This window comes from Pauljensenia sp. 20925_1_27, from assembly GCF_041432835.1.
In the GTDB taxonomy this organism is placed as follows: Bacteria; Actinomycetota; Actinomycetes; order Actinomycetales; family Actinomycetaceae; genus Pauljensenia.
On sequence record NZ_JAPWAH010000012.1, the window covers coordinates 1 to 57,671 of the forward strand.

Sequence of the window (57,671 nt, forward strand, 5' to 3'; positions counted from 1 at the left end):
CAGACCCCTCCACTAACGCGTTCGGTGGTCAGGGAATTGCATGCGGAATTGATGGGGTCCGATGCGTGCCCGGATGCTGTGCGCAGCGTCTTGCCTATTGCGCTGTGCGTGCCGTGCTTGGGTGTCCCGCCGTGCCTAGTCCGCCGTGCGCGCCTATTGCGTCGTGAGTGCCGCGGCTACTCCGCGTGCCTGCCGGGCCTACTCTGCGTGCCCGGTCTTAAGCTCCGCCGCCTCGCGCGCCGCCGCCTCGCGGGCGGCCTTCTTGGCGCGGGCGTGCGCCTCGACCTCTTCGGGAGTGAGGGGGCCCTGCGTGGAACCTTCGCTGCCGTCGGTGCGCTCCCACACGACGGCCAGGCCATCGCGCGCGCCGAAGCGCGCCAGGTGGATGCCGACGATGAATGCGAGGCGCTCGGCGCGCTCGGGCTCCGTGCGCAGCTCGATGGTCAGCGCCGACGGCGACGCGACGACGTCGAAGCGCCCCAGGACCGGGCCCTCGCGGTCGAACAGCAGGTGGCCGCTGCAAGCTTCCTCGTCCCAGAAGCCCGTGATCTTGTGGCCCATGTGGCTGACGAGCTGCTTGCCGTAGCGCGCCGCCCGCTCGGTCGGAACCATGGCCACGGAGATCAGGGGGTACGAGGCCGGGACGGGCGACGGGTCGGGCGCGGCGTGCGTCGAGGCCGGGGTTGAGGTGCTCGGGGAGGGAGCGGGGGAGTGGGCGCCTGCGGGCACCTCGGTGTGGCCCGTCGAAGGCGTCGAATTTAGCGTCATAAGGCAAACCTAACTTGAATGCGGCTCTTCTGCCATGTGGGGATCTAGATTCGGTCATGAGCGTGCCCGTGCGGTAGCGTTGGAGAGTCAAGCGCTTCGCGAGAGCGTGCAAAGACCGCGCAAAACGTCCCAGGTGGGGCGGGAGCAGGCAGAAGGAACAACGATGACCAGTGAGAAAGTCGAACACGGCGACCACCAGCAGGGCGGCGAAAAGCTTCAGCGCACGCTGAAAAACCGCCACATTCAGCTGATTGCCATTGGTGGCGCGATCGGCACGGGCCTGTTCATGGGCTCGGGTAAGACGATTTCCGTCGCGGGCCCCTCGATCCTGCTGGTCTACATGATCATTGGCGCGGTCCTCTTCCTGTTCATGCGCACTCTGGGTGAGCTGTTGCTCTCCGACCACAAGTACGCGACCTTCGCGGATATTGCGCGCGACCTGATCGGCCCGTGGGCCGGCTTCGTCACCGGGTGGACGTACTGGGCGTGCTGGGTGGTCACCGGCGTCGCGGACATGATCGCGATCACCGGCTACACCCACTTCTGGTGGCCGGACTTGCCTGCGTGGATCCCCATCGGCGCGACGACTCTGCTGCTCTTCGCCCTGAACGCGATGACGGTCAAGGCCTTTGGTGAGACGGAATTCTGGTTCGCCCTCATTAAGATCGTCGCGATCATTGCGCTGGTCATCGTCGGTTTCGCCATGGTCGCCATGGGCACCGTTGATACGGAGGGAACCGCGGCCGCGGTCTCGAACCTGTGGAGCCACGGCGGCTTCTTCCCAACCGGATTCACCGGCTTCCTCGGCGGCTTCCAGATCGCCCTCTTCGCCTTCATTGGCATCGAAATGGTGGGTACAACCGTCGCCGAGACCGATGATCCGGACAACACCCTGCCGAAGGCCGTTAACTCCATCCCCGTGCGCATCATGCTCTTCTACGTGGCGGCGCTCGCGGCCATCATGATGGTGACCCCGTGGGATCAGGTGAGCCCCGAGAAATCGCCCTTCGTCACGATGTTCTCGCTGACCGGTCTGGGCGCAGCGGCGACGATCGTCAACCTCGTGGTCCTCTCCTCGGCCGCCTCGAGCGCGAACTCCGGCATCTACTCGACCTCGCGTATGCTCTACGGCCTGGCGCGTCAGGAGCAGGCGCCCGGTGTCTTCGCTCGTCTCTCTAGCCACCACGTGCCCCTCAACGCCCTGTTCCTGTCGTGCGTGTGCCTGCTGTCGGGCATTGTCATCATGGGTATGGGCGGCTCGATCTCGGCGGCGTTCACGCTGGTGACCTCGGTGTCGGCGACGCTGTTCATGGGCGTGTGGGTGGTCATCGTCGTGTCCTACCTGGTCTACCTCCACAAGCACCCGCAGCTGCACGAGGCCTCGGCTTTCAAGGCCCCCGGCGGCGCGTTGAGTGCGTGGATCGTCCTGGCGTTCATGGGGTGCATGGGCGTCATTCTGGCGATGTGGGATGACACCCGCCCCGGCCTCGTCTATTCCCTGATTTGGATCGTGTTCATTGTGGCCGCGGCGTTCGCGAACCGTCACTTCCTGCTGCGTCGGGCCTCGCGCGGCGTGCTCGGCGACGGCGGTACGGGCGAGGGACCTCATCAGGGCCCTCACCTGCACGAGTAGCGCGATGAATACTAAGTGACTATGCTCACCAGAGTGCCACGGGAGCTCGACGCGAGCTGAGAGGGGACCACCCCCGACCGTAGAACCTGATCCGGATCATACCGGCGTAGGAAGGCTCTTCCCTCGTGGCCGCCGTGCAACACGAAGGGAGTATTTTCGCATGGCATCCACTTCTCCGTCCCTCCGCTGGAGGGTCATTGACATCGTGACCGCCGCCGTCCTGGGCGTCGCGTGCGGCCTCATTTTCGTCGTCTGGAACCAGGTGGGCGGTGCGGGCTACGAGGTCCTCAAGGCCGTTGCCCCCGGCCTGGGTGGCCTGGTGACGGGCGTCTGGCTGCTGGGCGGTACGCTCGGCGGCTACGTCATCCGTAAGCCCGGCGCCGCGTTCTTCGTCGAGCTGATGGCCGCGACCGTCTCCATGGCCCTGGGTTCCCAGTGGGCCGTCGAGACCATCTACTCGGGCATCGCGCAGGGCCTTGGCGCTGAGATCGTCTTCGCCCTGGTCGCCTACCGCCGCTTCAACGCGGTGATCGTGTCTGTCGCGGGCGCCGTGTCCTTCGCCTTCGAGTGGGTCCTCGAGCTCTTCCTCTCCGGCCACCTCGAAAAGGGCGTGCTCTACAACGCGATCTACTTGGTGTGCGGCGCGCTTTCGGGCGTCGTCCTGGCGGGCATCCTTGCGTGGGCGCTGACGAGCGCGCTCGCGAAGACGGGCGCGCTCGACCGCTTTGCTTCGGGACGCGGAGCGCGTGAGCTTGTCTGATTCCCGATCCATGGACGAGGCCCACTCCGCCTCCTCGTACACCGCTCCCTCCCAGGATGGCCAGGTGCCGCTGGGTGAGGGGGCGGGCGCGCGCGTTTGCGCGCGCGACTGGGGATGGCGTCACGCCGGGCGCAAGAACCCCGCGCTGTCGGGCGTTGATCTCGATATCGCGCCGGGCGAGCGCGTGCTCGTGTTGGGCCCGTCCGGGTCGGGCAAGTCGACGCTGATGGGCGGCCTGGCCGGCCTGCTGGGCGGCGCCGAGGAGGGCGAGGCCACCGGCACGCTCACCGTCGACGGCGTCGCCCCGGCCGATGCCAGGGGTCGCGTGGGTCTGCTCATGCAGGATCCCGAGGCCCAGGTGGTCCTCGCCCGCGTGGGTGACGACGTGGCCTTCGGCATGGAAAACCTGGGGGTTCCTCGCGAGGAGATCTGGCCGCGCGTGGAGGAATCACTCGCGGCCGTGGGCCTGAGCGTCCCCCTGGATCATTCGACGACGGAGCTGTCGGGCGGGCAAAAGCAGCGCCTGGCGCTCGCGTCGATTCTGGCGATGGGCCCGGGCCTACTGCTCTTGGACGAGCCCACCGCGAACCTGGACCCGAGCGGCGTCGCCGAGGTGCGCGCCGCCGTCGAGGCCGTCGTCGAGCGCACGGGCGCGACCGTGGTCGTCGTGGAGCACCGCGTCGACGTGTGGGCCTCGCTCGTGGATCGCGTCATCGTGGTCGCGGACGGCGCGATCGCGGCCGACGGCCCGCTGAGGCAGGTCCTCGCGCAGCAGGGCGACGCCCTGCGCGAGCGCGGCATCTGGCTGCCCGGCGACGACGTTGCAGCGGAGGTCGGCCCCGCCCCCGAGGTCCCCCCGGCCTCGTCCGGTACCACCCCGATCGCTCGCGTCGCCGACCTGACGATCGGCTACGACAAGAATTCCCCCGTGCGCAGCGGCATCGACCTGACGATCGAGCGCGGCGTCTCCACCTGCATCGTTGGCGCTAACGGTGCCGGAAAATCAACCTTCGCGCTGACGCTGGCGGGCCTCCTACCGCCCATCTCGGGCACGGTCGAGGTCGAAACCTCCGACGGCACGCGCGGCGACCCGCACGAGTGGTCCAGCAAGCAGCTGCTCGGCCGCATGTCGATGGTCTTCCAGGAGCCCGAATATCAGTTCCTGGCCTCCACCGTCGCCGAGGAACTCGCGATCGGCCCGCGCGCGGCCGGCATGAGCGAGGCGGAGATCGCCCCCCTCGTCGACGAACACCTCGAGGCCCTGGGCCTGACCACACTCGCGCGCGCCAACCCCATGACCCTGTCGGGCGGCGAGAAGCGCCGCCTGTCGGTGGCGACCGCGCTCATCAGCGCCCCCGAGCTGCTGATCCTCGACGAACCGACCTTCGGCCAGGATCGTGGCACGTGGCTGGGCCTCGTGCGCCTCCTGCGCGCCGCCCTCGCGCGCGGCGTCACCCTGGTCTCCATCACGCACGACCCCGCGTTCGTGGCCGCGATGGGCCAGCGCGTCGTGGACCTAGGCCAGGTCGGGACGCGCGGCGGGGCCCCCGAGGACTCCACGGACGAGGCCGGGGCCGCCCCCGTCGGTAACGTTCACGATGGGGGTGCGCAGTCGGCGACGAATGCGGTTCCTGCGCCCGCGCGCGGCGCGCAGAACCCCGAGCAGCAAGGCACGCAAACCGGCCCGCAGCGCGGCGCCCGCGGCCTCCTTGCCCGCACGAATCCCGTCGCCCGCGTGCTCGCCCTCCTGGTCGCCACCACGCCCCTGCTGATCACGATCGACCCGGTGAGCGCGGGCGTGGCCCTCGCCCTCGAGCTCGCGCTCATACCCCTGTCGGGCGTGTCCGCGCGCAGCTTCTTCCTCAAGGCGACGCCGCTGCTCGTGGCCGCGCCGCTGGGCGCGCTGTCCATGCTGCTCTACGCAAGCCCGGGTGGACACGTCTACTGGCAGCTCGGTCCCGCCGCGATCTCGGACCACTCCATGTGGCTGGCGCTGGGCATCGGCCTGCGCATGTGCGCGATTGTCATGCCTGCGATCGCCCTGCTCGACCGCATCGATCCGACCGACATGGGCGACGGCCTCGCGCAGATCCTGCACCTGCCTGCCCGCCCGGTCCTCGCCGCGCTCGCGGGCGCGCGCATGACGTCGTTGATGGCGGCCGACTGGAAGGCCCTCGAGCGTGCGCGGCGCGCCCGAGGCGTGGGCGACGCCTCGCGCATCCGTTCCTTCCTGCGCGGCGCCTTCTCGCTGCTGGTGTTCGCGCTGCGTCGCTCCGGCAAGCTGGCCACGACGATGGAGGCCCGGGGCTTCGGTGCGGCGGGTCAGCGCACGTGGGCGCGCGTCTCGCGCCTGCGCGCCGCCGACGCGGTCCTCATGGTCGTCGCCGTCGCCGTGCCCGCGATCGCGCTGGCCGCGAGCGTCTGGGCGGGCACCTTCGCCCTGGTGGGCCGATGAGCGCCCTGACCTGGGAAGATGCGCGCGGGGGAGTGGGCCTGCGGGTCACCGTCCCCGTCACGATGGGCCCCGATGAGGCCGCCCACGAGCTCGCTCCCCGCCTGAGTGCCCTGGCGGGGGAGCGGGCTACGGCTTCGTCCCACGGTGAGTCCGCGCGCGCATCGCACGGCGTCCCGGTCGTGACGATCGACGGCTACTCTGGCTCGGGAAAGTCCACGCTGGCCGCGGCCCTCGCGCGCCTCTTGCCCGGCTGGCAGGTGCTCCACCTCGACGATTGGTACCCCGGCTGGGACGGCCTGGCGGCGGGCGCCGACATCGCGCGGCGAATCGCCGCCGACCTGCGGGGAGGGCGCGCCTCCTCCTACGAGGCCTGGGACTGGGAGGTGGGCGCAACAGGGGAGACGACCCGTGTCCCCCTCGCCCCGACCATCATCGAGGGTTGCGGCGCCATCGAGGCCGAGGCCGACCTCGCCATCTGGATCGCCGACCCAGGCGAGGGCGAGCGGCGCAGTCGGGCGCTGGCGCGCGATGGGCAGACCTACGCGCCACACTGGCGGCGCTGGGCCGACCAGGACCTGGGGCGCTCGATAGACTAGGCGCATGCTGCCGCCACCCCCTGAACCACCGCTGTGGGGATGGCTCCTTGTTGGGGCCATCGATTTCGTCATCCGCGTTGTCGCGCTGGGGGTTGTGCCCAAGCATCGGCGCGCATCGACCTCGACAGCGTGGCTGCTGCTGATCTTCCTGTGGCCCCTCCTCGGCGTGCCGCTGTACTTTATTTTTGGCTCGTGGTGGGCGATGGGAAGGCGCCTGGATGATGATCCGGAGGCCAGAGCGCTCGTCGACGCCATCGTGGCGGGTTCGATCGCGCCACAGCCCGCGTCCTACGAGGCTCCCACCGGACCGGACGGCCTGCCCTTCGGCTCGGACGGCGACACGGCCTCGATCATGCGCCTGTCCGGAAACCTGAGCGGATTCCCGGCTTCGACGGGCCGCGTCGGCAGCCTCTACAACGACACGGCGGAAACCTTCCGAGCCATGGCGGCCAGTATCGACGCGGCCACCCACCACGTGAACGCCCTGTACTACCAGACATCCTGGGACGAGTACACGGCCCCCTTCTACGAGGCCCTCGGGCGCGCGGTCGAGCGCGGCGTCACTGTCCGCCTGCTCGTCGACCACCACGGCATGCGCACGATCCCCGGACACAGGGACTTCCGTCGCCACCTGAACGCCATGGGCATCCAGTGGCACGAGATGCTGCCCTTCGCGCCGCTGCGCGGCCAGATCCGCCGCCCGGACCTGCGCAATCACCGCAAGATTCTCGTCATCGACGGGCGCGAGGCCTACATCGGGTCTCACAACCTCGTCGCCCCCGACTACGACACCCCCTCGTATCAGAAGGCCGGCATGCACTACGACGACACGAGCGTGTCCGTCAGAGGCCCCATCGTCGCCCAGATCCAGGCGGTCTTCGCCGTCGACTGGTACTACGCCTGCAAGGAGGTCCTCACCCCCGAGGTCCTCGCCCCGCCCGCCGCTCAGGAAACAGGAGAGCGCGAGGAGGAGCAGGCCTCGGCCATGCAGATCATCCCGTCGGGCCCCGCGTACAAGGGCGAGCCGAACCTGCGAGCATTCGTGCACATGATTTCCTCGGCGCGCACGCACGTGTCGATCACCAGCCCGTACTTCATCCCAGACGAGGCCCTCATGACCGCGCTGACAAACGCCGCGCTGTCGGGCGTGACGGTCGAGCTCTTCGTCTCTGAGCAGTTCGACCAGTTCCTGGTCGGTCACGCGCAGCGCTCCTACTACGGGCCGCTCCTGAAGGCGGGCGTGCGCATCCACCTCTATCGTAAGCCGCGGATGCTGCACTCCAAGTACATGGTCGTCGACGGGAGCCTGTGCATCATCGGCTCCTCCAACATGGATGTGCGCTCCTTCGGCCTCAACTACGAGATCGTCCTCGTCGCCGACAGCTCCCGCCTGGTCGAGATGCTGCACGGCAACGATGAACGCACGCGCGAGGCCTCCCGCGAGCTCACCTACGAGGAGTGGCACGGCCAGCCGTGGCACGTCCACTACGTCGATAACGTGTGCCGACTGGGGAGCTCGCTCCTGTGAGCGCCTCCGACAACGAGGCCGTGGCCGGGCGCGTGGCCACCACTTCTTCGTCGCTGGATTACGGTGATCATGACACGATGCCGAACAGCGTGTCCGGTTCCCTCGACGTCAACCCCTACGTCGGGGAGGGCGGTGCCTACGACTCGGTGCGCCCCGCCTACCCGAACGAGGCCGTGGCCGCGTTGATCGATGCCGCGCGGAGTGGGCGGGGCGTGAACGCTCCAGGCCGGGATGGCCCACTGCGCGCCGCCGACATCGGCGCGGGCACCGGCAAGATGAGCGAGCTCCTGGCCCGCGGCGGTCTCCTCGTGGACGCGGTCGAACCTTCCGAGGCGATGCGTGCCCAGGCCTCGCCGATCGAGGGGGTCACGTGGCACGATGGCGTCGCGGAAGAGACGGGGTTACCGAACGACGTGTATGACATCGTCGTGTTTGCGCAGTCCTGGCATTGGATGGATCCGGAGCGTGCGGGCCTCGAGGCTGCCCGGATCCTGGCACCCGGTGGCGCGCTCGCGATCGTGTGGAATCAGATGGCCGTGTCGATCCCGTGGGTACATCGACTGACGCGCATCATGCGCTCGGGCGACGTGCACCGCCCCGACAGGCCCCCCACGCCGGGCGGTGGCTTCGCCCCGATGACCCTCACCCAGGTCGCGTGGGAGGACCGGATGACCCCCGAGGAGATCCTCACCCTGGGCACGACCCGCTCCTCGTATATCCGTTCGTCGGAGGCGGGGCGTGCGCGCATGCAGGAGAACCTGCGCTGGTACCTCTACGAGCACCTCGGCTACGCGCCGGGGGAGCTGGTCACCATCCCGTACGCGACCCTCGTGTGGCTCACTCACCTGTGAGGGCGGGGCCGCTGCGTGAGTCAGCGGAACGGAATCTCCTTCTTGGTCTTGTTATCGAACCATCGCCGGCGCCCGTCAGGTTCGACGACCAGTTGGATGTCGGAGCCGATGGGCAGATCGTAGATGCCGATGCAGGCGGGCTCGATGTTGCACAGAATGTTGAAGTCGACCCGGAAAAAGTTGGTCGGGTCGCTCATGTACTCGCCGGTGTCGTCACCCGAGAGAACGCGCCAGCCGGAGTCTTCGATCTCGACCGGTACTGCGCGCATCATCCACTTGATGGCGGCGCTTCCCTCGAGGATCCTGCGCGAGACAACGGCGATTCCGGCACCGCGAATGTAGGTGGTGTACATGAGTCTTCCTATCAATTGGGCTCTGTGACGCGGGGTGGGTCCAACATATCCGATTGTTGCCGCCGAGAAAAAGCGATTGCTTGCGGCGGCGTCCCGACTGTTCCCGGGGCGAACGCGAAGTCCGCGAGACGTCGCTGCCCACCTGCGGGCCCATGCCTCGTGCCCCTCGTGAACCGTCAGGCCACCCCTGGCACAATGGGGACCATGGGTTTGTCGTTTCTGGGAGTGATCGCTGCCCTCGCCATGTATGCGGTGAGCGTGGCACCGTCGCTGATGGCGCGCTCCTGGGCGTGGCACGCGGTCGCCTCGGGCGTCCTCGTCTCCTGCGGGTACGTCGGTGGCGTCATTGTGCAGAACGTGGGTGCCCGCATTATCGCGATGACGGGCCTGACCATCCGCGCATCCGAGCCCGTCGAGATCGGTTTCCGCGTCTGCGCGGCAGTTCTTTTTGCGATGTGGTGGCTCTACGCCGTCATCCAGTCGTATCGCCGGGCCCGCGTCGCCGCCAGACTTGTCAACATGCCGGGCGAGACCTTCGGCGAGTACCTCCTGGGAACCGCAGGGACCGTCGTCGTTGCATGGTGCCTCATCGCGATCGTGGGTGCCCTGAACAGTCTCGGGCGCATGCTCATCGCGGCGCTCGGTGACTATATGCCGCACCCGATTGCCGTCGTCGCCGGCGTCGCGATCCTGACCGTCATCGTCTTCTTCCTGACCTCGAACGTGATCCTGCGCGGCGGCATCGGCTTCTTCCGTCATCACGCCGAGCAGATGAACACGCGCACCGCGCGCGGCATCTACAAGCCCTTCGTCCCCGAGCGCTCCGCCTCCCCGGCCTCGCCCGTCACCTGGGAGTCGGTCGGCGGTCAGGGGCGCGTCTTCCTCGGCCGAGGCCCCTCGCGGCTCGATATTGCCCAGGTCAGCGGAGGCGAGGCCATGGAACCCATCCGCGTCTACTCCGGCATGCCCACGGGCGGGGCGGGCATTGAGGTGGCCGCGGCGACCGTCGTCGCCGAGCTGCGGCGCACGGGCGCATTCGATCGCGCGGTCATCCTGATCGCCGCGTCGACCGGGTCCGGCTGGGTCGACGAGTGGCAGGTCCAACCCCTCGAGTTCCTCACGCGCGGCAACTGCGCGACCGCCTCGCTGCAGTACTCCTACGTGCCGTCGGCGCTTAACTGGCTGACCGGCCTCGAGCCCGCGCAGGAGGCGTCGGCTGCCCTCTTCCGCGCGGTGCGCGCCGAGCTCGACACGATGGACGAGGCCGACCGTCCCGCGCTCTTCGTGTGCGGCGAGTCCCTGGGGGCCTTCGCCTCGCAGTCGGTGTTTTCCTCGGTCGAGGACGCGCTGGAGCAGGTGGACGGCGCCCTGTGGGTGGGCACCCCGGCGTTCACGCCGATGCACGCCGAGCTCACGGCTGAGCGCCACAAGGGCAGCCCCGAGGTGGCGCCCGTCGTCTACAACGGGCGGCGCGTGCGCTTCGTAAACGAACCCTCCGACCTGCGCACCGACCTGTACGGGCGCGAGCTGGGTCCGTGGAGATTCCCGCGACTGATCTACGCCCAGCATCCCTCCGACCCGGTCGTGTGGTGGAACCGTAAGCTCTTGTGGAATCAGCCGGATTGGCTGCGCGAGCGGGCGGGGCGCGACGTGTCCCGCTTCGTCGAGTTCACGCGCTTCGTCACCTTCATTCAGGTGCTCGCCGACCTGCCCGTCGCGGGCACCGCCCCCGGCGGTCACGGCCATACCTATAACGAGGAGCTGATCCCCCTGTGGAGGGCGATCCTCGGCTTTGATCGCCTCTTCGACGAGGCGCCGACCCACCCGCGCTTGGCGGCCCTCGACGGGTCCTGGGTGGACGAGGCGATGGTCCGTCGTATCGGCATCGTCGTGCGGGCGAACCTGGAGCTGTCTGACCGCCAGTAGGTGTGCGCAGCGCGTCCTGATCTGTTTGTCAAGCTCGTGGCCAATGACGTGCTACTTGCAGTCAGTTCTACGCGGAATTTACCGTGTCAAATGAAATCTCTATGACCGAGAAGTTTGCTTTTTCGGCGCATCGCAGTGAACATATGTGCTTTTGTCATTGAACATATGTGTATCGGTCAGAGACTGTGTTGAAACTATGCTGACCGGAGCGCTGAGGGGTGCCTCATTTCCCCTCATAATGCCTTGTTGCTACTGGATGGTAAGCCAGTAAGCCGTTGCTAGGTATCTAGTTGCGCAGTATCGTGCGGATTGTGAGCCGATGAACCTAACCGGTCGGTATGGATCGCACGAATCAACATTGGAGTGAGCATGTCATACACATTTCACAGGGCGTTGATCGCAGCCCTGGCGACCGGCGCAATGGCAGCGTCTGGTGTCGCCTTCGGCGCTCCTGCCCTGGCAGCAACCCCCGCACCCGACGCGGATGGGCCAATGATCTCCAACCTCGCCACTACCAGCGAGGGTATTGGCGGTCAGGTCACCTTCTCCGTCACCGACAACCCCGGGCTGTCCAGCATTGACCTGCGTGACCCCGCGACCGACGCGATCTTCTACCATCGTGTCGTCGACTTCCCCGGCAATGTCACCGACGATGGCCTTCACCACTACCTCTTCACTATCAAGTTCTCCGACATTCAGGCGGCCTGGTCCCAGGCCGGCCACACCGATGCCCTCCCCGCGACCGTCAAGCTTGTCGCCTGGGGCAGCGATGGCCTGCCGTCCAAGCGCGCCGATGTCGCGATTGAACCCGTCGCCATGGCCTCCCTCGATTTCGGTATCGAGTCCGGTCAGCTCAACATGACTGTCGGTCAGCAGACGTACATCGGCGTCACGCACAAGCCAGACAACGCCAACATGACGAAAGTCAACTGGACTGGTGACGATATCGACGTCCTGAATGTCGATGATCGCTCGGGCCGCGTGACTGCCCTGAAGAAAGGCTGCTCGGACGTCCGCGCCGTCTCTGACTACATGGATCCGACGACCTTCGACCCGGTGATGGCTACGGTCCAGGTCTGCGCCAGCGAGCTGGGTGAGGACGAGATTGCGGTCAATTTCCTTCGCGTGGACTTCGAGGAGGGCGACACTGTCACCCTCAAGCCGCTGCTGCCCGAGAAGTTCAAGGATGCCACCCTGTCCTGGAGCCTTGAGTATGACGGTGTGGTCATTCTGAAGGTGGCCGAGGACGGCAAGAGCGCGACGATCACCGGCGGTAACGTCGTTGATTGGAATCAGGTGAACCTGACCGCCACCCTGCCCGACGGAACCGAGGCAAGTGCGACGACGATCGCCGTTGTCAAGTCCGTGAAGCACGATGCGACAGCGCCCGCTCCCTGGGTCGACCCTGCGCCGCAGCCCGATCCGCAGCCTGCGCCGGATCCCCAGCCTCAGCCTCAGCCCCAGCCGCAGCCTCAGCCCCAGCCTCAGCCTGATCCGCAGCCTGCTCCGGATCCCCAGCCTCAGCCTGATCCGCAGCCTGATCCGGATCCCCAGCCTCAGCCGCAGCCCCAGCCCGATCCGCAGCCTGCTCCGGATCCCCAGCCCCAGCCGCAGCCCCAGCCCGATCCGCAGCCCGCGCCTGACCCGCAGCCCCAGCCCCAGCCCCAGCCTGCCCCCTCCGGTGCCTGGATGCTGGACTCGATCGGCTGGTGGTACCGCAACGCGGATGGCACCTACCCGGCCAACACCTCGGCGGTCATTGACGGCCGCACCTACCGCTTCGACGGACGCGGCTACATGCGCACTGGTTGGGTCATGGATGGCGGCACCTGGTACTACCACGATGGCTCCGGCGCGCAGCTCACTGGGTGGCAGATCGTCCGCGGTTCCTGGTACTACCTGGGTGACAACGGCGCGATGCGCACTGGTTGGGTCATGGACGGCGGCACCTGGTACTACCTGCACGGTTCCGGAGCGATGGCCACCGGTTGGATCAACCTGGGCGGCACGTGGTACTACCTGCACGGCTCGGGCGCGATGCTCACCGGCTGGCAGGCGATCGGCGGCCGCAGCTACACCTTCAACGCCTCGGGCGTGTGGATCCCGTGATCGACGCGAGAAGACGCCAATAGGCACAGAGACCGGGCCCGGGAACGCAGCAATGCGCTCCCGGGCCCGTCACGTTAGACAATTCAGCTGCGCTTAACGTATCAATAAGCAACACGGTGATTGTCACCCGTGCTATGTGCGGTATTTTGTGAGGAGACGGCTGGTACACCGACGTACCGCATGCCACCGGCACGCCGTCCCCCAACACATTTGGAGAAGGCTTATGTCAACGAAGAAACCGGCTGCCCTCCTCGCCTTCGTCGGCGCGTGCGCGCTCGCGGTCACCGGGCCGGCCACCCTGGCCTCGCCCCTGTCCGCGGGCCCGTCCGGTGCCCGCGATGGCGCAGCGGCGTCCCTGCCTGCGGGCGATATTGATACGGCGCTGACCTCGAAGACCGGGCAGTCCGCGCCCGCCTCAAGTGCCGGCGATGAGGATCCTGCGCGCGTCGTCGGCGTCATCGTCCAGCTCGAGGATGGCGCACCCCGCGAGGGCGCGATCAGCGAGATCAACCGGGCTGTGGCTGCTCAGTTCCCCGGCGCCTCGGCGCAGGTGGAGCACGAGTATGACAACGTCCTGACGGGTTTTGCTCTCAAGGCTCCCGCCGGTGCGCTCGACGCGATCCGTCGCGCCCCGGGCGTGCGCGCAGCGTTCCTCGAGCGTGAGGGACACGTGAACGACGGAGCGACCCTCGATGCCGAGGGAGGCCTCGAGGCCTCGCAAAACGGCGGGCAGGACCCCGCCAACCTGAGCGCCCAGCTGATGATGCGCACCGACCAGGTCGCGCAAAAGGGCGAAGGCAAGGTTATCGCCGTCATCGACACGGGTGTCGACACGACCCACCAGGCGTTCACGGGCGCGCTCGCGGGAACGCCCGCGCTCACCCCGCAGAAGGTCGCTGCGCTCTCGTCCCAGCTGGGTGAGGGCAAGACCGGCGTCTACATCTCGCAGAAGTTCCCCTTCGCCTACGACTATGCGGACAGTGACAACGATGCGTCGCCGCGCGAGGGAGGCTCCGGCTTCCATGGTACGCACGTCGCCGGCATCGCCGCGGGTAATGCCGACAAGATCATCGGTACCGCTCCGGATGCTCAGGTGATCGTCGCGAAGGTGACGCGCAGCGAGGACGACGCGCTGCTGGATTCGGCGCTGCTCGCCTCCCTCGACGACATGCTGGTCCTGCACCCCGACGTCATCAACCTGTCGCTCGGCTGGACGGCCGGCATGGATAACGAGGCCGACACGGTCTACGCGACCGTGTATAAGAAGCTCCAGGACGCGGGCATCACCGTCAACGCGGCCGCGGGCAACGCCTTCTCCACCGGGTACGGCAACAACTCCGGCAAGGGCCTGCCCTACGCCTCGGACCCCGACTCCTCGGTCATTGACGAGCCCGCGACCTACTCCTCGGTGGTCGCCGTCGCCTCCGTCGAGAACGCGCTCATCCGTAACGCCTTCACCGTTAACGGGAAGGACATCGGCTACCAGCGCTCGCGCGGCATGAACGGCGAGAAGGTCGCCTACTTCTCCGACCTGCCCGCCGGCACCTACGAGTACGTGGACGCCGGGTTCGCCTCTGAGGAGGACGTCGCCGCCCTCAAGGAGAAATACCCGGACGGCCTCGCCGGCAAGATCGCCCTGGTCTCGCGCGGCAAGATGACCTACCAGAAGAAGGTCGAGAACCTCTACGACCTGCATCCGGCCGGCATCCTCGTCTACAACAACGTCTCTGTCGGCTCGCTCATCATCATGAACTTGACGACGCAGGACTTGCCCGCCGCGTTCATCTCCCAGGCCGACGGCCAAGCCATGCTGGACGCCCCCGAACACAAGCTCTCCATCGCCGAGGGACAGGTCCTGCCGCAGTCCTCCATCTACGAGGCCTCGGAGTTCTCCTCGTGGGGCGTGTCCCCGGACCTGCGCCTCAAGCCCGAGATCGCTGCGCCCGGTGGCAACGTTTTCTCGTCGATACCGAACGGTGCGTACGAGCAGACCTCGGGCACCTCGATGGCCACGCCCCAGATGGCTGGCATCAGCGCGATCGTCCTCCAGCGCGTCCAGTCCGATCCGTTGTTTGCGTCGATGAGTGCGCGCCAGCAGGCCGATGTGGTGCAGAACCTCATCATGGGCACGGCTCGTCCTCTGACGGATGCGGCTCAGACGACGGGCGCGCTCTATTCCCCGCGTAAGCAGGGTGCGGGCCTGGTGGACGCGCTGGCGGCGACGACCTCGTCGGTGTACCCGACCGTGGTGGGTGCGCCTGAGCAGTCTCGTCCCAAGGCAGACCTGGGGGACGGGACGAAGGGCTGGCACTTTGATGTCACGCTGCATAACCTGTCCGGCACGGCGGCGACCTATGAGCTGAGCTCGCAGGCTCTGTCGGAGATCGTGGACGGTGGGTTCTTCACGGAGCATTCCTCGGATTGGCGAGGCCGTGGCGTGGAGATCGCGTACTCGGGTGCGGCTTCTGCCTCGGCCGAGGGCGCGACGGTGACGGTCCCGGCGAGCGGCGAGGCGACCGTCGGTATTGACGTGACGCCGGGTAGTGAGTTTGCGTCCTACGTCGCTGATAACACGCCTAACGGCACGTTCTTGGATGGTTTCGTGCGCTTCACCTCGAAGGCCGCCGGTCAGCCCGACCTGGCCGTGCCCTACCTGGGTTTCTACGGCGACTGGGGCAAGGCCCCCATCTTCGACGCGCTCGCCTCTGTGGGTGGGGCGCACACCCGGGCCTCGGACATCGTCAACGGCCAGACCGGCGCCTCCCTCGGCTACAACCCGCTCGTCAAGGCGGCCGACCGCAGTGGTAACCCGAATCCGCAGCGCTACGTGATCTCGCGGTCCACGGCCTCGGGCGCCCCGACGATCCTCGAACCGCGCACGGGCACGCTGCGCAGCGTGCATGCGCTGACCAGCACCTACACGAACGAGGCCGGGGAGACGGTCTTCTCCGTGACCAACCACCAGAACTGGAAGTCCGTGTACCTGACCAGCACCGAGGAGAATACCTGGGTCGAGGCCTACCACGAGTCCACCGCCTTCGATGCGAACGCGGAGAAGTTCGCGCAGCTGCCCGATGGCACCTACACGCTGCGAATCGCCGCATCCAACGACGGTCCGTCGTCTGCCCGGCAGTCGATCTCCTACAACTTCCGCCTCGACACGAAGGCCCCCGTCATCTCCGATCTGGTGTACTCCGGCAAGGATGAGGGCTTCGTCGTCACCTTCGATGTCACCGACGACTCGCCGCTGTCGGCTGTCGACCTGCACGACCCGGCCGACGGCCTGTGGTTCTACCGCCACGTCTTCACCGAAGATGAGGGCAGTGTTGGAGCCGACGGCCGGTACACGTACCACGTCGAGATCCCGCTCAGCGTCATCAAGCAGGCGTGGACCGACCAGGGCGGCACCGGCGACGTCATCGCCAACCCCTACATCCTCGCGTGGGACTACGGCCTCAACCCCTCCGAGATCTTCCCGATCAACCTGCCCAGCGCCAACCCGGGCACACCCAGCCCGTGCGTGAACCCCGAGGGCGGCCACTGGGTGAAGGATAGCATCGGCTGGTGGTACGCCTGCGCCGATGGGTCGACCTACCTCAAGGGCGGCTGGTTCACCATCAACGGCCACGACTACCAGTTCGGGCCGTCGGGCTACATGGCGACCGGCTTCCTCAAGCGCACGAGCGGCGAGTGGGTCTACGCCGACTCCGATGGAGCCCTCGTGAGCGGTTGGGTGAAGGATGGCGGCCAGTGGTACTACCTCGACCCCGCCTCTCACGTCATGGCGACCGGGTGGGTGGCCGACCGCGGATCCTGGTACTACCTGACGGGCTCGGGCGCGATGGCCATCGGATGGGTGAAAGACGGCGGTACCTGGTACTTCCTGAACGCCTCCGGAAAGATGGCGACCGGCTGGGTCAAGGATCGGGGAACCTGGTACTACCTGGCGCCCTCCGGTGCGATGCTGACGGGCACGCATGTGATCAACGGGCGCACCTACGTGTTTGACGATTCGGGCGCCTGGGTGCGATAAGCGCCGAGCTTCCTGAATCTGTCAACATTCCCTTCCGGGCCCGAGAACGTTGCTGTGTAAGCGTTCTCGGGCCCGGAATCCGTTACTGGGTAAAATAATCGTCAGGTGTTTCTCTAGGTGAAACAAAGCTTGTCACAAGACTTGTCTGCGGTTATGTTGATTATGGCGGCCAATAGACGCGGTCCTCTCCTCGTTCTTACGCGACCGCCTGTCAACACATTGGAGTAGGTAGATGACAACGAAGAAACCAGCGACGCTCCTCGCGCTGGCCGGCACCGCGGCGCTCGTGGTAGCTGGCCCCGCGACCCTCGCATCCCCGCCCACCGGCGCGGACACGCAACCCGACGCGGGCACCACGGCCTCGTCCCTGCCCGTCGGTAACGTCGATACCGCGCTCACCTCGAAGAGCGGGCAGGCCACCCAGACCGAGCCGGCCCAGGCGACCGACGAGGTGGACCCCGCCTCCGTCGTGAGCATCGTCGTCCAGCTCGACGACAACGCCGACCGCGCGGGAACCCTCGCCTCCATCAACGAGGCCGTGGCCGGCGCATTCCCCGGCGCCACCGCCCAGGTGGAGCGCGAGTACGACAACGCCCTGAAGGGCTTCGCGCTCAACGCCCCCGCCGGCTCCCTCGACGCGATCCGCGCGGTGAGCGGCGTCAAGGCCGCGTTCCTCGACCGCGAGACCCACGTCGAAGGTGCCGACGACCAGGTCGCTGGCGAGGGTGCGACGAACTCCGCTCGCACCGCCGCCCAGGACCCCGCCAACCTCAGCCCCCAGCTGATGATGCACGCCGACCAGATCACCCAGAATGGTGAAGGCAAGGTCGTCGCCGTCATCGACACCGGCGTGGACATGACGCACCCGGCGTTCGCGGGCGCCCTGCACGGCACCCCCGAGCTCTCAGCGGATAAGGTCGCATCCCTGACCCCCCAGCTGGGTGATGGAAAGACCGGCACCTACGTGTCGGAAAAGTTCCCCTTCGCCTACGACTACGCGGATAACGACCCTGACCCCTCGCCGACCGGCGAAGCCGGATCGCACGGCACGCACGTCGCCGGCATCACCGCGGGCAACGCGGGCGAAATCGTCGGCATCGCCCCCGACGCCCAGATCATCGTCGCCAAGGTCGCCCGTAGCTCCAACGGCGGCATCCCGGACTCGGCGCTGCTCGCCGCACTCGACGACATGGTGATCCTGCACCCCGACGTCGTGAACCTGTCCCTCGGACAGACCGGCGGCATGGACAACGAAGCCGACTCCATGTACGCCACCGTCTTCAAGAACCTGCAGGCCGCGGGCGTGACCGTGAATGCGGCCGCCGGTAACGAGTACACCGCCGGATATGGCAACCTGTCCGGCAAGAACCTGCCCTACGCCTCGGACCCCGACTCCTCGGTCCTGTGCGAGCCGGCGTCCTACTCCTCCGTCGTGTCCGTGGCCTCGGTCGATAACTCGCTGGCGCACAGTGCCTTCAGTGTCGGCGACCGCGACATCCCCTACCAGCGCGCAGGCGGCGCCGACGGCCAGAAGATGCCCGACCTGTCCGACCTGACCGGCGGCCCCTTCGAGTACGTCGACGGCGGCATCGGTTCGGCCGAGGACGGCGCCGCGCTCAAGGCCAAGTACCCCGATGGCCTCGCCGGCAAGATCGTGCTGGTCAAGCGCGGCTCCCTCACCTTCCAGGACAAGTTCAACAACATCGCAGGCTCCAAGCCCGCCGGTTTCATCGTCTACAACAACGTGCCCGGTGACTCGCTCGTCGTCATGAGCCTGGCGACCGACGGCGTGCCCGCCGCGTTCATCTCGCAGGCAGACGGCGAGGCCATGCTGGCCGCCGCCGACCACCACCTGAGCGTCGCCCCCGGCAAGGTGGTGCCCCCCAGCGCGAAGTACTCCATGTCGAGCTTCTCCTCCTGGGGCGTCACCCCCGACCTGCGCCTCAAGCCCGAGGTCAGCGCCCCCGGCGGCAACATCTACTCGTCTGTGCCCGGCGGCAACTACGAGTTCATGTCCGGCACGTCCATGGCCACCCCGCAGATGGCGGGCGTCAGCGCCGTCGTCCTGGAGCGCGTCCAGAATGACCCGTTGTTCGCGTCCATGAGCGCGAGCGACAAGGTGAACGTCGTCCAGAACCTCATCATGGGCACGGCGGCCCCCATCGCCGACCCGCTCGAGGACTCCGGTGCCCCGTACTCCCCGCGTAAGCAGGGCTCGGGTCTGACGAATGTCCTGGCTGCCACGACCTCGTCCGTGTACCCGACCGTGGTGGGCGCCCCCGAGCAGTCCCGACCCAAGGCCGACCTGGGCGACGGCACCAAGGGGTGGCACTTCGACGTCACCCTGCACAACCTCTCCGGCGCCGAGGCCACCTACGCCCTGAACACGCAGGCGCTCTCCGAGATCGTTGACGGCGGGTTCTTCACCGGCCACACCTCCGACTGGCGTGGCAAGGGCGTGGACATCGCCTACTCCGGCGCGGCTGTGAGCGGTACCGGCGAGGGTGCGACCATCACCGTCCCCGCGAACGGCGAGGCGACCGTGGGCGTGGACGTCACGCCTCGCGCCGCCTTCGACTCCTACGTCGCGCAGAACACGCCCAACGGCACCTTCCTCGACGGCTTCGTGCGCTTCACCTCGAAGACTGCGTCTCAGCCCGACCTGACCGTGCCCTACATGGGCTTCTACGGCGACTGGGGCAAGGCTCCCATCTTCGACGCCCTCGCCTCCGAGGGTGGCGCTCACACGCTCGCCTCCTGGGTCTACAACGGCACCACGGGCCAGCAGCTGGGATACAACCCCCTGGTCAAGGACGGTGATCGTATCGGAGCGCCCAACCCGAGCCAGAACATCATTTCCCGTTCGGACGCCTCGGGCGCTCCCACGGTTCTCCAGCCCCGCACGGGCACGCTGCGCAGCGTCCACACGGTCAACGCCGCGTACACGAACGCCGCCGGGGAGAAGGTCGCGTCCTTCACGCGATTCATGAACTGGAAGTCCGCCGTGGATCCCTCCACCGGCCAGATGACCTGGCTCGAGCAGGGACACGATCCGATGTCCCTGGATGCGCGCGCCGACGCATACAAGAACCTGCCCGATGGCCAGTACAAGCTGACGCTCTCCGCGCACAACGACGGCCCCTCGCAGGCCGAGCAGTCGATCTCCTACGAGTTCAGCATCGACACGGCCGCACCCGTCGTCTCCAACCTGGAGTACAAGGGTGAAGGCGCCGACACCGTCCTGTCCTTCGACGTGACGGATGCGTCGCCGCTGGCCGCGATCGACCTGCACGACCCGGCCGACGGCCTGTGGTTCTACCGCCACATCTTCACCGACAACGAGGCCACCACCGCGGCTGACGGCTCGCGCGCCTACCATGTTGAGATCCCCTTCAAGGACATCAACTCCGCGTGGACCGACCAGGGTGGCTCCGGCAACGTCATCGCCCACCCGTACCTGCTGGCATGGGACTACGGCCTCAACCACTCCGAGGCCGCGACCCTCAACCTGCCCAGCGACAACACGGGCACGACCGACGCCTGCACGAGCACCGAGGGCGGCCACTGGGTCAAGGATGGCGCCGGCTGGTGGTACTCCTGCGCCGACGGCGCGAGCTACCTGAAGAACGGCTGGTTCACGATCAACGGTTCGGACTACCTGTTCGGCCCCTCCGGTTACATGGCGACCGGCTTCCTCAAGCGCGCCGACGGCCAGTGGGTCTACGCGAACGAGTCCGGCGCCCTCGTGGGCGGCTGGGTCCTTGACGGCGGTTCCTGGTACTACCTCGACCCGGTCACGAAGGTCATGGCCACCGGTTGGGTCGCCGACGGCGGCTCCTGGTACTACCTCACCGGCAACGGTGCGATGGCCATCGGCTGGGTGAACGACGGTGGTACCTGGTACTACCTGAACGCCTCCGGAAAGATGGCGACCGGCTGGGTCAACGTGGGTGGCTCCTGGTACTACCTGGCACCCTCCGGCGCCATGCTCACCGGCACGCAGGTCATCAACGGACGCACCTACGTGTTCGACGCGAACGGAGTCTGGGTGCGCTGATGCGCATCGAACCTGAATCACTGATTCGCTGATTTGCGATTCGCCGAATCTCGATTCACGAGGCCGGGGCCCGGGAACGCTTACTGCGAGCGCTCCCGGGCCCCGTCGCATGCGCGCCCACGGGTGTTCGCATGCATGTACTAACGCCGCGACGTCGATGGTCGCTGCGGTATGTTGGAGGCGTCAGCACGACAGCGCATGCCCGCAGTAAGGAGCAGATAACCATGAAGAAACCAGCCGTTTTCCTGGCCGGGGTGGGCACGTGCGCGCTCGCGGTCGCGAGCTGTTCCACCGCGACGTCGCCGACACCCGCGTCGCAGTCCGGCGCTCCCGCGGACTCCGCCCAGTCCGCTCCGGGGGCCACGGCCTCGTCGACGGTCAACCCCGACACCGCGCTGACGTCGAAGAATGGGCAAAGCGGCCCGAGCGCGCAATCCGGCAGCGAGAGTGCCGACGCCACCGTCGTCGTGATCGTCCAGCTCGCGGAGGGTGCTGACGGGGAGGCGACCCTCGCCTCGATTAACGAGGCCGTGGCCGCGTCCTTCCCGGGCGCGTCCGTGTCTGTGGAGCGCGAGTACCGCAATGCGCTGCGCGGCTACGCCCTGCGCGTGCCCGCCGGTTCGCTGGAGACGATCCGAGGGGTGAGCGGCGTCCAGGCGGCCTACCCGGACGGCAACAACAGCCTCCAGTAGGCGAACATCCGGCTGCCTCGCGCCGGTACGAGGCAGGTGGGGTGCGCTCTTTTGCGCATAGATGGGATCCAGGACTTGGGGTGAGGGTATTTCTAATTACTTCAAATTAAGATAATATTAGAAGTAATTTGAAATAAGCGTGAACGGAGCAGTCATGAAGAAGCCGACCCCTCCGCCCTGTCGCCTGGCTGAACTCTATGACCGTATTCTCAATAGCCTCAGGGATATGGATGAGGATCATCGTTCGTCTGTTATTCGCGCGCTAGCTGGTGGACTTGATGATCCGGAGTATCGGCCGTGGGAGTATTACTTCCGGGCCGAGCCGGTGCCCGAGGGGCTCACACGCGAGGCCTGGTGGTGCGCGGTTCGCAGTGCTCGAGCGACCACTGCTAGACCGACGCCCTTCACGATGAAGGACGCAACACCCTTGACCTTTAATCTGCCCGATGTCCTTTTGAGTCTGAATGAGGATATTACCGCTCAGGCGCGAGGTCAGGTCGAGCTCCCGGGGGAGGTTGCGACAGAGGCAGCGAGAGACAGGTACCTCATCAACTCCCTGTACGAGGAGGCGATCACCTCCTCCCAGATGGAGGGAGCCTCCACGTCGAGGCGCGATGCGAAAAAGATGCTCCGGGAAGGGCGGCGTCCGCAGACGCGGTCGGAGCGGATGATTCGAAACAACTTTCTCGCCCTTGAATTTGTGCGGGGGCGTCTCACGGATAAGCTCACTCCTGAGTTTGTCTGCGAGGTTCATCGGATCGTGACTGAGGGGACGCTCGATGATCCGGGCGATGCTGGCCGCCTCCAGCGGGAGGGGGAGGGCAGGGTTCGCATCTACGGGACAGAAAATGAGGAGCAACCGCTCCATGTTCCGCCGTCCGCATCGGAGCTGCCCGAGCGCCTGGAGCGTCTGTGTTCCTTCGTGAATGGCGAAGGTGAGTATGCGACGCAATATGTGCCGCCCCTCGTCAGGGCGCTCATTGTTCACTTCATGATGGGATACGACCACTACTTCGTTGATGGTAACGGTCGCACTGCCCGCGTCATTGCGCAGTGGGTGATGCTGCGTGAGGGCTTCTTTCTGATGGACTTCGTTCCGGTGTCCCGACTACTGCATAGAGTGCCCGCACAGTACGCTCGCTCATTCCTTGAAGTTGAGCAGGATGAGGGCGACCTTACCTACTTCCTGATCTGGCATGCGCGGATAATTCTGCGTGGAATCCGCGAGCTGCACGATTATCTGGCAAAGAAATCCAAGGAGCTGGATCAGGTGAAGCATCGCCTGCGTGCCACGACGCTCACAAACCGTCAGATCGGCGTCATCGAAGAAGCCTTGCGTGATCCCATGATGACAGTGACAGCGGCGGCGCATGCCAACAAATACAGGGTCACTCCTCAGACTGCGCACGCCGACCTGCGTGGACTCGAGGATGAGGGCTATTTGAGACGTGTTCGGCGCGGCCGGAGTTTCGAGTGGTATCCGGTGTCAGATCTTCAGCGTCGGGTTGACTGTGTCCTTGAAGGGGACGGTGACTGACAAGAAGGGAGGGGTTCGAGGGTTGCCGCGATGCGGTGGCAGTCGTCAGGGTGCGACTGTGGATATGTTCGTCGAGAAGGCATTGCTTCCATTTACTTCAAATTTAGCCTTAATTTGAAGTAAATGGATAGTGTGACGGATCCGCGCGCGTTAGTCCGCGCCCTAGATCATGTCCTTCTTTTCCATGTACTTCATCGCCAGCCAGCCGAACGGGATGCGACCGTAGAAGGTGACGAGGCGGTAGAGCAGGGCCGTCGCGATGGCGACCGACGAGGAGATGCCCGCGACCGTCAGGCCCGAGGTCAGCGCCGTTTCGACCGTACCGATACCGCCCGGCGAGGGGATGAACGAGCCGGCCGCGTTCGCCGTCAGGTAGGTGATCGACACCGTGGAGAAGTTCAGCGAACCGCCCATGGCGAGCAGCGCCGTCCAGAACGCGCCCACGTAGCCGATGTTCATCAGCAGGTTGCCGCCCACGACCGCTGCGAGGCGACGCGGCTGGCCGATGATCCACAGGAGGCGCGGGTAGACCTGCTGCCAGGTCGGCTGAATCTTCGACCAGATCCAGCGGCGCACCTTCGGCACCGCGACGATGACGCCGACCGCGACCATGACGACCGCGACGACACCCAGGATGGTGCCGTAGGGGACCGATACGGACAGTGACGATCCGGCGATCACCATGACGAGCAGCAGCAGGATGATCGTGATGAGCGCCTGCGAGATCTGCATGAGGGTCACGGTCGTCACCGCCATCGCCGTGGGTACGCGACGCTTGCGCAGGTAGCGCAGGTTGAGGGCCGCGGGTCCCACGCCGGCGGGCGCCACGATCGTAATGATCGAGGCCGCGACCTGGGCGATGAGGGTTTCCCGCAGGCTCAGCTTCTCAGGCGACAGGGCAACAAGCGGGACCGCGGAACCGACCCAGATGAGGCAGGCGAGCACGGCAGAAGCGAGCATCCACCATGGATTCGCGCTCTTGACCGTGGTCACGATGTCGCTGAAGTTCAGCGAACCCACGACGATGAACACGGCGATGAACGCCACCGCGATCGTGAAGATTGTGCGCGGGCGGAAGCGCTGCAGGTCAGCCGTCGGCGCGGTTTCGGCCTCGGAGTCGCCCACGAGGGCCGCGCGCAGCTCGCTGAGCAGGTCGGAACGGCGTAGGCGCTGGTTGATGGATGCGGGAAGAACGGGCTTCTGGATGACGGGGGCGCACGCGATCAGCGTCTCCTCCCCGACGCAGCGCCGTCCGGCCTCGAGCGCGCGCTCGGGTCCCACGGCCAGTGCCGTGAGGACCAGCATCTGCGCGATGTCGATCGACTGGTTGAGCTCGGTCGTCGCGACCTCGCCGGAATCCCAGTCGAGGAGCCACACGTCCGAGGAGGAATCGACGACCACGGCCTCGGGGGTGAGGGCGCGGTGCGAAATGCCGCGCGCGTGCGCGAAGTGCAGCTGCTCCCACGCGCGGTCCAAGACCTCGTCCGTGGCGGCCTCGCCGAGCTCAGTCAGCGGGGTCGTCGGAGGCAGCGCGGACATGACCAGAATGATCGAGTCGGAGGCCGAGGCGATGCCGATCGGCTCCTGCGTGAACACGCCCGCGCGCAGCGCCTGTAGGGTCGTGAACGAGGAGCGCTCGGCCTGCGCCTTGAGCGAGGGGGAGACCCACCGGCTGATGCCGCGCAGACGCAGGTTATTCCACATTTCGAGGAGGGTGCCGGTCAGCTCCTGGCCGGGATCCATGGCGATGAGCTCGTAGGCGAGGCCCGTGTCGCTCCACGCCTGGTAGTGGCGGTGGTGATCCTGGCCCGGGTGACGCGTCACCGTGACGCCCATGTCGCCCAGGTCGGCGGGCATCTGCGTGAGGTGGCCGCGCGGGTCTTCTGCGACTGCCCACGTCGATAGGGGTTCTTCGGTGGTGTCGAGGTCGGTGCGCACGATACGCGAGGGCGTAATCCCGATGCCGAGGAGCGCCTCGACGAGTTTCGCGCCCTTGGCCCTCTGGTCGTCATAACCCATGATCCACCGCGAGCCCGAGCCGAACGCGCGGCCCAGGAAGACGGAGATGAAGGCGACGGGCAGCGTCATGGAGGAGCGCAGCACGCCCAGGATGAGGATGATCCACAGGCCGGTCCAGCCCCACTTAATGGCCTTCATCGACTGGGCCTCACCCGCGGAGGTGAACAGGGCGCACAGGGTGACGATGACCAGGTTGATCGCAATCGCGATACCGGTTTGGGAGCCTTGGGTGGCCAGTGCGCGGTCCACGCTCAGCGGCGCGGTCAGGTCGGAGGGCAGCAGGCCCGTCAGCAGGATGATGATCCAGCCGCCGACTGCCGCCACGAGGCTCGTGACCAGGACCTGGATGATCGCCTGGAGGCGTCTGCGCAGCGCGAGCGAGACGATCACGAGGATCGGCGTAGTCAAAATGATGAGGCCCTCGGTGATACTCACCGGCAGGATGAGGATCTTGCGGACCAGCTGGAAGCTGAGGACGTCCATGGTGACGCCGCGCGTGGTGGCGCTGGCGAGCGCGCCGATCGTCCAGATGAAGAAAATTGCGATGAGGGAGATGACGACGTCGACGGCGTCCTCGCGGCGGCGTCGCACGCTCGTGATGCGGTCGGCGATGTAGACGGGGCGGGGCAGGCGCATGCGACGCACGGGCAGGGTCGCGGCGATCTCGCCGGTGGCGGGGGAGGGGGTCTTCTCCGCCTCCTCGGATGCGTTCGCGGGGGTGGCCTCTTCCTCGGCGCCGTGCGCATCCTCGGTGCTGTCGGTGGCCACGGGCGTGGACGAGGCCGGGGCGGGCTCATCCGCATTGGTGGCGCTATCGGAATCGGTGGGAAGGCTCGGTGGAGGAGGCACCGCGACGCCGCTGTGGCCGACCGTCGACGAGGCCGGGGCACCCTGGTCGGCGTCCGCGTGGCTGGGAGGAATGCTGGGAGGAATGCTGGGGGGCATGGCGACCGGGGCGGTGGTCGCGTCGGGCACGACGACGGGCGCCATGACCTCCGTGCGGGCCTCCGATGCGGGTACCTCGGGGGGTGGCGGTGGCGCGGGCTGTGCCCCTGCCTCGTCGATCATTCCCATGAGGGCGTCGACCCCGTTCTCAGCGGAATCGTCAGATGATGATGGGACGAAGAGGAGGTTTGTGTCAGCGACCGGCGAGCCGTCGTGTGAATCCTTGCGCTTCCTCATGCCGCCTATCCTATATTCGTGGTCAACAAAGGTAGGGTTAGGGTGATACATTCCCGGCAGAAAAGGGCCCTATCGTGACCTGGTCGACACTCGTGACCGCATCAGATCCGTCGATGCTGCACACCGTTATCGAGTGGTTCAAAAATCCCGAGTCCCTGCTCGTCGCCATGGGGCCGTGGGTGCTGTGGGGCACGATGCTCATCGTCCTCATCGAGTCAGGTGTCCTGTTCCCGGTTCTGCCCGGCGAGTCCCTCCTGTTCACTGCGGGCCTGCTCCACGACCGCCTCGGCCTGCACCTGCCGACCCTGATCCTCCTCGTCGTCGTCGCCGCGTTCATCGGCGCGCAAATCGGCTACTTCCTGGGTGCCAAGTGGGGGCGGCGCTTCTTCAAGCCGGACGCCCGCATCCTCAAGACGGAGCACCTGGAGAAGGCGGAGCACTACTTCACGAACTACGGAGGCCGCTCGCTGGTCATCGGCCGTTTTATTCCCTTCGTGCGCACGTTCATCCCGATCGCCGCGGGCATGGCCCGCTACCCCTACCCGAAGTTCCTGGCATTCAACACGCTCGGCGCGCTCCTGTGGGGCGCGGGCTTCATCCTCCTGGGCGCGCTCCTGGGCAACGTTCCCTTCGTGCACGACAACCTGACGCTCATCCTCGGCGTCATCATCCTCGCGTCGGTCCTGCCCGTCATCATCGAGATGATCGGCAAGCGCCGCGCCGCATCCGACAAGGAGTAATCCATGCTGGCCTGGTGGATGCTGGTTCCGACCCTGCTGGCCATGATGGTCGCCCTGGTGCTGCCGGGCTTCATGTGGCTGCGGGCCGGGGGGCGCTCGTCGCTCGTCGCGATCGGTGCGGCACCCGCGTTCACGTTTGGCCTCGTCACGGCCCTGTCGGTGGCCTACCCGGCGCTCGACATCGAGTGGGAGCCCTCCACCGCCCTGCCGGTCCTCGGCCTGAGCGCCATCGGTGGCGCCGCCGCGTGGGCGTTGAGCTTCTTCCACCGCAGCAACGGCGGTTTCTCGCTGCGGGGAGTTCCCCTGCGCGAGGCCATCGGCGTGCGCGTGCCCATCGGCGGCGCGCAGGCGGCGGTCCGCGCCTCCACGTGGGGAGCGATCCTCGTCGGCTTCCTCGTGGCCGCGTGGCCTCTCCTCACGGGCGCAGACCCGGCCAACCCCGTCCAGCAGTGGGACCCGACCTTCCACCAGAACGGCGTGCACGCGATCCTGTACGGAAAGGACGCGAGCCCCTTCGGTGGCCTCCACGAGCTCTACGGCGGCCGCAGCGTCTACTACCCCACGGGCTGGCACGCGTTCGTCGCGCTTTTCGCGCGCTACGACTCGGTCGTCCAGACCGCCAACGTCTCCTCCCTGGCCCTCATGGCCGTGTGGGTGATCGGCCTGGCCGCCCTCGTCTCGGTGCTCACCGCGTCGCGCAGCGCCCTCCTCGCCGCGCCGGTCATCGGCGGCATGCTGCTCAACATGCCGGCCGACGCACTCACCATGTACAACCAGTGGCCCAACTCGACCGGCACCGCGCTGGTCCCGGGGCTCGCCGCCGCCGCGATCGTCGTCGGCCGGCGCTTGACCACGGATCTGCGAGCCGGAGACGGAGTGCGCGCGTTCATGCGCCGCATCCCGCAGGCCGTCTTCCTGCTGATCGGCACCCTCGGCCTCGTCGGCGCGCACCCGAGCGCCGCGTTCTCGATCCTCGCGTTGCTGATCGCGCCCCTCCTGGCCTCTCTCGCATCCTTCGCGCGCCGGGCCTACGAGCGCGATGGACGAGGCCAGCTCGCCGCCCTCGCGTGGGGTGCCCTCGCGCTCGGCGTCGTCGCGGCACCCCTCCTCGCGCTGTCGTCGTCGAAGATCCAGGCGATGGGTGCCTACCGGCGCGACGGCAGCAACTGGGGCGAGGCCTTCGCCCACGCATTCCTGCCCTACCCGCCCTTCACGAGCACGCCGAGCAGCACCTACTGGACCCTCATTCAGCTGCTGCTCCTTGTTGCGGGCATCGCCGCGACCGCGCGCCTGCACGCGCTCTGGCGTCGGCCCGACCCCCTCGAGCGCGCCGCCGAACAGGCCGGACTCACGCAGGAAGCGGACGAGGATGAGGGGGCCCCGGCCTCGTCCGACGAGGAAGAGGCGCTGCCCCTGCCGTGCTGGCCGCTCGTCTCCTACCTGATCCTCGCGGGCCTGACCGGCCTCGCGTACGCGCCCAACTCGGCGCTGCGCACGTACCTGCTGGCCCCCTGGTACAAGGACGCCCGACGCATCATGGGCGTCGAAGACATCGCGTTGACGATCCTCATGGCGGTCGGCACCGCCGCGATCATCCACGCTCTGCACGCCGCGTGGACCAGATCCCTGCAGCGCATCCTCGCCGAACGCGGCGTCGACGACGAGATCGAAGCACCGCGCTGGCCGATCCAGGTGGGCGTCGGCCTCCTCATCCTCGTCCTATCCGGCTTCGGAGCGATCGACGCCCGCAATACCGCGGTCGCCTACGTGTACGACCCCGCGCACCTGGGCAAGCCCGGCATGGCCACCACCGGCGAACTCGCCATGGCGCGCCGCATGAAGTACACGACCGCGCCCAACGCTCTCATCCTCGGCGACCCGATCGCGGGTGCCGCCTACTCCGAGATGCTCGGCGGGCGCAAGGCCGTCTTCCCGCAGCTCAGCACAGTCAACGCGGACAGCGCCTCGCAGAAGGTCCTCACCCAGCACTTCCACGACATCGCGACCGACCCCGAGGTGTGCGAGGTCGTGCGCCGACTCGGCATCACGCACTTCTACGAGGAAGAAGACGGCGCCTACTACAACTTCATGCGCTCCGCCCGTAACCCGGGTCTCTACGGCGTCGACACGTCCACCGGGTTCGAGCTCGTCGACGCAGGCGGCACCGCGAAACTGTGGAAGATCACCGCATGCGGCGACATCACCCCCGGCGGCGGACGCGATGCCTTCGCGACCGGCGTCCCCGGGGGCGGTAGCTGAGGCCCGAACCGCTTGCCTGGGGGTGTGCGTGACCTGCCTCCCGGGGGCGTGCCTATTCCCGGGCGTGCCCACAAGAGGTCCGCGCGCCCCTCGAATCCCGCGCGATTGGCCACAATGCGCCCCCGGCGCTGAAACGAGGGCGCACCGCGCGCGATGCTCTCGTTACCCTTGACACCATGACGACGAACATTCCCGGCCCCGCGCCCCTCGGTGACAAGCTTCGTATCGCCTTCCTCGGCCCCTTCGGCACGTTTACCGAACAGGCTGTCCACCAGGTCGCTCCCGCCGGCGCGATCCTCATGCCGATGACGAGCGCCCCGCAGGCGCTCGCGGCCGTGCGCCGCGGCGAGGCCGACCGGGCCGTCGTCCCGATCGAAAACTCCATCGAGGGCGGTGTCAACGCGACGCTGGATTCCCTCTCGCACGGCGACCCCCTCGTCATCGTCGCCGAGATGCACGTGCACGTCGTCTTCCAGCTGGCCGTCCTGCCGGGCACGCGCCCCGAGGATATCCGCCGCATCGGCACTCACCCGCACGCGTGGGCGCAGTGCCGCGGATGGGTCGAAGAGACCTTCCCGGGCGCGATTCACGTGCCCGCGACGTCGACGGCTGCCGCCGCCGAGCTGCTCTCCGACGGCGACGCCTCCTTCGATGCCGCCCTGTGTAACGCGGTCTCGGTCAACACCTACGGCCTTGAGGCCCTGTTCACCGACGTCGCCGACAATCCGGGCGCGATCACCCGCTTCGTCCTGGTGGCCCGCCCCGGCGTGGTGCCCCCGCCGACCGGCGCGGATAAGACGACCATCCAGGTGGCCCTGCCCGTCAACGAGTCGGGTGCGCTGCTGACCCTCCTTGAGCAGTTCTCGGCGCGCGGCGTCGACCTGTCGCGCATTGAGTCGCGCCCGAGCGGGGACGGCCTCGGCAACTACACGTTCAGCATCGACATCGTCGGCCACATTCGCGAGGAGCGCGTCCAGGCGGCCCTCGTGGGCCTGCACCGCTATTCGCCGGAGGTGCGTTTCATGGGCTCCTACCCGCGCGTCGACGGCGTGCGCGCGGCGGTTACTCCGGGCACCACGGACGAGGCCTTCCGCGCGGGCCGCGCGTGGGTCGCGGATCTGCTGCACGGCGGGGATGGCACGGGCGAGGCTGTTGGCAGCGCGCCGTCGTGGCCGCTGGCCTGACGCGCGCCGCCGAGCTGATCCAATAGGTGTCGCCCCGGCAGGTCTGCAGCGCTGAGGGATAAGCCGGGTCACGGCATCCGCTGCTCCAACGAACTGTCAACCGAGCTGTATCGGGCAGGTCTGCACCAGTTAGGGAGCATTACACCAGTTAGGGGGTGTTACACCACCTCCGAGCTGGTGTAATACCCCGCTCAGTGGTGTAACGCCACTTAGAAACAAGGCAGATCGTGGAGATGTGCAGCGGGTTGGTGTTGGAGATGGGCGAGCCTTCGCCTCGAGGCTCCGCGCCGAGGCGTAATGAGAAACCTGGTCGAGGTGCAATGAGAAATCTAGCGTCCCATCGTCGGGATTCAACCTGATCGGGAGGATTCAACCTGATCGGGAAGATTCAACCCGATCAGAAGGGGTTGAATCTTACCGATCGGGTGTAACACCTCATCGGTCACAAGCGTCGTCGCGGAACTTGGTGCCGACAACGTCCCTGTTGGCGCAAAAGGGCGCAGACCCCGCAGCACTGCACTAGATGCAGCAGCAATGGACTGGTCACGGGGATAATGCACTGCTTCCTATCTAGTGGAATGCCACGCCAAGTAGTGCAACGCTCCGCTAAGTAGTGCACTGCTACTTGGCAACAAGCTTGTGCGCGGCATGCGCTGCTCTAGCAAGCTAGATCGGGCAGGTCTGCACCAGTTAGGGAGCATTGCACTAGTTAGGGAGCATTGCACTACGTCCGAGCTGGTGTAACACCCCTCTCAGTGGTGTAACACCACTTAGAAACAAGCCCAGATGCGGGCAACCCTTTGGGTCACCGCAGATATGACTCGGATTGTCTCATCATTCACCAATGTCCGATACGTCGCGCGCCGCAGGAGGACGCCGATCAGCCGGGCAGCAGCTCCATCCACGTGCGCTCAGCGGGAACGGCGATGTCGAGGGCACCCGCCTGCATGCGAACGTGCATGGTGCGGGCGACGCCGATTGCGTCCCCGTCCACCTGGCACACCTGGGCCTCGTCGGCTGTCACGGATGCGCCCTTCGCTTGGCGGAAGGCGACCGTGCCCGTCGCGACGGGCAGGTTCACGGGGCGAAGCCCGATCAGCTGGCCGAGCATCTTCCATGTCACGTCCGCCCATCCGAGCAGACCAGCCTGCGCGTCGACGGCGATCACGTCGATGAGGCCGTCCGACAGATTCGCGTCGGGCGCCAGGATGAGCATCTTCATCTCGCCGGCGTTGGCGAACATGACGGATCGCGCCTCGACCTCGGTGACCTCGTCCGCGACGTCCCCGGCCTCGTGGATGACGGAACCGGAGATCTGGTCGCCGATCCCGAGGGGGTCCGGCGCGGCTGCGCCGGGGGAACGCAGGGTCAGGCGCGCCCTCATGCGCGGGGCACCCATCGCCCCCAGGCCCGCCCATACGTAGGCGATCCACCCGATGCGCTTCTTCAGCTCGGGATCCGTGTCGGCCATGGTCTCGCCGTCGTAGCCCATTCCCGCGACGACGAGGCACGCGTACTCGTCTGCGCGCGGCTCGTTCGACGAGGCCGGGGCCTCCTCGCTCTGACGGGTGTCCTCGGGGTGCTGCGCGGCGTGCGCGGCGAGGCGGAGGCCGCCCTCGGCGGGCTGATCGGACTGTTGCGTGGCGTCTTCGATGCGCACCCAGGCCAGGTCGACGGCGCGGTGGTTGCGGTCGAGTGCGACGGCGAGGGCCTGTGCGGGGTCGTCGGGGATGGACAGGTTGCCGGCGAGGACGTTGCCCGTGCCCACGGGGATGATGCCCATGCGCACGCCGGATCCGGCCATGCCGGCCGCGACGGCGCGCACGGTTCCGTCTCCGCCAGCGGCGATGACGACGGTGGCACCCTCCTTGAGGGCACGCACGGCCTGTCCGGTACCCGGGTCCTCGCGGGTGGTCTCGCGCCAGTGCACGTGGTCGATGCCCAGTTCCTTGGCTTTGCGGTTGATGCGCTCCTTGAAGGCCTGGGGGTCCTGGTGCTTGGAGGGGTTCATGATGATCCAGGGGCGCGGCCGTCCGCGCGTCGGGTCATCCACGGAGGCGGGGACTTCAAGGGCCTGGCGGCGGCGGTGCCGACGGCTAAGGGCGGTTGCTAGGCGCGCGACGCCGATCGCTCCGGCTCCGGCGGAGGCTGCGATTGCCCAGTAGATTGCGTCCATGTGCACAAGCGTAGCCTGCGGGTGCCCTGTGGATGGGCTGTTAAGTGGCTTTTCGTTGTACTTCGTGTCATAAGCGCCTGCCTGGTGTAGGCTCGGCGTCATCTTATCCACACGGTTATGCACCAAAGGTGGATAACTTTCAGTCTTTTGAGAACTCTCGGAGTGTAGTTTGTGCATAACCCTGACCTGCTGTATTGAATTCAAAGTCGTGGCGGTATGGGACACGGGATGCCACCTGGCATAGGATGGGACGCATGATTGATGTGCGTGCCCTGCGTGAAAACCCCGAACCCGCCCGCGCCTCCCAGCGTGCCCGCGGAGCCAACCCCGGCCTCGTCGATGAAATCATCGAGGCCGATGCCGCCCGTCGCGAGGCCCTCCAGGCCTTCGAGACGCTGCGAGCCACCCAGAAAGAGGTCTCCAAGTCCGTGGGTCGCGCCTCCAAGGAGGAGCGTCCGGCGATCCTGGCGAAGGCTAAGGAGCTCGCCGAGCAGGTGAAGGCCGCCGAGGCCGCCGCAAACGCCGCCGACGCCGAGGCCGACCGCCTCGCCCGCCTCCTGCCGAACCTCGTTCTCGACGGCGTGCCCGTCGGCGGTGAGGACGACTTCGTGGTCCTGCGCCACGAGGGCCCCGCCCCCCGCGACTTCGCGGCCGAGGGCTTCGAGCCCCAGGATCACCTCGCGCTCGGCGAGGGCCTGGACGCGATCGACACCAAGCGCGGCGCGAAGGTCTCCGGCGCCCGCTTCTACTACCTCAAGGGCATCGGCGCCCGCCTCGAGCTGGCCATCATGACGATGGCGATGGATCAGGCGCTGGCCAACGGCTTCGTGCCGATGATGACCCCGACGCTGGTCACCCCGCAGATCATGGGCGGCACCGGCTTCCTCAACGAGCACTCCGACGAGATCTACTACCTGCCCGCCGACGACCTGTACCTGACGGGCACGTCCGAGGTGGCCCTTGCCGGCTACCACGCCGACGAGATCCTCGACCTGTCGGGCGGCCCCAAGCGCTACATGGGCTGGTCCACCTGCTACCGCCGCGAGGCCGGCTCCGCGGGCAAGGACACGCGCGGCATCATCCGCGTCCACCAGTTCAACAAGGCTGAAATGTTCAGCTACTGCCGCCCCGAGGACGCCGCCGAGGAGCACCAGCGCTTCCTCGCGTGGGAAGAGGAGATGCTGGCCAAGGTCGAGCTGCCCTACCGCGTCATCGACACCGCCGCCGGCGACCTGGGCACCTCGGCCGCCCGCAAGTTCGACTGCGAGGCCTGGCTGCCCACCCAGGAGCGCTACATGGAGGTCACCTCGACCTCGAACTGCACGACGTTCCAGGCGCGCCGCCTCGGCATTCGTGAGCGCCGCGAGGACGGCATGGCCGCAGTCGCCACGCTCAACGGCACGCTGGCCACGACCCGCTGGATCGTCGCCTTCCTGGAAAACCATCAGCAGGCGGACGGCTCGATCTACGTGCCCGAGGCCCTGCGCCCCTACCTGGGTGGACTCGAGGTCCTGACCCCCGTCGCTCGATGAGCCAAGAGCGCTTCCTGACGGTCCCCTCCACCGGGGAAGTCGCTCGCCCCTTCGAGGTTCTCCTCGACGAGGCCTCGGCCGCCCTGCCCGCCGACTTTCCGACGTCGGCGGGCCAGGTGCTGGTCGCGCTCGACATCGACGGCACGATCCTGACCCCCGCGGGGGCGACGCCGCGCGTGCTCGAGGGGATCCACGGCCTCGCCGCCGCAGGCGCCCACGTGCTCATCGCGTCGGGTCGTGCGCTCGAGGGCGTGATCCCGGTCCTGGGGGCCCTCGACTTCACGGATGGCTGGGTGCTGTGTAATAACGGTGCGACGCTCGTGCACGTGAGCGGCGGGCAGTGCGAGATTGTCGAGGAGCGCACCTTCGTTCCGGGGGATTGCCTGGAGGAGATCGCCTCGGCAGTGCCCGGCGCTGTGTTCGCGTCGATGCCGCACCCCAACATCCTGCTCTCCGCACCCTTCCCGAACGACGAGATCGAGGGCAGCGATCACCGCATCGTGTCGATGGAGGAGCTCGCCTCCACGCCGACCCCGAAGATCGTCGTGCGCGCCGCCGACATGGACCGCGAGGAGTTCGACCGGATCCTGTCCTCCCTGGAGGTGTCGCGCACGCACGAGGTGTTCGTCGGCTGGACGTCCTGGGCGGACATTGAGCCGCTCGGCGTGACCAAGGCGACCGGGCTGGAGTCGCTGCGGGCGCGCCTGGGCGTTCCCGCGGCCGGGACCGTCGCTGTCGGGGATGGCACCAACGACATCGCGATGATCGAATGGGCGGCCTTCGGCGTCGCCATGGGCGGGGCCTCCGACGAGGTGCGCGCCCACGCCAATCACGTGACGGCCGCCGTCGAAAACGACGGTGCGGCCGCCGTCATGTGCGCTCTTCTGCGCCGCTGCGAGGTCGCTGGCCGCTGAGCTACTTCTCCTTCGGAGGAGATACCAGCAGATCGGTGAGCCACGGCATAGCAGAGGAAGGATTGGGTCCTTTTTCGTTGGGGGTAAGGCCTGGCCACGCTTTGCGTGCCCGTTCTATGGCTGCTTCGTAGTTGGCGTGGGGGAACCGGGTAGTGAGAGCCTTCTCATCCGTCACTTTGGCGCGGTGAGCAAGATTGACGCAACCCCGTGATTCGATGTACCCCGTTTGATTTTGTGTGTGCCAGAGGAGCCAGAGCTCGAAGCAAGGGTTGGAGACGATGGTGTCAACTTCAGACGAATTTCTGCAACTAGTCAATACTTCATCGAGTCGCTGGTGTTGGTCAACATCGACGATAAGGATTGCATGGTCGAAATTGTCTTTTCGCAGTGCTTTATTGCATTCCTTGAGTACTCGTGACGGTTCTCCGCCGATGGCGTGGATTTTGATTGTCGCGTGCTTAGGGCGAATCTGTTGGTATAGAAGCTCCAGGTACTGCCGTTCGGTGACGAGACCTTCGGTAAATACTGCGTAGCGGATCTTCACATTCTTAGGATTACGTGTTTTGCGTGTACTGGGCCGTCCCATGAGGTCTCACCGTATTTCCTCGGTGTTTCTGTTCAGCAGGTTGTGAATCAGGGAGGGTGCGGTGTAGGGCACGCCTCCGAACTGCCCTTCCAGGTATTGCTTGACGATATTGCTGCCCTTCTGGAGTGTGAAGTCATCAAGGTTAAAGAGCTCGCTTGCTCCGTTGCTACCCTTCTCAACGAACCACACTTGCTCGCGCTTCTCTCTGCTGCCACGGCCCGCATCGAGCAGGGTCATATCGTGGCTGGTGAAGATGAGCTGTGCGCCTGTTGTGTTCACCTCAGGGTCATCGAACCAGTCGATGATGAGACGGGAAAGTTGAGGATGAAGGCTTGAGCCAAGTTCGTCAACAACAAGTACACAGCCTTTTCGTAGGGCATGAACGACAGCTGTCCCGAGTGCGAGCCATGCCATGGTGCCGGTTGATTCATCGGAGCTTCTGAGTCTTCCGCTGCTTTCTCCGTGCCGAAATAGGAGGTTGCGTGCAATGTAGTTGCTGATCTCTTCTGCTTCGTCTGACGAGCTATCACTAGCCTGTTCCTGACTGTCGTCGGAGGCAGGCGCCAGCATCTGGGCAACTAGCTGGGCAAACCGCGGGGGAATCGCGCGTTCCTCCACCTCGACATGCGTGATGCCTGTGTCTGCTATTTGCGCGAGGGTAACGAGTGCGCTGAGGTTTAATCTCTGTTCCTTCAGCTGTCGAGCGATGCGATCAATGCGTGCGTTAACTTCCCCGTCTCCGACGTGATAAAGGTCGAATCCACGCATGAGAGCTTCCCAGATTGGCGTAACTGATGCATGGTTGAATTGGGCGGCGCGGGAGAGTGCGAGTTCACGTCTCGCGACTCGAGTGATCCCCTTCAGGCCCTTCACACGCCCGTCAGTAATGCGGGAGTACACTTCTTTCCATCGAGTGCTCACGACATGCAGTGACTCTTCGGTGATGCCGTCACTGTCCGTTGCAAAGCGATAGTCGTACCGTTGTCCGTCGACAATAAATTCGAGTTCAAATGCGGCGTGAGCTGAAAGCTCTTCTGGTTTGAGTGCAAACGGAGCTCGAGGGAACTGTGGCTCATCGAGCCATGATGTTGCCGAGGATCCGATGGCTCCAAGCATGTAATGGAGGGCATCGAGAACGTTAGTCTTGCCTGAAGCGTTCGCCCCGTAGATCCCGTCAACGTGGTGGATGTGATTAGCCCAAGTAGTGCCCTTGGAGGGGCGAAGTGTCTTGAGTGTGGGCCGTGTCAGGTCGAGGGTTGCCTCATCGCGGAAGGACCGGTGGTTCTCAAACGTGAATCGTAGGAGATGCATAAGGATATGCTACATGATCGATCCCAATTCGATAAAATTTATCGAAAATGAAGCGCTCGCGCTCTAACTGAATTGATGCAGTGATTTCATTGGTGCTTGCAGCCAGCCACCCATCATCGCGAAGGCGCGGTCAAGGTCTCCGATTTGGCAGTGCTGCGCCATATCCGGGTCCTGCGCGCGACGGAACGTACGCACGTCCAGGGACTCCGCGTTCCGCAACGCTCTGCGCACGTCGCCCAGGCGCTCGAAGGGCACGTACTGGTCCGCGTCCCCGGCCAGGACCAGGCACGGCTGGGTGATGCGCCCCTCGAGAGGTTCCATCGTGTAGTCGCCGAACGCTCGCAATACCTGGCTGGGCCGGTGTAGTCCCGTCAGGTGCGAGGCCTGCTGCAGTTTCCATGACAGGTCCGCGTTGAATCTCGGCGCAATGCGCATCGCGGCATCGATAAGCCATGCGGGCCTCGGGTTCCCCACGATCGCGTCCGCGATGGGGCGCAGGGCACGAGGCAGTGGCAGCGTCAGGCCGTCCAGGAGCCGGTACATCATGTCGAAGGCGATGACGTGGCTGATGCGCGGGCAGTAGGCGGCCGCGCGCATGACGAGATATCCGCCGAAAGACACACCGAGCGCCGCCGCGCTCTCGATGCCGAAGTAGTCCATCACCGCGTTCGTCGGACGCTCCCACTGCGGCTCGAGCGGCATGCCCGCCAGCACCGTGTGCCCCTGACCCGGCCCATCGAAGGCGATGACGTCGAAGGGGCGGGTGGGGAAGTGGGATGCGAAGTCGATGATCTCCTCCGCGTATCCGTCGAAGCCGTTCATCATGACGAGCGTGCGCGGTGTGCCCGCGGGGGCCTGCGCGCGGTCCGTCGGGTCGGCCTCCCAACGCATCGCGGTGAGCTCCCCGTCACGATAGGGCACTGCGTGACGGGTGAGGGCGAGGCCTCGGTGGGCCTCGTCGAAGGAGGCCGACATGGCGTCGATGAAGCGCCGCTTGCGTGGGTCATCCGCACCAACGTAGAAGGCCGCGAGCTCGTAGAGGCGCCACGCGGCACGCGCGTCGCCCTCGGATGAGAAGCGCTCGGCGAGGCGCCATGCGAGCTCCGTGATCTGGTCCGTTGTCCGCAGGCGGGGGAGTGTGGTCGACGCGATTGTCTCCATGCCTGATCGGTCGAGGATTGGTGCGAAGGTCCGGTTGAGCTGCAGGTCGAATTGGCGATTGCCGGTGTACTCGGTGAACATGACACGACCGTATCGCCTACTCCGATTGGGTGGACCGCACAATAACAAACGGAGTGTTGGTTACCGAACGATGCGATCGCTATGCGTAGGATAGGCCCATTGATAGTGGAAAATTGATCGGAGAGACATGTTCCTGCGTGGCGAGGATAAGCATGGGCGCGAGGCGGAGAAGAACCTGGATCTGCGCATCCGAAAGACGCGCCGGGCGATCCGCTCCGGCCTCGTCAAGGTATGCCAGGCCAAGCCCTACGCGCACGTGAGCGTCACCGATATCTGTGCCGCGTCGATGGTGTCGCGCACGACCTTCTACGACCACTACACCGACAAGGATGCGCTGCTCGCAGAGGTGGTGTCCTTCCTCGTCGACGAGATCACCCCGGCGCTCGAAGGCCTGTGGTTCGGCGAGGGACGCGATGCCCGCGCCGTCTGCCGCCACCTTGCTGACGTGTACGCGCGCAACGGTCGCGCCCTCAAGACTCTGCTGGCCATCCGAGTGGGCGGTGACGGCGACCTGCACGAGCAGCTTTACCGCACGTGCTGTTCGGTATTTACCGATTGGGCGCGCGGCCGCGTGGATGACGAGGTGCTGCCGCTCGCCGCCGACGTCTACGCCTCGGTGGTCCTCACCTTCATCGAGCGCAGCGCCGCGAAGCCCCTGACGGACAAGGAACTCGCCGCCATCGACCGCGCCCGCGAGCTCTTCATCGAGGGTTTCGGCGCTCAGTAGGTCAGCGGTAGATGCGTGACCGGTGATCGATGTTGATGGCGAGGATCAATAGCTCATCATCTTCGATGGACGCAATGATTCGATAGTTGCCGACACGGTAGCGCCAAAAGCCTGAAAGATTGCCGGTCAGTCCCTTCCCGCGTGAGCGGGGATCTTCGCCGCTCGCGGTTTCGCGGAGATAGTCGACGATGCGTCTCGCGGTCGGCTTGTCGAGCTTGCTGAGCTGTTTCAGTGCGCGCGGTGACAGCTCAGCCCTCCAGGCCAAGGGTCTTCACCGCCTCGTCGAGGCTCACCGATGCTGCGCGGCCGCTGCGGATATCCTCGAGTTCGGCCTGCAGTGAGTAGGCCAGCTCGATCTCTTCAAGCGCTGACTCGATGGCGCGATTCATGTAGAACGACTTCGTTCGTCCCGTCCGCTTAGCGAGGGCCGTGAGGCGGGCGTCGATCTCGGGATCGAGCTTGACGGAGCGTGCAACCCGTGCCGTAGACATGTCTCCTCCTCAATTGTGACTACGCGTAGTCTACTCCCCTGAGGCGGCACTTGGAAGAGGTCGGTGGAGATGCAGGAGCGTCGATTCGAGCGTTTGGCCTGTCGGGGGGAATGACACGTTATGGCAAAGTGAATCTGCATATACCGGACGGAGTGTCCGATAAGCGGGCGTACGTCCCTGTCGCTACATGCGCGAAAGTGTTACCGTTAGCGCATTCCAGGCCACTGCCTCGTCAATGAAGACACAAGGAGCACGCATGAGCACCGACCCCCGCACCGCCATCGCCGCCGCCGACACTGCGCTCGGCATCGAATTCGGTTCGACCCGCATCAAGGCCGTCCTCATCGGTCCCGACCATGAGGTGCTCGCCACCGGCGGCCACGGCTGGGAGAATCACCTGGAGGGTGGCCTGTGGTCCTACAGCCTCGACGAGGTCGTCGTCGGCCTGCAAAGCGCCTACGCGTCCCTGGTCGCCGACGTGCGCGAGCGCTACGACGTTACCCCCACCTCGTACGGCTCGATCGGAATCTCGGGCATGATGCACGGCTACCTCGCCTTCGATGCCGACGATAATCTGCTTGCGCCGTTCCGCACGTGGCGCAACACGAACACGGGTCGCGCGGCGGATGAGCTCACCCGCCTCTTCGGCTTCAACATTCCGCTACGCTGGTCGATCGCGCACCTGCACCAGGCGGTCCTCGACGCCGAGGAGCACGTGCCGCGCGTCGCCCGCCTGACGACGCTGGCCGGCTGGGTCCATCACCAGCTGACGGGCCGCCACGTCCTGGGCGTCGGCGACGCCTCGGGCATGTTCCCTACTGATTCGACGACGGGCGCGTACGTGGAGTCTTACCTCGATCAGTACGAGGCCCTGGTCGCAGCCCGGGTCCCGTGGTGCCTGCGCGACGTGCTCCCGACCGTGCTGAGCGCGGGCCAGGACGCGGGCGTGCTTACCCCCGAAGGAGCCGCGCTCATCGACCCGACCGGGACGCTGCAGCCGGGGATTGCGCTGTGCCCGCCCGAGGGCGACGCGGGCACCGGCATGATCGCCACGAACGCGATCGCGCAGCGCACCGGCAACATCTCGTGCGGCACCTCGGTCTTCCTCATGGCGGTGCTCGAGCGCTCCCTCGCCGAGCTGCACACCGAGATCGACATGGTGACGACGCCCGACGGCTCGCCCGTCGCGATGGTTCACTCGAACAACGGCGCGTCTGAGATTGACGCGTGGGTCGGCTGGTTCGCGGACTTTGCGCGCCTCGTCGGCACCGACGTGAGTGTCCCGGCGATCTACGACGCGCTCTATGTCCACGCGCTCACGGGCGAGGCAGACGCGGGCGGCGTCATGGCCTACAACACGCTGTCGGCCGAGCCGCTCGTCGGCCAGGAGGCGGCCCAGCCGGTCTTCACTCACACCGCCGACGCGCGCGTGAGCCTCGCCAACGCCGTGCGCGCCCAGCTCATGAGCATCTTCGCGGCCGTGCGCATCGGAGTCGACATCCTGAGCGCCGAGGGCGTGCGCCTCGACTCGCTGTTCGCGCACGGCGGCCTTTTCAAGACGCCCGGCGTCGCACAGCAGATCCTCGCCGACTCGCTGAACATCCCTGTGTCCGTGGGTGACACCGCAGGCGAGGGTGGCGCATGGGGTATCGCGGTGCTCGCGCGCTACCGCGCCATCGTCGCGGGTGGCGAGGCCGCGCCTGCCCTGCCGGACTACCTCTCCGAACGGGTCTTCGCGGGCGCGTCCATCTCCACCCTCGAGCCCACCGCCGAGGGCGTGGCCGGGTACGAGCGTTTCCTCGAGGCCTACCGCGCGTCCCTGCCCGGCGTGGAGGTCATCGCCCGGGGCACCGCCCGTTAACGAGGCGTGGGTCCGCCGACGAGACCGGGGTGCTGACGAGGCCTGCGCCCGGTCCCTGCCCAGGCGCGTGTTTACCCAAAAATGTCGCATGCAATTCCCCGCGACCTATTTCAAACATTGAAATCAGATCGTTGAAATTCCGGGCAATTCTCGATACCTAATAAAAGGTAGGGGAGCCAAATTGCATGCGACATTGGGGAGGACGGGACGGAGTGTGGGGAGGCGTGGGCTGGGCTGAGGGGAGGCGTGGGCTGGGGTCTGGGGCGGATGGACCGGGGCGAGGGGACCGGCTCGCCCAGCCCGCACCTCGTCGATTGGGCGAAACCCGGTACGATGACTCCCATGGGTAAAGCTAGCCGCCGTAAGAAGGTCACCGATCCCGCCAAGCTCAAGGCGTATCGCCCGCCGATCCCCTTTGTCGCGCGCCCCTACGAGGGTCTGCCGAAGGAGATCGAGCTGGTCGCCATGCGCGAGCTCATTCCGGCGGCCACGCTGACCGCACGCACCGACGCCGACCACGGCACCGTCGAATTCGACTTTGTTACTCTCCTGCCCGAGGGTCACCCCGCGATGGTGCGCCCCGACGGCCGCATCCTCGTTGCGCTGCAGACTCGCTCGAACTCCGCGGACCTGAGCCACGACGCGGGTGCCGCGCTGCTCGCGGCCATCGCCGCGAAGGAAGCGGGCGACGAGGGCGTCATCTCGATCGACGTGCGCGAGCCGTCCGAGCGTCTCCAGGACATCCTCGACCTCGACAGCTTCACGGACATGAAGCTCGAGGAGGACTTCTCCTTCTGGTTCGACCCGGCCGAGGAGATTGACGAGTCGACGCGTCGCGCGCTCGAGCAGAACCGTGACGAGATCATCCCGACCGAGCCCGTGCCCGGCGTCCCCGGCGCGTACTGGTGCGAGATGAACCGTAACTTCGTGCGCTTCCTGACGGACAACGACGAGGCCAAGCTCTTCGACGCGCTCGCCCGCCTGGCTGCGCGCGGCGAGGCCAACGTCGGCGAGGGCTCACGCTACGTGGGCTCCTTCCGCGCGTGCGGCCTAATCGTCCCCGTCTTCGAGCTGCCCGAGGGGGCCAGCGCCACCGACGTCGCGCCCGGCACGCAGGCCCTTGCCGAGGCCCTCGCCGAGGCCCTGACCGTCACCGAGCGTCTGGACGACAAGGAACGCCGCGCGCGCCAGGGCCTCGTGTCCCGCGCCGTGACGATCCGCTGAGCCTGAGTTTACCTATCGTTTAGATAGATTTGTCGCTCACATTACGAGCGGCGGAGCGCGCGTGCGCCCCGCCGCTCGTAGACTATTAGTCGTGAACTATCCCGCAGGATCAAGAGGTTCCCACCCGCAGCGCGTCGCCGCGGTCATCGCTGCCCACAACGTCGGCCGCGCCGTCGCGGCCACCGTGCGCGCGTGCCGCGCCATACCCAGCGTTGACCTCCTCATTGTCGTCGATGATGGGTCCACGGACGACACCGGACGTGCCGCCCGAGCCGCGGGCGCCGTCGTCGTGCGCCACTCCGTCGAGCGCGGGCGCGCCTCGGCGATTGAAACCGGCGTGAAGGTCGCCGCCATGCGTGACCGCCCCGACGGCCCGCCCCGCCACATCCTGCTGCTCTCTCCCGACCTGGGTGAGTCCGCCGTCGAGGCCACCGCCCTCGTCGAGGCCGTGTTCGCCCGCCAGGCCGATATGGCGATCGCCGTCCCCGCGACCGGGCGCGAATACTCCGGCTATGGGCCGGGCATGGTGCGCCGCCTCATCCGCCGCAAGACCGGCTGGTACTGCCACTACCCCCTCAGCTATCAGCGCTGCCTGACGCGCGAGGCCATCGACGCCGCCATGCCCTTCGCGGGCCGCTACGCGCTCGAGGCCGCGATGACGATCAGCGTCCTGCGCGCGGGGCTGTCCGTCATGGAGGTCCCCTGCAACTTCACGCACTCGGGCGCGGACCGCTCGCTGGGCTCGCTCAATCGCCCGGCGCGCATGTTCGACGCGGTGCGAGCCACCGTCAGCCAGGTCTTCCACTCCGACGCTCGATCGAAGCGCCGAGCCGACCATGAGCAGGGGATCGGCGTGCCCTACCCGGCGCCTGCCTCGGCACGCGACGAGGCGGAGGCTGGCGACTCTCCCGCCTCGCGCCCCGCGGAGATGGTCGGGTGAAGGGCCCGGATCGATTAGCCGCCACGCGCCTGGTCGCGACCTGGTGGCTGCCCTCCGTCATCGCCTGCGCGATCGGCGCGCTCTACGTCTGCTACTCGGTGGCGCAGTGGCGCGCGCTCGCCGCCCCCTCGTGGGACCTGGGTATTTTCACCGAGGCCGTCCAGGCCTACTCGCGCTTCGAGGCGCCCATCGTTCCCATCAAGGGGCCCGGCTATAACCTGCTGGGCGACCATTTTCATCCGCTGTTGGCGCTGCTGGGCCCGATCTTTCGTCTTTTTCCTTCCGCGCTGACGCTCCTGGTCGTCCAGGACGCGTTGATCGCCGTGTCGGTGCTGCCGATTGCGCGCCTCGCGCAGCGCCTTCTCGGGCGTGGGGGCGCGCTCCTCGTGGGGCTCGCCTACGGGCTGGGGTGGGGGCTGCAGGGTGCGGTCGGCGCCCAGTTTCACGAGGTCTGCCTGGCCGTCCCGCTGCTGGCGTTCGGAGGCGTCGCCTTCGCCGAGCGGCGGTGGGGCGCGTGCATGGCGTGGCTGGCTCCGCTGGTCCTCGTCAAGGAGGACTTGGGGCTCACGGTCTTCGTCGCGGGCCTCGCCCTCGCGTGGCGTCGCCGAGGCGAGGGACGCTCCGCCGTCGTGCGATCGTTGACTTACGCACTGTTCGGTATCGTCGCATTTGTGGTGACGGTGAAGGTGTTGCTGCCCGCTATGAATCCCGCGGGTACGTGGGCCTATTCTCTCGACGGGGCTGCAACCGGGGCGGGGACACCTACCGCTGGGACCACTACCGCGCGTGCAATTCCGTCCCTGTGGGACATCCTGACGACCCCCTCTGTCAAGCTTGCGACGCTCCTCGTTCTTCTCGCGGGGGCCGGCTTCGTGGGCAGCGCCTCGCCCTGGTTCGCGCTCGTGCTCCCGACGCTCGCGTGGCGATTCGCGGGCTCCGTCGAGACCTACTACGTGTGGGACTCCTGGCACTACAACGCCGTGCTCGTCCCCATCGCGGCCTGCTCCCTGCTCGACGTCATCTCCCGGTGGCTCGCGCCGGAGCGCACCTCGCGGTCGGCGGCTGCGTCGGCGCTCGCGGAGGCGGTGGGAGAGGACGCGCTGCGTGACTTGCGCGCCGACCAGGGGGCTTCTGCTTCGCCGAGGCGGGGGTGGCGCGTTGTCGCGTGGGTGGTCGCGTGCGTGCCCGCTGTGTCGCTGGCGCTCACGGCCTCGTCGCTGCCCCTATGGCAGCTGCCCACTCTTCAGGAGGACCCGCGCATGGCGGCCGCCCAGGGCGCGCTCGACGCGGTGCCCGAGGGGGCGAGCGTCGAGACGGACACGACGCTGCTCGCGCGCCTCGTGCCCGGGCGCGAGGTCTACTGGGTGGGCACGACGGGGAAGATGGATACCCCTCCGGAGTATGTCGTTATCGACGCGCGCTCCTACGCGTGGGGTGACCAGCAGGTTGACGCCGAGTCGTGGGGGAGTGCCGCCCACCCGGGTCACTCCTACGAGACCATCTACGCCAAGCAGGGCTTCCGCGTCGCACGCCGCACCTTGTAAAACGACGAGTGCCGCGCAGCCGGACACCCGGCCACGCGGCACTGACGCCGTGTGAACTGCTACTTCGCGGCGCGCAGGCGCAGCGAGTTGAGGACCACGAACACGGACGAGCAGGCCATCGCGGCGCTGGCCAGCATGGGGGAGAGCAGGCCCGCGATCGCCAGCGGCACCATCAACACGTTGTAGAAGAACGCCCAGAACAGGTTCTCCTTGATGATGCGCAGCGTCCGACGCGACACCCGAATCGCGGTCGCCGCCGAGGTCAGCGACGAGTTCATGAGCGTCATGTCCGCGACCTCGATCGCCACGTCCGTGCCCGAGCCCATCGCGATGCCCAGGCCCTTCGCGCTCGCCTGCGCGAGGGCGGCCGCGTCGTTCACGCCGTCGCCCACCATCGCGACCGTGCGGCCCTCGGCCTGCAGGTCGGCGACGGTGTCGCGCTTGCCGTCGGGCAGGACGCCCGCGATGACGCGCTCGATTCCGACCTGGTCTGCGACGTGGCGGGCCGCGGCCTCGTTGTCGCCCGTCAGGAGGATCGGCTCGATGCCGAGTTCGCGCAGCTGAGCAATCGCAGCGGGGGAGGACTCCTTGACCGTGTCGCGCACGACCAGCGCCGCAATCGCGCGGCCTTCGACGCGCTCGGGAATCACCAGGGACGAGGCCGGGGCCCCCTCGCCCTCGCCCGCACCGGGTTCGGTGCCCGCCTGGGTGGGGGTACCGGTATCCCCAGTCGCGCTGCCGCCAGCCGCGGGTGCGCCATCGGCGGTCGCGGCCTCAGAACGGGAGGTGACGGTGCCGGAGTAGCCGGCGGCGTTCACGACGGCCTCGAGCTCCTCGTCGCTGTGCGGGGCGGTGAGTGTGATGCGCGCGGATTCCGTCGCCAGGTTGACCTCGGCCTTGACGCCGTCGAGCTTGCCGAGCTTGCGCTCGACGCGGCGCACGCAGGACGCGCAGGTCATGCCGCCCACGCTCATCGTGAGTGTCGCCAGGGGAAGGTTGGCGTCCGGGCCCGGAAGCGCGACGGACGCGGGTGCCTCGGGCGTGGCGGCTGCCGCCGGAGTGGAGGACGCTGCGGAACCCAGGTTCGGCGCGAGGGCCGCGACGACCGCGGAGGCGCCCGAAGCCTCGGCATCGCGCACCGCGTCGAGGAGAGAAGCGGGCACGTCCACGCCCAGGGATGCCAGCCAGGACGGGCGGCCGACGAGCACGCCGCCGCGGGCGGTGAGGCCGACGACGCCGAGTCCGGGCTGGTTCGCGAACGCGGTCACGGGTTCCAGCGACAGGCCGCGGTCCGCGGCACCCGACGTGATCGCGCGAGCGACGGGGTGCTCGGAGAGGGACTCGACGGAGGCAGCCAGGGACAGGGCCGAGGCCTCGTCCACCTCAGGGGAGCCGCCCGCGGAGGGAACCGCAACAGACTCAAGAGACATGACGCCCGTGGTGACCGTGCCCGTCTTGTCCAGGAGCATGGTGTCGATCGAGCGCGTCTGCTCGAGGATTTCCGCGTTCTTGATGAGGATGCCCAGCTGCGAGGCGCGCCCCGACCCGACGAGGATCGCGGTGGGGGTGGCCAGGCCGAGCGCGCACGGGCACGCCACGACCAGGACGGCGACGGCCGCCGTGAACGCGGCCTGCACACTGCCGCCCGCGAGCAGCCAGCCGACGAGGGTCAGCAGGGAAACAAGGATGACGATGGGCACGAACACGCCCGAGATCTGGTCCGCGAGGCGCTGGACGGGGGCCTTGCCGGCCTGGGCCTCGGCGACCATGCGCCCAATCTGCGCGAGCGTCGTGTCCGAGCCGACTCGGGTGGCGCGCACCAGCAGGGACCCCCACGTGTTGACGGTCGCGCCCGTCACCGTGTCACCGGGGGCGGCGTCCACGGGCACGGACTCGCCCGTCAGGAGCGAGGTGTCCAGGGCGGAGGAGCCCTCGACGATGATGCCGTCGGTCGCGACCTTCTCGCCCGGGCGCACCGCAAAGAGGTCGCCGACCTGCAGGGACGAGGCGGGCACGACCTGTTCGCTGCGCTCGCCCGTCTCGGGGTCGATGCGCACGAGCGTCGCCTCCTTGGCGCCCATGCGCAGCAGCGAGCGTAGCGCGTCGCCCGCGCGGTAGCGTGCGCGCGCCTCCAAGTAGCGGCCCGTCAGCAGGAACACGACGATCATGCACGCGCCCTCGAAGTAAATCTCGGCGTGGCCGCCGTGCGCCGCGCGCGGGATCAGGCTCATGTGCATGCGCATGCCGAGCATGCCGGCGCCGCCCCACAGCAGGGCCCACCAGCTCCACAGCGTGGACGAGATGACGCCGAGCGAGACCAGGGTGTCCATCGTCGTCGACCCGTGGCGGCCCGCCGCGAATGCCGCCCGGTGGAAGGGCCACGCGCCCCACGTGACGACCGGGATCGAGGCCGCAGCGACGACCCACTGCCACCCCGTGAACTGCCACGCGGGCACCATCGACAGGAGCATCGCGAGGATGCCGAGTGGCGCGGAGACGATGAGGCGTCGGCGCAGGTCGGCGGCGTGGGCGCGGGTGCCCTCGCCGACCTGGGGGGTGGGGGCCGAGGCCGGGGTGGCTTCAGGGGAAGAAGGGGCGGCTGCGGGAGTGGTCGTCACGGAGTCGGTGGACATGGGTACCCTCCGGGGGTATGTATCGGGTGAAAGGAAACGAGGCCGGGAACGTGCCCCGGCCTCGTCGGTGAGGCGTGGAAAACCTCAGAAGTCGCGCGAGATGCCGACCAGCGTGAAGCCGGCCTCGGACACTGCGTCGCTCAGCGCCGCATCGTCCAGGGGGGTGTCGGTCAGGACCGTCACCTTGGAGGTGGCGCCCGAGTTGAGGATCACGTCGACGTTCTTCACGCCGGGGATCTCGCTCAGCTCTTCGCTGACGCTCATCACGCAGTGGCCGCAGGTCATGCCGTCGACGGACAGCTCAATGGTGCGATCGATCTCGGTGGTCATGATTTCTCCTTGTTATTAGGACTTGATGAGGCGTGCGATAGCCGCGGCCGCCTCGTCGACTTTGGCCTGTGCGGCCTCGTCGGATTCGCGCGCCGCCGTGACGACGCAGTGGTTCATGTGGTCTTTGAGCAGGTTGACCGCGACGGAATCGAGCGCGGACTGGACGGCCGAAACCTGCGTGAGGATGTCGATGCAGTACTCGCCCTGCGAGATCATGCGCTGCAGGCCGCGGACCTGGCCTTCGATGCGGCGCAGGCGTGCGAGATGATTCTCGGTGTTGCCGTGGTAGCCATGCTCGTTGCTCATGAGACTGAGTGTACCCCTAGGGGGTATGGGTGTCAAGGGGTGTCGACAATCGAGCGCTTCAAAGCCGACCTCGACGCCTACATCACGCACTGGAACACAACACGACGCCAAGTAAAGCTCAAGGGCCTGACCCCGGCAGAATACCGGGATCAGGCCCTACGGGAAGCCGCATAACGGCTACCATTAAACGCGTCCAAGTTTCGGGGCGCAGTTCACAATAACCCCCTGGGCAAACTCCACGACCTGGGCGGGGATACCCTCCTTGGCCAGAAGCATCTGACTCATCTCCACGGCCTGCTGGTGATGGGGGATCATCATCTGGGCAAACATGATGTCCGCGTCGTTGTAATCGGCGGAGATCTCCCCGTCCGCCTCAGTCGTCGCCATGGTGGTCTCGGTCGTCTCAGCGGTAGTCGTCGCAGTGCTGGTGGCCGAGGTGGTGGATCAGTGGACGGCGGTGGATGCCGGAGTAGGCGTGGCGTGTTCCTCCTTCGGACTGGTGGGAGCCAGGCGGGCCGGGTCCAGATCAATCCGGCGCAGCAGCTGAGCGTTAAGCGCCACCACAATCGTCGACAGCGACATCAACACCGCAGCAGCAGCCGGGGGAAGCAGAATGCCGCTAGAGGCGAGCACGCCGGCGGCCAGGGGCACGGACAAGATGTTGTAACCGGACGCCCAGATGAGGTTCTGGATCATCTTGCGGTAGCTGGCCTGCGAGAGCTCAATCATCGACAATATTGCCCGGGGATCGTCACTGGCCAGGACCACTCCGGCGGATTCCATTGCCACATCCGTGCCGGCCCCGATGGCGATGCCGACCTCGGCGCGGGCCAGGGCCGGGGCGTCGTTGACACCGTCGCCGACCATGGCCACGCTCAGGCCACGCTCCTGTAACTGGGTGACCTTGGTGTCCTTGTCCTGGGGCAGGACCTCAGCGAAGACCTCATCAATCCCCAGGTCCTGGCCAACCGCATGGGCCACCTGCTGCGCGTCACCGGTAATCATCGCGACCTTCACCCCACGGTCCTGCAGGGCTTTCACAGCGGCGCGGGATTCGGGGCGGATCTTGTCCTCGACGGCCACCGCACCGATAATCTGACCGTCGCGGACAATATGGAGCACACCGGCCCCACGCCCGGTCCAGGCGCTGGTGGTGTCGGTGAGCTCGGCCGGGGTGGTGAGGTTGAACTCGCGCAGCATGTTCGGCCCGCCCACGAGGATCTCAGCGCCATCGACAGTGGCCCGGACCCCCCGGCCGGAGGCGGCACTGAAACCAGTTGCACGGATTTGCCGACGAGAGGCCTCGGGATGGGCGGCCGCAGCCGCCACGATGGCGCGGGCCACGGGGTGCTCGCTGTCGGCCTCCGCGGCGGCGGCCAGGGCCAGCAGCTCGCCCTCGGTGACGCCGACAGTTGCCGCAACACCGGTGACCGCGTGCGCGCCCTCGGTCAGGGTGCCGGTTTTATCGAAGAGCACCACGTCGATGGTGCGCATCCGCTCGAGCGCCATCCGGTCCTTGATGAGCACCCCGGATTTCGCGGCCCGCTCGGTGGAGATCGCAATGACCAGCGGAATCGCCAGGCCCAAGGCGTGCGGGCAGGCGATGACCAGCACCGTGACCGTGCGCACCACGGCATCGTCCGGGCTGCCGATGATGGTCCACACCACCGCGGTGATCAGAGCAGAAATCAGCGCGAACCAGAACAACAACGCCGCAGCCCGATCCGCCAGGGCCTGGGCCCGGGAGGAGGACTCCTGTGCGTCGGCAACCATGCGTTGGATCCCGGCCAAGGCGGTGTCCCCGCCGGTAGCCTCCACCCGGACGCGGACGGTGTTGTCGGTGGCCACGGTACCGGCGACCACCCTGTCACCGGTGTTGCGGAAGACGGGACGGGATTCACCGGTGATCATCCCCTCATCGAATTCGGCGGCTCCCTCGAGGATGGTTCCGTCGGCCGGCACCCGGGCACCGGCCCTCACCAGCACGACGTCGCCGTCGACCAGCTCGGAGATGTCCACGGTGCGCGTGGTCCCATCGATGACTTTCTCGGCCTCATCCGGCAACAGGGCAGCCAGCGCGTCAAGCGCGGAGGACGCACCCCCGAGAGCGCGCATCTCCAGCCAGTGGCCCAGCAGCATGATGGTCACCAGCAGGGCCAGCTCCCACCAGAAGTCCAGGTCAAAACCGCCCAGCCCCAGAGTGGTGACCCAGGAGGCGACAAACGCCACGGTGATGGCCATGGCAATCAGGAGCATCATCCCGGGTTGGCGGGATTTCACTTCCTTCCATCCGCCCTTGAGGAAAGGCGTTCCGCCGTAGACGAAGATGATCGTGTCCAGTACCGGGGGAACCCAGGTGGATCCGGGGAATGCCGGGAGGGGGTAGCCGAGCAGGTGGGCGACCATGGGGCTGAAAATAACGACGGGAATGGACAGAATCAGTGACCACCAGAAGCGTTCCCGAAACATTGCGGTGCTGTGCCCGGCGTGTTCGCCGTGACCATGAACCTGGTGGTCTTCGTCCAGGACGGAGTGCGGGTGACCGTGGTGCATCGCCTGGCCGTGGGTGTCGGCGTCTGCGTGGTGTTCGTGGCTGGCGTGATCCGGGTGGTGGGTGTGGTCTGTTTCCGGAGCGGGGTGATCACCATGGTGATCGCCGGAATGGTGGGGAGTGCTCATGACGTTCCTTTCACTCAACCCGGTCGGGGTCGAAATGATGGGTAAAAACGATCAGGATAAGATGGTGTAGATAATACCCCTAGGGGGTATGGGTGTCAAGGGAGTGTCGTCAACGAGCGCTGTGGGGGTGGCGACACGCGTTCCCCCATGAGGCGCGCACCGGCCCGAGCCCGCTTAGGGTGGAAGCAACACAGATAGGAGGGGACATGAAGCGACGCCCGCGTCAGCGCTACCGCGCAATCCGCCGCGTCCCCCAGGCCTACCCGGGCCTCTACCTGCGCCTCAAAGTCGCCCCCATCGTCCCCGCCCTCGCGGCCACGGTCGCCGTCGGCGCGCTCGCCGATATCTCCTCCCTGCCCGAGGACGTGCGCGCCCGCGCGCGCACCCTCTCCGACGACATGGGCACCGCGATCAGCGAAAAATCGCAGCGAATCTTCTTCGATACCCCCGGCCTCGACACCCTCCTCATCCGCTCCCTCTCCCACGTCGCCCGGCGCACCGCGACCGTGGGGCGCGCGTGGGCGCGAGCGGTCGTCGCCGTCGGCGCCGATAAGGACGGGCGCATGGCCCGCATGCTGCCCCTCATCCCCAGGCGCGGATACGACGCCCTCATGACCGGCATGCTCACGATCGGCACGGCAGTGGGTGCCCTGCGCGGCGGCACCGTCCACGTCGCCTTGCTGTGCGACTCCGACGCAGACCCCGCCTTCCAGGACCCGCTCCCCGGCCACCCCGAAGCCCAAATCCGCCGCGTCGACGCGCCCGAACAGCTCTCCGACATGTGCGCCGACATCGACGAACTCTACTGGTCGCGCACCATCGGCCCCGCCGTCAAAATCACCCGCGTCGGTGAGGGCGATGCGCGCCGCTGGCTCCTCTCCCTGGTCGGCACCGAATCCATGACCTGGCGCTCCACAAACAACCCCGCCGACGTCGAGACGAACATCCGCCTCATGCTCGGCCTCGAAAGCGCGATGAGCGTCGGCGTCGTGAGCGTGCTCCACGCCGCCATGGAACGCGACGGCGTGCCCGCCGAGCGGTGGACGCGCGAGCCCGTCCTCATCTGCGGCCACTCCCAGGGCGGGATCGTCGCCGCCGCCCTCGCCTCCGTGCCCGCCGACGAGGCCGGAGTCAACGTCGCCGGAATCCTCTCCACGGGCGGCCCCAACCGGCGCATCCGCGTGCGCCCCGACGTGGTGACCGTCGCCGTCACCCACGACCAGGACGTCATGCCGAGCCTCGACGGCTCGCCCGACCGCGCCCCCGACCGGCGCGTCACCGTCGGACGCAGCCTCGTGCGGCCTCGAACCCGCCCCCTCTACTACGCGCACTCCTCCTCCACCTACACGGAAACCGTGCGCCTCCTCGAGCGCAAAGTGCGCGTCACCCCGTGGGGTCGGCTCGCCTCGGCGATGGCCGCCCTACAGGACTTCATGCCCGCCCCGGGCGAGCCGACGCGCGTCATGCACTTTGAGATCTGGCAGGACATCCTCACCCCCACCGCCGAAGGCACGTGGAATACCGTCGCCGCGCTCGAACGCGGGGGCTCCTACGAACCCGCCACCTACCACATCGACTACGCGGCCACGGCCCCCCGCCTGCCGCGCATCGCCCGAGCCAGACGCCGCGCGAGTATTTCCGCGCGCCTCTCCTCCGCCCTCTCCTCCCTCAGAAAGGACAGGTCATGACCGACCCCAACGCCCCCCTGCGCGAGGTGCGCCGATGGATGCGCGTCTCGACCCCCGTCAACAAGGCCGCCTCCTCCGGCCTGCGCGGACGACTCCCGCAGATCGCCGGGCCCCTCATGATCGGCGCGCTCGGCGTGGGCGCCCTGGGCGCGGGCATCGCGTGGCGCGCCCTGTCCTCCACGCGCGGCACCGGGCGCACCCAGCGCTTCGTCGACCTCGCGACCGCCGCTCTTGAGTCGGGTTTCCCGCTGCGCACGAACGAGGCCGGGGCTGGTGGGGGGTCGGGTGCTGAGGGCGTGGCCGGCGAGGGCGGGGCCCGCGCGCCGCGTCGGGTCGTCCACGTCGAGGTCGGCGAGGGCTTCGGGCGCCCCTCCCTGGTGTCTATCGACGTCGTCGTGTCTGCTGCCGATTTCCTGTCGCAGCGCGAGGCCGCCACGCGTGCCCTCGACGCGATCACCCGAGCGACTTGGAACAACGACGAAATGGCGCCCGTCAGCGTGCGCGCACGCGTCCTTCTCGCCCACGAGGAGGCCGACGACCTCGAGGCCCCCGGTGCGCAGACCGACACGGTCGTCGACATGAGCGCCCTCGGCTTCGCCGACGAGATCGCGCGCCCCGACGAGCTCTACGACCGCTACGGCGCGCCCGAGTGCGACCCCACGTGGAGGCCGTGACCGAGCTGTGAGCCCCCGGCCTCGTCGATGCAGCCGAGAAACGACAAAGGGCGGCGAGGCGCGAAACCCGCGCACCCGCCGCCCCAGCCGATAGGGCTCAGGCCTCCCAGCGCGCCAGGCGCTCGGACAGGCCGATGTAGGTCGCGGGGGTCAGCGCCAGGAGGCGCTCCTCCACCTCAGTCGGCAGACCCAGGCCCGCGATGAACTCGCGCATGTCTTCCGCGCCCACCTCGTGACCGCGGGTCAGCTCCTTGAGGCGCTCGTACGGGTTCGCCATGCCGGTCGCACCCGCGATCGCGGCGGCGCGCATCGCCTGCTGGACGGCCTCGCCCAGCACCGCCCAATTCGCGTCCAAGTCGCGGGCCATGCGAGCCGCGTTGATCTCGATGCCATCCAGGCCACGCACCAGGTTGTCGTAAGCCAACACCGCGTGACCAAACGCGACGCCCACGTTGCGCTGCGTCGTCGAATCCGTCAGGTCACGCTGCATGCGGCTGGTCACCAGCGTCGATGCCAGCGAATCCAGCAGCGCGTTCGACACCTCCAGGTTCGCCTCCGCGTTCTCGAAGCGAATCGGGTTGACCTTGTGCGGCATCGTCGACGAGCCCGTCGAACCCTGCGCCGCCAGATTCTGGTGGAAGTAATCCATCGAAATGTACGTCCACGCGTCCGTCGCCAAGTTGTGGGCGATGCGGCCTGCGCGCGCCACGTCCGAGTACAGCTCAGCCTGCCAGTCGTGCGACTCGATCTGCGTGGTCAGCGGGTTCCACGTCAGGCCCAGGCCCTCCACGAAAGAGCGAGCCAGCGTCGGCCAATCCGCGCCCGGCACCGACACGACGTGCGCGGCCCACGTGCCCGTCGCGCCGTTAATCTTGCCCAGGTATTCCGTGGCCTCGACGCGCTTGATCTGGCGGGACAGACGGTGCGCGAACACAGCCATCTCCTTGCCGATCGTCACCGGCGTCGCGGGCTGGCCGTGCGTGTGCGCCAGCATCGGGACGGCCGCACCAGCCTCGGCGAGGCCGCGCAGGCGATCGAGGAGCGTGCGGATCGCCGGCAGCCACACCTGCTCGGTCGCCGCCTTGATCGTCAGCGCGTACGCCAGGTTGTTGATGTCCTCGGAGGTGCAGAAGATGTGGACGACCTCGCGCAGGGACGGCAGATTCGTGCCCTCACCCAGCTTGTCGGAGGCCGCCTCGAGGTATTCGCCGATCAGGTACTCGACGGCCTTGACGTCGTGGCGGGTAACTGCCTCGAACTCGCCCAGGCGCTTGATGTGCTCGGCGCCGAAGTCACGCGTGAGGGCGCGCAGGTAGTCGCGCTCGGCGTCCGTCAGCGTCGGGGCGCCCGGCAGGACCGAATTGTCGAGCAGGAAAATCAGCCACTCGATCTCGACGTGGACGCGCGCGCGGTTCAGGCCCGCCTCGGACAGGTAGTTCGCCAGGGGCGCGGCGACCGCGCGGTAGCGGCCGTCCAGCGGGCTGAGCGGCTCACCCCCGCCCGCCAGGTCCGAATAGCCGTGGGCAGTGGAGAACAGTGTCATCGTGTCGCTCATACCCCTATCTTCCCAGAACGAGGGGATATAGGGACGCCCAGTCCGCGCGGCGGTTCGTGGCATGGGTAACGACGAGGCTGGGGCTGGGCGTGTCGTCCACAGGGGTTGGCAGCGCCGGGAAGTTATCCACAGGGGTCGCCGTGCGAGTGGTGGTGGGGGAACTCGCAGGCGTAGCGTGCAAGGACAAGCAACGATTCTTCCAACGATGGGAGCCGACCATGATCCCCGATCCCCTCAGCCCCGGCCTGTCCCTGCACGCAGCCCACGGCCTCGTCGATGGCCTTCGTGGGGCGCTCGCGGGTGCCACGTGCCCACAGTGGGTCGGCGTCGCGGGCGACTCCTACCGCAACCGGCACAGCGAGGTGATCGCGAGTGTTCAGGGAGTCCTCGACCAGATCCAGGCCGCCCTCGACCTCGTCCCCTCCTTCGACGAGGAACGCAACCGAGCCCTCGCCAGCGCGCTCGCCGACGCCTCAACCTACCAGCCCGAACTCGTCATGCTGGGAGCGTGGTGACCATGGCATTCGACCCGCGCCGCGACGTCACCGTCAACTCGGGAGCATTTCGCGTCGACGTCGACGAACTATGCGCCGCACACACCCTCATCAGCGGCGAGGAGGCGCTCTCGATCGTGCCCGCCAGGCTCGCGCTCGACGCCGCCCTCGGCGAAGCAGACGCGGTATCCGGGCTCATCCCCGAGGCCTCCGCGCGCCTCGCGTCCGCGATCACGGGCGCCCTGGCCGCCCTGATCTCGCTCGAGACCGAGATCGACTCCCTGCGGTGGAAGCTGCAGGACACCGCCCTCACATACGCCAACGCCGAGAACGGCTCCTCGCTGTGGGAGCTCGTGCCCGGCAGCCCGATGGGACCGCAGCTGGACCCGCGGGGCCTTGGCACGATGGTCATGGGGCCCGCCGGCCTCGCGCTCACCGGAGCCTCGGCGCTCGTTCACGGCACGCAAGACGCCTCCGCGCGCGCCGGCGCTCCCTGGCTCTCCACCCTCCTCATGCCCGGTCTCTCATCGTTAGTCGCGGAAAAAGACCTGTGCGACACCGTGATCGACGGGCTGCTCTTCAAGTACCACGCGGACGAGGCGTCGGGCGTGCGCTTGCAACGCGACCTCGGCAGGTTCGCCATGGACGTCAACTCCCTTCCTGCGTTCCGAGGCGTCGCGCAGTCACTGGCCGGGCTGGGAGTGAGCCAGGACCTGAACTCGACGTCCACCCAATCCGCGTCCGGCGTTGCTGCGCTGGCTGCACCCCTGTTCGCCTACCTGGGATGCGTCGACCTCCGTCTCGGCCACGGACTCAGCTGCGGGATCATCGTCCGAGGCGCGGACGGCGACACCCGCGTGCGCACCAACGGCCTCGGCTCCCGCATTCCTTCAAACGTCCTCGACGCGCGCACCCGATCCGCGCTCGCGGCCATGCCCGAGGCTGCCCCCGACACCCACTACGAAGGCGTCACCACCAGCGCGGATGCCATCGAGCACATCACCGACATGCACGGGGGTGACGCCGACAACGGAGAAATCGCCATTGAGGAACACGTAACGGTGGGGGAGGACGGGGCGACGACGCGCTCGTGGACCGTCGACATCCGAGGCACCCAGTCCTTCGCCATTGGGCAGTCAGGTCCCCAGGACATGACCACCAACCTGCAAGGCGTCGCCGGTATGAACTCGGACCAGCTCGACGCCATCAAAGAGGCCATGGATGCGGCAGGCATCGCGCCGGGCGAGGCCGTCGAATTTGCCGGGCATTCTCAGGGAGGAATCATGGCGGCCCAAATGGCTGCAGACCCGGACGTGCGCGCCCGCTACAACGTCGTCTCCGTGGTGACAGCCGGCTCACCCACCGCGACAATCGCGCCGAGCGACGTGCCCGTCCTCGCCTACGAAAACTCCGGTGACATCGTCCCGGGCTTGGACGGGAACGCCACGCGTGGCGACAACGTCACGACCGTCATGTTCCACGACTACGAGGCCACGTGCCACGCCGACGACCCCGTGCCCTGCTCGCACAGCGCGCCCCTGTACGTCGACGAAATCAGGAGCACCCTGAACGCCGCCCGGGCCTCGTCCGACCCCGGCCTCGGAGCCCTGGCTGCCGCCGAGGCCCGCCGCACCCAGGCGCTCGGCCTCACCCCGGGCACCCAGACAACCATCCACCACTACCAAACGAGGCGCATCACCCAGGGGTGACACGCCTCGAGAAAGGGGTGCAGAGCGGATCAGTCGCGCTCGTCCTTCTTATCGCGCAGCAGGCCCGAGACGATCGAGGACACCACGGAGGTGATGACCGCGCCCGCCAGGCACGACAAGAAACCACCCGTCGTCATAGGGAATCCAAGCGACGTGGACAGCCAGCCCGTCAGCGCAAACAGGAGCGAGTTCGTCACCAGGGCAAACAGGCCGAACGTCAGCACATACAGGGGGAATGCCAGCGTCTTCACGACAGGCTTAATAATCGAGTTCACCGCCGTGAACACCAAGGCGACGACCGCCAAGACGATCACCGTCTGCGAGGCCGACGACGCCTCGATCGAAATCGACGGAACCACGTGGACCGTGACCC

At 67.1% G+C, this 57,671-nt stretch carries 42 protein-coding genes, 1 pseudogene and 1 riboswitch (1 of these 44 running past the window's edge); of the genes and pseudogenes, 27 read left to right on the forward strand and 16 right to left on the reverse strand.

Going from position 1 to position 57,671, the window contains the following annotated elements; genetic code table 11:
- Positions 1 to 198: 198 nt before the first annotated feature.
- The gene (locus O3684_RS07335) at positions 199 to 768 is read right to left on the reverse strand and encodes a DUF2218 domain-containing protein (RefSeq protein WP_500066009.1); all 570 of its coding nucleotides are present in this window, start codon (positions 766 to 768) and stop codon (positions 199 to 201) included.
- A 163-nt stretch (positions 769 to 931) separates the two neighbouring features.
- Here O3684_RS07335 and O3684_RS07340 point away from each other — a divergent pair, with 163 nt between their 5' ends.
- The 6 genes from O3684_RS07340 to O3684_RS07365 all read left to right on the forward strand — a co-directional run bounded on the left by O3684_RS07340 (position 932) and on the right by O3684_RS07365 (position 8,591).
- Positions 932 to 2,401: an amino acid permease gene (locus O3684_RS07340; RefSeq protein ID WP_500066011.1), complete on the forward strand. Its 1,470-nt coding sequence runs from the start codon at positions 932 to 934 to the stop codon at positions 2,399 to 2,401.
- A 28-nt stretch (positions 2,402 to 2,429) separates the two neighbouring features.
- Positions 2,430 to 2,531: riboswitch (TPP riboswitch) on the forward strand.
- Between the two features lie 30 nt (positions 2,532 to 2,561).
- Positions 2,562 to 3,161, forward strand: a complete 600-nt coding sequence (locus O3684_RS07345; protein WP_500066013.1) for an ECF transporter S component — start codon at positions 2,562 to 2,564, stop codon at positions 3,159 to 3,161.
- A gap of 10 nt (positions 3,162 to 3,171) precedes the next feature.
- Positions 3,172 to 5,616 (forward strand): ATP-binding cassette domain-containing protein, encoded by a 2,445-nt coding sequence (locus tag O3684_RS07350; RefSeq protein WP_500066068.1) that lies wholly within the window; start codon positions 3,172 to 3,174, stop codon positions 5,614 to 5,616.
- Positions 5,613 to 6,212 (forward strand): nucleoside/nucleotide kinase family protein, encoded by a 600-nt coding sequence (locus tag O3684_RS07355; protein ID WP_500066015.1) that lies wholly within the window; start codon positions 5,613 to 5,615, stop codon positions 6,210 to 6,212. Before O3684_RS07350 ends, O3684_RS07355 begins: the two co-directional genes overlap by 4 nt.
- Positions 6,213 to 6,216: 4 nt before the next feature.
- On the forward strand, positions 6,217 to 7,740 hold the full coding sequence (locus O3684_RS07360) for a phospholipase D-like domain-containing protein (RefSeq protein ID WP_500066017.1): 1,524 nt from the start codon (positions 6,217 to 6,219) through the stop codon (positions 7,738 to 7,740).
- A complete protein-coding gene (locus O3684_RS07365; RefSeq protein ID WP_500066018.1) occupies positions 7,737 to 8,591 on the forward strand; it encodes a class I SAM-dependent methyltransferase in 855 nt (284 codons plus the stop codon). The genes O3684_RS07360 and O3684_RS07365 overlap by 4 nt, the downstream gene beginning before the upstream one ends.
- A 20-nt stretch (positions 8,592 to 8,611) precedes the next feature.
- Here the strand turns inward: O3684_RS07365 and O3684_RS07370 are convergent, their stop codons facing one another.
- Positions 8,612 to 8,944: an immunity protein Imm33 domain-containing protein gene (locus tag O3684_RS07370; RefSeq protein ID WP_500066019.1), complete on the reverse strand. Its 333-nt coding sequence runs from the start codon at positions 8,942 to 8,944 to the stop codon at positions 8,612 to 8,614.
- Positions 8,945 to 9,139: 195 nt separating this feature from the next.
- On the opposite strand from O3684_RS07370, the gene O3684_RS07375 reads away from it, so the two are divergent.
- The 6 genes from O3684_RS07375 to O3684_RS07400 all read left to right on the forward strand — a co-directional run bounded on the left by O3684_RS07375 (position 9,140) and on the right by O3684_RS07400 (position 23,298).
- The gene (locus O3684_RS07375; protein ID WP_500066021.1) at positions 9,140 to 10,870 is read left to right on the forward strand and encodes an alpha/beta hydrolase; all 1,731 of its coding nucleotides are present in this window, start codon (positions 9,140 to 9,142) and stop codon (positions 10,868 to 10,870) included.
- Positions 10,871 to 11,239: 369 nt separating this feature from the next.
- On the forward strand, positions 11,240 to 12,979 hold the full coding sequence (locus tag O3684_RS07380) for an N-acetylmuramoyl-L-alanine amidase family protein (protein WP_500066023.1): 1,740 nt from the start codon (positions 11,240 to 11,242) through the stop codon (positions 12,977 to 12,979).
- 223 nt (positions 12,980 to 13,202) lie between these two features.
- Entirely contained in the window at positions 13,203 to 17,012 is a 3,810-nt protein-coding gene (locus O3684_RS07385; protein ID WP_500066025.1) for a S8 family serine peptidase, read from the forward strand.
- 232 nt (positions 17,013 to 17,244) lie between these two features.
- A complete protein-coding gene (locus O3684_RS07390; protein WP_500066027.1) occupies positions 17,245 to 21,069 on the forward strand; it encodes a S8 family serine peptidase in 3,825 nt (1,274 codons plus the stop codon).
- 224 nt (positions 21,070 to 21,293) lie between these two features.
- Positions 21,294 to 21,761: a protease inhibitor I9 family protein gene (locus tag O3684_RS07395; RefSeq protein ID WP_500066028.1), complete on the forward strand. Its 468-nt coding sequence runs from the start codon at positions 21,294 to 21,296 to the stop codon at positions 21,759 to 21,761.
- Positions 21,762 to 21,915: 154 nt separating this feature from the next.
- Positions 21,916 to 23,298: a Fic family protein gene (locus O3684_RS07400; RefSeq protein ID WP_500066029.1), complete on the forward strand. Its 1,383-nt coding sequence runs from the start codon at positions 21,916 to 21,918 to the stop codon at positions 23,296 to 23,298.
- Between the two features lie 162 nt (positions 23,299 to 23,460).
- Here the strand turns inward: O3684_RS07400 and O3684_RS07405 are convergent, their stop codons facing one another.
- Positions 23,461 to 26,499 carry a flippase-like domain-containing protein gene (locus O3684_RS07405; protein ID WP_500066030.1) on the reverse strand — a complete coding sequence of 1,013 codons (3,039 nt, stop codon included), beginning with the start codon at positions 26,497 to 26,499 and terminating at the stop codon, positions 23,461 to 23,463.
- A gap of 113 nt (positions 26,500 to 26,612) precedes the next feature.
- On the opposite strand from O3684_RS07405, the gene O3684_RS07410 reads away from it, so the two are divergent.
- The 3 genes from O3684_RS07410 to pheA all read left to right on the forward strand — a co-directional run bounded on the left by O3684_RS07410 (position 26,613) and on the right by pheA (position 30,682).
- Entirely contained in the window at positions 26,613 to 27,239 is a 627-nt protein-coding gene (locus O3684_RS07410; protein WP_500066070.1) for a DedA family protein, read from the forward strand.
- Between the two features lie 3 nt (positions 27,240 to 27,242).
- Positions 27,243 to 29,498 (forward strand): DUF6541 family protein, encoded by a 2,256-nt coding sequence (locus O3684_RS07415; RefSeq protein ID WP_500066032.1) that lies wholly within the window; start codon positions 27,243 to 27,245, stop codon positions 29,496 to 29,498.
- 176 nt (positions 29,499 to 29,674) lie between these two features.
- Positions 29,675 to 30,682, forward strand: coding sequence for a prephenate dehydratase (gene pheA / locus O3684_RS07420; RefSeq protein ID WP_500066034.1), 1,008 nt, complete (start codon positions 29,675 to 29,677; stop codon positions 30,680 to 30,682).
- An 880-nt stretch (positions 30,683 to 31,562) separates the two neighbouring features.
- On the opposite strand, the gene O3684_RS07425 is transcribed toward pheA, so the two are convergent.
- Complete coding sequence (locus tag O3684_RS07425; RefSeq protein ID WP_500066035.1) at positions 31,563 to 32,858, reverse strand: diacylglycerol/lipid kinase family protein; 1,296 nt, start codon at positions 32,856 to 32,858, stop codon at positions 31,563 to 31,565.
- A 254-nt stretch (positions 32,859 to 33,112) separates the two neighbouring features.
- On the opposite strand from O3684_RS07425, the gene serS reads away from it, so the two are divergent.
- Together serS and O3684_RS07435 are read left to right on the forward strand one after the other, a co-directional pair.
- The gene (gene serS / locus O3684_RS07430) at positions 33,113 to 34,390 is read left to right on the forward strand and encodes a serine--tRNA ligase (RefSeq protein ID WP_500066037.1); all 1,278 of its coding nucleotides are present in this window, start codon (positions 33,113 to 33,115) and stop codon (positions 34,388 to 34,390) included.
- Positions 34,387 to 35,304: an HAD-IIB family hydrolase gene (locus O3684_RS07435; protein ID WP_500066038.1), complete on the forward strand. Its 918-nt coding sequence runs from the start codon at positions 34,387 to 34,389 to the stop codon at positions 35,302 to 35,304. The genes serS and O3684_RS07435 overlap by 4 nt, the downstream gene beginning before the upstream one ends.
- Position 35,305: 1 nt before the next feature.
- Here O3684_RS07435 and O3684_RS07440 read toward each other — a convergent pair whose 3' ends face one another.
- The 3 genes from O3684_RS07440 to O3684_RS07450 form a co-directional block, all read right to left on the reverse strand.
- Complete coding sequence (locus O3684_RS07440; RefSeq protein ID WP_500066039.1) at positions 35,306 to 35,848, reverse strand: RloB family protein; 543 nt, start codon at positions 35,846 to 35,848, stop codon at positions 35,306 to 35,308.
- Between the two features lie 48 nt (positions 35,849 to 35,896).
- Positions 35,897 to 37,201, reverse strand: coding sequence for an AAA family ATPase (locus O3684_RS07445; RefSeq protein WP_500066041.1), 1,305 nt, complete (start codon positions 37,199 to 37,201; stop codon positions 35,897 to 35,899).
- 63 nt (positions 37,202 to 37,264) lie between these two features.
- Positions 37,265 to 38,443: an alpha/beta fold hydrolase gene (locus tag O3684_RS07450; RefSeq protein WP_500066042.1), complete on the reverse strand. Its 1,179-nt coding sequence runs from the start codon at positions 38,441 to 38,443 to the stop codon at positions 37,265 to 37,267.
- Between the two features lie 127 nt (positions 38,444 to 38,570).
- Between O3684_RS07450 and O3684_RS07455 the strand changes: the two genes are divergently transcribed.
- On the forward strand, positions 38,571 to 39,170 hold the full coding sequence (locus O3684_RS07455) for a TetR/AcrR family transcriptional regulator (RefSeq protein ID WP_500066043.1): 600 nt from the start codon (positions 38,571 to 38,573) through the stop codon (positions 39,168 to 39,170).
- 1 nt (position 39,171) lies between these two features.
- On the opposite strand, the gene O3684_RS07460 is transcribed toward O3684_RS07455, so the two are convergent.
- Complete coding sequence (locus tag O3684_RS07460) at positions 39,172 to 39,435, reverse strand: type II toxin-antitoxin system RelE family toxin (protein WP_500066044.1); 264 nt, start codon at positions 39,433 to 39,435, stop codon at positions 39,172 to 39,174.
- Positions 39,419 to 39,661, reverse strand: a complete 243-nt coding sequence (gene relB, locus O3684_RS07465) for a type II toxin-antitoxin system RelB family antitoxin (RefSeq protein WP_500066046.1) — start codon at positions 39,659 to 39,661, stop codon at positions 39,419 to 39,421. The genes O3684_RS07460 and relB overlap by 17 nt, the downstream gene beginning before the upstream one ends.
- Before the next feature lie 256 nt (positions 39,662 to 39,917).
- Here relB and O3684_RS07470 point away from each other — a divergent pair, with 256 nt between their 5' ends.
- The 4 genes from O3684_RS07470 to O3684_RS07485 all read left to right on the forward strand — a co-directional run bounded on the left by O3684_RS07470 (position 39,918) and on the right by O3684_RS07485 (position 45,230).
- Positions 39,918 to 41,522 carry a xylulokinase gene (locus O3684_RS07470; protein ID WP_500066048.1) on the forward strand — a complete coding sequence of 535 codons (1,605 nt, stop codon included), beginning with the start codon at positions 39,918 to 39,920 and terminating at the stop codon, positions 41,520 to 41,522.
- Between the two features lie 342 nt (positions 41,523 to 41,864).
- Positions 41,865 to 42,746, forward strand: a complete 882-nt coding sequence (locus O3684_RS07475) for a DUF5926 family protein (protein ID WP_500066050.1) — start codon at positions 41,865 to 41,867, stop codon at positions 42,744 to 42,746.
- 91 nt (positions 42,747 to 42,837) lie between these two features.
- Positions 42,838 to 43,686 carry a glycosyltransferase family 2 protein gene (locus tag O3684_RS07480; RefSeq protein WP_500066052.1) on the forward strand — a complete coding sequence of 283 codons (849 nt, stop codon included), beginning with the start codon at positions 42,838 to 42,840 and terminating at the stop codon, positions 43,684 to 43,686.
- Positions 43,683 to 45,230: a DUF2079 domain-containing protein gene (locus O3684_RS07485; protein WP_500066054.1), complete on the forward strand. Its 1,548-nt coding sequence runs from the start codon at positions 43,683 to 43,685 to the stop codon at positions 45,228 to 45,230. Before O3684_RS07480 ends, O3684_RS07485 begins: the two co-directional genes overlap by 4 nt.
- 59 nt (positions 45,231 to 45,289) lie before the next feature.
- On the opposite strand, the gene O3684_RS07490 is transcribed toward O3684_RS07485, so the two are convergent.
- From O3684_RS07490 to O3684_RS07500, 3 genes are all read right to left on the reverse strand, one after another.
- Positions 45,290 to 47,863, reverse strand: a complete 2,574-nt coding sequence (locus O3684_RS07490; RefSeq protein WP_500066055.1) for a heavy metal translocating P-type ATPase — start codon at positions 47,861 to 47,863, stop codon at positions 45,290 to 45,292.
- 84 nt (positions 47,864 to 47,947) lie between these two features.
- On the reverse strand, positions 47,948 to 48,193 hold the full coding sequence (locus tag O3684_RS07495) for a heavy-metal-associated domain-containing protein (RefSeq protein ID WP_291453178.1): 246 nt from the start codon (positions 48,191 to 48,193) through the stop codon (positions 47,948 to 47,950).
- A gap of 15 nt (positions 48,194 to 48,208) precedes the next feature.
- Positions 48,209 to 48,499, reverse strand: a complete 291-nt coding sequence (locus O3684_RS07500; protein ID WP_016460585.1) for a metal-sensitive transcriptional regulator — start codon at positions 48,497 to 48,499, stop codon at positions 48,209 to 48,211.
- On the opposite strand from O3684_RS07500, the gene O3684_RS07505 reads away from it, so the two are divergent.
- A complete protein-coding gene (locus O3684_RS07505; RefSeq protein ID WP_500066056.1) occupies positions 48,485 to 48,673 on the forward strand; it encodes an IS3 family transposase in 189 nt (62 codons plus the stop codon). The two genes, O3684_RS07500 and O3684_RS07505, sit on opposite strands and share 15 nt — an antisense overlap.
- 9 nt (positions 48,674 to 48,682) lie before the next feature.
- Here O3684_RS07505 and O3684_RS07510 read toward each other — a convergent pair.
- Positions 48,683 to 48,913 (reverse strand): annotated as a pseudogene (locus O3684_RS07510) (DUF305 domain-containing protein); the annotation flags it as partial.
- Positions 48,914 to 48,943: 30 nt separating this feature from the next.
- Positions 48,944 to 50,968 carry a copper-translocating P-type ATPase gene (locus tag O3684_RS07515; protein WP_500066072.1) on the reverse strand — a complete coding sequence of 675 codons (2,025 nt, stop codon included), beginning with the start codon at positions 50,966 to 50,968 and terminating at the stop codon, positions 48,944 to 48,946.
- Positions 50,969 to 51,384: 416 nt separating this feature from the next.
- On the opposite strand from O3684_RS07515, the gene O3684_RS07520 reads away from it, so the two are divergent.
- Entirely contained in the window at positions 51,385 to 52,866 is a 1,482-nt protein-coding gene (locus tag O3684_RS07520) for an alpha/beta hydrolase (protein WP_500066058.1), read from the forward strand.
- Positions 52,863 to 53,540, forward strand: coding sequence for a pyridine nucleotide-disulfide oxidoreductase (locus tag O3684_RS07525; protein ID WP_500066059.1), 678 nt, complete (start codon positions 52,863 to 52,865; stop codon positions 53,538 to 53,540). The genes O3684_RS07520 and O3684_RS07525 overlap by 4 nt, the downstream gene beginning before the upstream one ends.
- 97 nt (positions 53,541 to 53,637) lie before the next feature.
- Here the strand turns inward: O3684_RS07525 and purB are convergent, their stop codons facing one another.
- A complete protein-coding gene (gene purB, locus O3684_RS07530; RefSeq protein WP_500066060.1) occupies positions 53,638 to 55,095 on the reverse strand; it encodes an adenylosuccinate lyase in 1,458 nt (485 codons plus the stop codon).
- Positions 55,096 to 55,313: 218 nt separating this feature from the next.
- Between purB and O3684_RS07535 the strand changes: the two genes are divergently transcribed.
- Positions 55,314 to 55,610 carry a hypothetical protein gene (locus tag O3684_RS07535; protein WP_500066061.1) on the forward strand — a complete coding sequence of 99 codons (297 nt, stop codon included), beginning with the start codon at positions 55,314 to 55,316 and terminating at the stop codon, positions 55,608 to 55,610.
- A 2-nt stretch (positions 55,611 to 55,612) separates the two neighbouring features.
- Complete coding sequence (locus O3684_RS07540) at positions 55,613 to 57,298, forward strand: alpha/beta hydrolase (protein WP_500066063.1); 1,686 nt, start codon at positions 55,613 to 55,615, stop codon at positions 57,296 to 57,298.
- 29 nt (positions 57,299 to 57,327) lie between these two features.
- Here O3684_RS07540 and O3684_RS07545 read toward each other — a convergent pair whose 3' ends face one another.
- Positions 57,328 to 57,671: the 3' portion of a phage holin family protein gene (locus O3684_RS07545; RefSeq protein WP_500066064.1), read on the reverse strand. It continues 43 nt past the right edge of the window; 344 of the gene's 387 nt are visible here — the last part of the coding sequence; its start codon lies beyond the right edge, outside the window; it ends in the stop codon at positions 57,328 to 57,330.

What these genes read in the sequence shown, in the direction of transcription:
- O3684_RS07335 (WP_500066009.1), bottom strand. Translation starts at nt 768, where the DNA reads ATGACGCTAAATTCGACGCCTTCGACGGGCCACACCGAGGTGCCCGCA.
- O3684_RS07340 (WP_500066011.1), top strand. Translation starts at nt 932, where the DNA reads ATGACCAGTGAGAAAGTCGAACACGGCGACCACCAGCAGGGCGGCGAA.
- O3684_RS07345 (WP_500066013.1), top strand. Translation starts at nt 2,562, where the DNA reads ATGGCATCCACTTCTCCGTCCCTCCGCTGGAGGGTCATTGACATCGTG.
- O3684_RS07350 (WP_500066068.1), top strand. Translation starts at nt 3,172, where the DNA reads ATGGACGAGGCCCACTCCGCCTCCTCGTACACCGCTCCCTCCCAGGAT.
- O3684_RS07355 (WP_500066015.1), top strand. Translation starts at nt 5,613, where the DNA reads ATGAGCGCCCTGACCTGGGAAGATGCGCGCGGGGGAGTGGGCCTGCGG.
- O3684_RS07360 (WP_500066017.1), top strand. Translation starts at nt 6,217, where the DNA reads ATGCTGCCGCCACCCCCTGAACCACCGCTGTGGGGATGGCTCCTTGTT.
- O3684_RS07370 (WP_500066019.1), bottom strand. Translation starts at nt 8,944, where the DNA reads ATGTACACCACCTACATTCGCGGTGCCGGAATCGCCGTTGTCTCGCGC.
- O3684_RS07375 (WP_500066021.1), top strand. Translation starts at nt 9,140, where the DNA reads ATGGGGACCATGGGTTTGTCGTTTCTGGGAGTGATCGCTGCCCTCGCC.
- O3684_RS07380 (WP_500066023.1), top strand. Translation starts at nt 11,240, where the DNA reads ATGTCATACACATTTCACAGGGCGTTGATCGCAGCCCTGGCGACCGGC.
- O3684_RS07385 (WP_500066025.1), top strand. Translation starts at nt 13,203, where the DNA reads ATGTCAACGAAGAAACCGGCTGCCCTCCTCGCCTTCGTCGGCGCGTGC.
- O3684_RS07390 (WP_500066027.1), top strand. Translation starts at nt 17,245, where the DNA reads ATGACAACGAAGAAACCAGCGACGCTCCTCGCGCTGGCCGGCACCGCG.
- O3684_RS07395 (WP_500066028.1), top strand. Translation starts at nt 21,294, where the DNA reads ATGAAGAAACCAGCCGTTTTCCTGGCCGGGGTGGGCACGTGCGCGCTC.
- O3684_RS07400 (WP_500066029.1), top strand. Translation starts at nt 21,916, where the DNA reads ATGAAGAAGCCGACCCCTCCGCCCTGTCGCCTGGCTGAACTCTATGAC.
- O3684_RS07405 (WP_500066030.1), bottom strand. Translation starts at nt 26,499, where the DNA reads ATGAGGAAGCGCAAGGATTCACACGACGGCTCGCCGGTCGCTGACACA.
- O3684_RS07410 (WP_500066070.1), top strand. Translation starts at nt 26,613, where the DNA reads ATGCTGCACACCGTTATCGAGTGGTTCAAAAATCCCGAGTCCCTGCTC.
- O3684_RS07415 (WP_500066032.1), top strand. Translation starts at nt 27,243, where the DNA reads ATGCTGGCCTGGTGGATGCTGGTTCCGACCCTGCTGGCCATGATGGTC.
- pheA (WP_500066034.1), top strand. Translation starts at nt 29,675, where the DNA reads ATGACGACGAACATTCCCGGCCCCGCGCCCCTCGGTGACAAGCTTCGT.
- O3684_RS07425 (WP_500066035.1), bottom strand. Translation starts at nt 32,858, where the DNA reads ATGGACGCAATCTACTGGGCAATCGCAGCCTCCGCCGGAGCCGGAGCG.
- serS (WP_500066037.1), top strand. Translation starts at nt 33,113, where the DNA reads ATGATTGATGTGCGTGCCCTGCGTGAAAACCCCGAACCCGCCCGCGCC.
- O3684_RS07435 (WP_500066038.1), top strand. Translation starts at nt 34,387, where the DNA reads ATGAGCCAAGAGCGCTTCCTGACGGTCCCCTCCACCGGGGAAGTCGCT.
- O3684_RS07445 (WP_500066041.1), bottom strand. Translation starts at nt 37,201, where the DNA reads ATGCATCTCCTACGATTCACGTTTGAGAACCACCGGTCCTTCCGCGAT.
- O3684_RS07450 (WP_500066042.1), bottom strand. Translation starts at nt 38,443, where the DNA reads ATGTTCACCGAGTACACCGGCAATCGCCAATTCGACCTGCAGCTCAAC.
- O3684_RS07455 (WP_500066043.1), top strand. Translation starts at nt 38,571, where the DNA reads ATGTTCCTGCGTGGCGAGGATAAGCATGGGCGCGAGGCGGAGAAGAAC.
- relB (WP_500066046.1), bottom strand. Translation starts at nt 39,661, where the DNA reads ATGTCTACGGCACGGGTTGCACGCTCCGTCAAGCTCGATCCCGAGATC.
- O3684_RS07470 (WP_500066048.1), top strand. Translation starts at nt 39,918, where the DNA reads ATGAGCACCGACCCCCGCACCGCCATCGCCGCCGCCGACACTGCGCTC.
- O3684_RS07475 (WP_500066050.1), top strand. Translation starts at nt 41,865, where the DNA reads ATGGGTAAAGCTAGCCGCCGTAAGAAGGTCACCGATCCCGCCAAGCTC.
- O3684_RS07490 (WP_500066055.1), bottom strand. Translation starts at nt 47,863, where the DNA reads ATGTCCACCGACTCCGTGACGACCACTCCCGCAGCCGCCCCTTCTTCC.
- O3684_RS07495 (WP_291453178.1), bottom strand. Translation starts at nt 48,193, where the DNA reads ATGACCACCGAGATCGATCGCACCATTGAGCTGTCCGTCGACGGCATG.
- O3684_RS07505 (WP_500066056.1), top strand. Translation starts at nt 48,485, where the DNA reads ATGCTCGTTGCTCATGAGACTGAGTGTACCCCTAGGGGGTATGGGTGT.
- O3684_RS07500 (WP_016460585.1), bottom strand. Translation starts at nt 48,499, where the DNA reads ATGAGCAACGAGCATGGCTACCACGGCAACACCGAGAATCATCTCGCA.
- O3684_RS07515 (WP_500066072.1), bottom strand. Translation starts at nt 50,968, where the DNA reads ATGTTTCGGGAACGCTTCTGGTGGTCACTGATTCTGTCCATTCCCGTC.
- O3684_RS07520 (WP_500066058.1), top strand. Translation starts at nt 51,385, where the DNA reads ATGAAGCGACGCCCGCGTCAGCGCTACCGCGCAATCCGCCGCGTCCCC.
- O3684_RS07525 (WP_500066059.1), top strand. Translation starts at nt 52,863, where the DNA reads ATGACCGACCCCAACGCCCCCCTGCGCGAGGTGCGCCGATGGATGCGC.
- purB (WP_500066060.1), bottom strand. Translation starts at nt 55,095, where the DNA reads ATGAGCGACACGATGACACTGTTCTCCACTGCCCACGGCTATTCGGAC.
- O3684_RS07535 (WP_500066061.1), top strand. Translation starts at nt 55,314, where the DNA reads ATGATCCCCGATCCCCTCAGCCCCGGCCTGTCCCTGCACGCAGCCCAC.
- O3684_RS07540 (WP_500066063.1), top strand. Translation starts at nt 55,613, where the DNA reads ATGGCATTCGACCCGCGCCGCGACGTCACCGTCAACTCGGGAGCATTT.